Source organism: Ralstonia condita, from assembly GCF_958405655.1.
Lineage (GTDB): Bacteria > Pseudomonadota > Gammaproteobacteria > Burkholderiales > Burkholderiaceae > Ralstonia > Ralstonia condita.
In genome coordinates this window covers 341,664-397,002 of record NZ_CATYWO010000001.1, presented here as the reverse complement: position 1 = coordinate 397,002, position 55,339 = coordinate 341,664, and the positions used below count along the sequence as shown (strand labels likewise).

Sequence of the window (55,339 nt, the reverse complement as noted above, 5' to 3'; positions counted from 1 at the left end):
GCGGCTGGCCGTGGATGATGATCTGCGCGCCGGTATCGCTGTTGGGCTTGAGCAGCACCGGATTCATGTCGACGGTGGGAGCGATGCCCGCCGCCTGCGCCTGTAGTGCCTGGGCGCGGCCGATCTCGCCGCCGTCGGCGGTCACGGCGCTGTTGAGCGCCATGTTCTGAGGCTTGAACGGCGCCACGCGCGCACCGGCACGATGTGCCACGCGGCACAGGCCGGCCACCAGCGTGCTCTTGCCCGCGTCGGACGTCGTGCCTTGGATCATCAGCGTGCCCCGGGGCACGTCCGGCCGCGCAAGAAGAGAGGGCTTTGACATGCGCGGATTATCGCACCCGCACCCTGGCCTGCCTCGCTAGAATGCGAGTATGTCCCGTCGCCTCACACTCGTCCTCGGTGGTGCCCGCTCCGGCAAAAGCCATCACGCCGAACAGCTCGCGCTGCAATGCGCCGGACCGGTCACGTACATCGCGACCGCGCGCGAGGAGGACGAAGAGATGCAATTGCGCGTCGCGCTGCACCGCGCGCGACGGCCCGGCAACTGGGCGCTGGCCGAGGAGCCCACGCAGCTGGCCGAAGCGCTCTACGCGCATGCGCAGCACGGTGGCTGCGTGCTGGTCGATTGCATCACGCTGTGGCTCAACAACCTGCTCTTCGCCGAGCACCATGAATACCCCGACACCGGCCTGGTGACGCCCCCGCAAGCGTGGACGGCCGAAATCGACGCGCTCCTCACGGCACTGCCATTGTTGCCGGGCGAGGTCATCCTGGTGAGCAACGAGATCGGTCTGGGCGTGGTCCCGATGGGCGCCGTCACGCGGTTCTACGTGGATGAGCTCGGCCGCCTGAACCAACGCCTCGCCGCGCTGGCGGACAACGTGCACTTGCTGGTGGCCGGCATTCCGATGGTGGTGAAAGGGCCCCCGCCCGCATCGACGACGTGCTGAACTGGATTCCCGCCAGGCAAACGGCGATCAGCAATGCGCTGCTCGGCCACACCGCCGGCGCACTCCGCTGCTGGCGCCCACAGGCACGTCCATGGCCGTCGGCGCCGGACGCGTTACGATGGCATTTGACTTCCGTCTGACCTGCCGATGAACGTCCGCTTACCCCGTCTCGTGCGATCCGTGTTGGCATTCGGCGTTGCCGTCCTGACGGTTGCCGCAGTGCCGGCGCTCGCTGCCATCTCCGTCACCGATGACTCGGGCGCCACTGTCACGCTGCAGCGCCCCGCCCAGCGCATCGTCAGCCTCGCCCCCCATGCGACCGAGTTGCTGTTTGCAGCGGGCGGTGGCGCGCGTATCGTCGGGACGGTGGAGTACAGCGACTATCCCCTGCCCGCGCGCGACATTCCGCACGTGGGCGACAACCGCTCGCTGGACCTGGAACGCATCGCCGCGCTCAAACCCGATCTGGTGGTGGTCTGGCGCCATGGCAACGCTCAGAAGCAGATCGACCGGCTGCATGCATTGGGCATTCCGCTGTTTTTCTCCGAGCCGCATCGGATGAGCGACATCCCGCGCTCCATCGAAGCGCTTGGCACACTGCTTGACACGCGCGCCAGCGCCCACGACGCCGCCAAGCAGTTCCGCGAGCGTGTCGACGCGCTACGCCATCGCTATGCGGGCCGACCGCCTGTCACGGTGTTCTACCAGGTGTGGGATCAGCCTCTGATGACGCTCAACGGCCAACACATCTTTTCCGACATGCTGGCCCTGTGTGGCGGCCGCAATGTGTTTGCCAACGAGCCGCTTCTGGTGCCGACCGTGACCGCGGAGGCCGTCATCGCGGCCAACCCGGAGGTGCTGCTGACCGCCAGCCTGGGTGCCACCCAGGGCAATCGTCCGATCGATACGCTGGACGGCTGGAAGCGCTGGCCGCATATGCTGGCCGTACAGCGCGGCAATCTGTTCAGCATCAATGGCGACCTGATCAACCGGTTCGGGCCGCGCCTCGTGGATGCCGCCACCCTGTTGTGCGAAGACCTCGAGCAGGCGCGCATGCGGCGCCAGGGGGCGCACGTCACTGTCGGCAGGTAACGTCGTTTGGAAACCTCGGCCAAGCGCCGTGCGATGGCGGCGTGAATCACGCGGCCACTGCGGCTCGAAGGCTCAACGGTTCCAGAACAGCAGCACTGGCAGCGAGCCCGGCGCATCGGGTTGCACGCGAAAGCCGCAGGCGCCGCCCCATTGGAGCGGCCACTGCAGTGTCTCGGCAAGCGGGCGCTGCAACCAGTGCGCGGCCAAAGCGCGCATGCAGCCCGCATGGGTGACAGCCCAGACACACGACGCGGGCGTCGCCGCCATGGCGTCGGCCCACGTCGTCACCCTTGCCAGCAGATCGGCTGCAGACTCGCCGCCGTGCGGATTGCCGTGCACGAGGTCGCGCGCCCAGCGGTCAACCTGATGGCGTGGCAGGGCGTCCCACCGGCAGCCTTCCCATGCGCCGAAATCGAGCTCCATCAACTGCGCGTCGATTTCAATGGAAGGCACGTCAGCGACCCGGGTGATCGCCTCGGCCGTCTGGCGGCTGCGCTGCAAGGGGCTCGCCAGGAAGCGCTGCGGCATGTGGGCTGAGAGCTTGTCGACGATCGTCGAAGGATGCGGATCGATCGGGTCTTCCAGCGCAAGGTCTGTGCGGCCGTAACAAAGGCCTGCCGTCATGGCCGGCCGCGCGTGGCGAATCAGGATGAAATCCATGCCAGCACCCCCCACAAGGTCAGCAATTCAAAGAGCTGCTGTGCCATCCCCAGACAGTCGCCCGTGATGCCGCCGATGCGCCTGAGAAAGTAACCGCCCAGAATCCAGCGTGCCGTTATCAGTCCGATCACAACCAGCACCGCACACGCCGGCCCCAACCACAGCAGCGGTGCGACGCCGAACACCACCGTCCACGCGGCGTCGCCCCAGCGCATGCGCTGCGCCACGGGCTTTGCCTTGCCCTCAGCCCGTACATAGTCGTGCGTGAGCAGGTAGCTGACCGCAGCCGCGCGGCTCGCTGCATGTGCTGCCACCATGGACGCCATCACAACGCCGGGGTGTGATGCCAACGCCGTCAGCAACTGCCACTTCAACAGCAGCGCCATGCACACGGCAATCGCACCGAAGGCGCCGATACGGGAGTCGTGCATGATACGCAGCCGATCTTCCGGCGTGCAGCCGCCGCCAAACCCATCGGCACAGTCGGCCAGGCCATCTTCGTGGAAGGCGCCCGTGAGCAGCAGGGTCGCGACCATCGATGCGGCCACCGCAACCCCCGGCACCGGCACGGTGCGCGACACCAGCCAGTACACCGCAGCCGCCACGGCCCCCACCAGCCAGCCGACCAGCGGAAAGTAGCGCGCCGCACGGTTCAGGCCGGCTTGCGAGAACCCGACGGACGCCGGCACGGGAATGCGGGTGAAATACCCCACCGCCGTCCACAGCGCCTGCCAGTGGTCGCGCAGCACGTTCATGCGTCCGAGCGCTCGCTCACGCCGGCGCTGGCGAAGGTCGCCATCTCGCGCAGGAAGGCCACGGCGGACACAACGAGCGGATACGCCAGCACCGCACCGCTGCCCTCGCCCAGGCGCAGCGACAGCGACAGCAGCGGGCGGGCGTCGAGCACCTCCAGCAGCGCGCGATGGCCTCGCTCGTCCGACACATGCCCGAACACGCAATAGCGCAGCACATCGGGCACCAGGCGCACGGCCACCAGCACGGCGGCCGTGGCGATAAAGCCGTCGACGAGGACGACCATGCGCCGCTGCGCCGCTTCGATCACCGCGCCGACCATTGCCGCGACTTCGAAACCGCCAAAGCATGCGAGCACATTCAGCGGCTCACGCACATCGGCATGCTTGGCGAGCGCGGCTTCCAGCACCGCGCGCTTGTGCGCCACGCCTTCATCGTCCAGCCCCGTGCCACGACCGACGCACTGCGCCACCGGCAGATCGCACAGCCGCGCCATCAGGCACGCCGCAGAAGCCGTGTTGGCGATGCCCATTTCGCCGAGCGCGATCACATTCGTACCCAGCGCCGCATGGTGCGCCACGCGTTGTGCGCCGAGCGCCATGGCGCGGTCCCGCTCGCCGGCGGACATGGCGGGCTGCTCTGCAAAATTGTGCGTGCCGGGGCCGACTGGTGAATCCACCAAGCCGGGTGTGGCTGCGGCCCACAGCGGATTGGCCACCCCCGCGTTCACCACCTCCAACGCAAAACCGTGCTGGCGGCAGAACACATTGATAGCGGCCCCGCCAGCAATGAAGTTCAGCACCATCTGCGCCGTCACCGCCTGCGGATAGGCGCTCACCCCCGCGTGCGCGATTCCGTGGTCCGCGGCGAACACCAGCATGGCGGGACGCCCCAGCACGGGTATCTCCGTGTCCTGGATCAGGCTGATCTGTACCGCGAGCGATTCAAGCCGGCCCAGCGCACCCAGCGGCTTGGTCTTGCTGTCCACGGCAGCCTGCAGGCGCGCGCGCAGCGCATCATCAAAAGGAGGAATCTGCATCGTCGATCTGTTCATCAGAGTTCGACACCCGGCTGCGCCTGGATGCCCTGGGAAAACGCGTGCTTGACGAGTGTCATGTCGGTCACGGTATCGGCTGCTTCGATCAATTCGGGTGGCGCGCCACGGCCAGTGATGACGACGTGCTGCGCAGCCGGCCGCGCTCGCAGGTCGGCCAGCACTGTGTGCACATCCAGGTAATGGTATTTGAGCGCGATGTTCAGTTCATCGAGCAGCACGAGCCCGATGGACGGATCGCGCAACAGCGCTTGTGCGCACGCCCACGCGGCTTGAGCCTTTTCGATGTCGCGCGTGCGGTCTTGCGTCTCCCAGGTGTAGCCCTCGCCCATCACGTGGAAGCGGCATTGCCCGGAAAAACGGCGCAGGAAGCGCTCTTCGCCGGTCGGGATCGCGCCCTTGATGAACTGCACCACACCGACCTGCATGTCGTGGCCCATCGCGCGGATCACCATGCCAAAGCCGGAACTGGATTTGCCCTTGCCGTTGCCGGTGTTGACAAGCAACACCCCCCGTACATCGGTGGCAGCCGCGATCTTGGCGTCCACCATGGCCTTCTTGCGCTGCATGCGGGCGCGGTGGCGCGCGTCGAGGCCGGCATCGACGCCATGGTCTTCAGACATCGTCATTCGGGTCATCCGGAATCAGGGCCGTGCGGCGGCCATCGACCACCTCGGCAATGGGCGTGCGCAGCGCGCGGGCGCAGTGTTCGGGCGTTAGGACCTCTGCGGCTGCGCCTGCACGGGTGTGACCCTCGCCATCCATCAGCAGCGCGTGCGTGGCAAACCGGCGCGCCAGGTTCAGGTCGTGCACGGTCAGCACGACCAGCCAGCCCTGCTGGCGGCAGCCTGCGCGCAGCAGGCGCAGCACGGCAATCTGCTGATGCAGGTCGAGGTGGGCGACAGGTTCGTCGAGCATCAGCACGTGCGCCTCTTGCGCCAGCACCGCAGCCATCGCGACGCGCTGGCGCTCCCCGCCGGAGAGCGTACGCACGTCGCGCTGCGCAAGCGGCTGCAGCGCGAGCGATGCCATGGCGGCATCGACGGCCCGCGCGTCGGCATCGCCCTCCCACTCCCAGCGCGCGAGGTGCGGGTGGCGGCCCGTCATCACCGCGTCGTACACGGACATCGGGAAGGTGTCGTGCAACGTCTGCGGCAGAAACGCACGGCGCCGCGCCATGGCTGCGGCCGGCCATGCGGCGAGCGGCAAACCGTCGAGCGTGATGCTGCCGCCGTCGGCCGCACGCAACCCCGCCAACACGGAAAGCCACGTCGACTTGCCGGCGCCGTTCGGACCAACCACGCACCAGAGCTGTCCCGCCGTGGCCGTCATCGAGAGCCGCTCCACCAGCACGCGTCCGCCAACGGTCACGCGCAGATCGCGCAGCACGAGTTCGGGCGCGGCATCGATGCGAGCGAATGCAGCCGATGGGGAACTGCGTCGCAACCAGCTCATCGCGGGCTCCGCATCAGCAGGTAAAGAAACGTCGGCACGCCGAGCAGGGTGGTGATCACGCCCACGGGCAGCTGCATCGGGGCGATCACCGTGCGGGCGATGAGATCAGCCAGCATCAGCAGGCCGCCACCTGCCATCGCCGTGGCGGGCAGGTGGATGCGCACGTCGCGTGTCCACGCCAGACGCACCATATGCGGCACCAGCAAGCCGACGAACGCAACGGAGCCGGCAATCGTGACCGCCACCGCCGTGCACAGCGAAGCCACCACGTAGATGAGCGCGCGCACACGCGCCACGGGCACGCCCAGCGCACGGGCACGGGTCTCTCCTGCCAGCAGCACGTTCAGATCGCGTGCATACGGCAGGACCACCGCCACCGCCACCACAAGCGCGATGAGCGCTCCAATGTAGCGGTCGGCTCCTCCGAGGTCGCCCACCATCCAGAAGATCATGCCGCGCAGCTGGCCCTCGGGCGCAACCGTGAGAATCAGCGTAATCAGTCCTCCCCAGCCGGAGGCCATGACCACACCGCCAAGCAGCAGACGGGCGTTGGCTTCGCCGGGTTCACCCCGCCACAGATGCTGTCTCGCCAGCGCGGCCACCAGCGTCATCGACAGAAGCGCGCCAGCGCCGGCGCTCGTCTGTACCGCCCACCACGGCAGCGACAGCAGCATCGCCGTGAGCGCCGCCACCGCACCGCCGCCTGAAACACCCAACACATACGGATCGGCCAGCGGATTGCGCAGCAGCATCTGCATCAATGCGCCGGCAAAGGCTAGCAGGCCGCCGGCAGCAAACGCCGCGCCCGCACGAGGCAGACGCAGCTCGGTGACGATGCCAGCCGCCAGGCCGTCGCCACCGCCCATCAAGGCCCCCCAGACTTCGGCGGGCGACAGCCTGACACTGCCCAGCATCAACGAAGCCACCAGCACCGCCACGCACGCGAATGCCAACAGCGACCAGAGTCGCCAGGCGTATCCGCGTGCGGGCAGTGCAGGGATCATCGTTTCGGCTCGTGCTGTTGCCACGACAGCGTGAAGAACACCCCGCGCGATGCCGTGTTGTACGGATAGATCAACTGGTAGTTCTTGTTCGTCACGTTCTCGACGCGGGCCGACAACGCCCAGTCACGCGTGATCTGGTAGCGCCCGACCAGGTTCAGCAGCCCATAGCCGGCGAGCGACCTGGTCGAATCCTGCCGGTCACCCGCTGCGTTCCACTCCACGCCAGCCGAGAAGGGCCCGAAGGTCTTGTAGGCCGACACGCTGCCGAAGTGCCGCGCACGGCGGGACAGCAACTGGTTGGCCGACAGATCCTGCGGGTTCTGCATGGTAAAGCTGGCACGCAGGTCAACGCCATAGATCGAACCCCGATACGACGTCTCGAGTCCGTTCACGCGCGCGCGGTTCACGTTGGCTGCGGAGCAATTGAAATTGGCGTCGCAGACTGCCGTGATGAGGTTGCTGTAATCGGTCTCGAACACCGTCATGCGCACGAGGCCGATCGCGCTGGTGTACTCCACGCCGCCCTCCACCGAGCGCGCCTTTTCCGGCTGCAGGTTGGGGGTGCCAAAGAACGGGTAGTACAACTCATTGAAGCTCGGCGCACGGAACGCGTTGCTCACGCTCGCCACGGCCTTCCACTGCGGGTTGAAGGCAAAACCGTAGCCGGCATAGTAGCTGTTGGCGCCGCCAAAATCCGAGTAGCGGTCGCGCCGCACGTTCAACTGCAGCTGGTGGGGGCCGAACTTGCCCTCGTAACCGATGTAGCCCGAGTCGACATAGCGCGTCGGCACGTCGTAGGCATCGCTGTCGATGCTGGTCTGCAGGTGCTCGAGACCTACCTTGAGCAACTGGTCGGGCATGAAGGCCCAATCGTTCTGCCAGCTTGCCTGCTGATTACGCGTGTTGAAGCGGGCCGGGGCCTGCAGCGCGCCATTGGTGAAGTTCAGGCTTCGATCGTCGCCCTGGGACAGCGTCACGCGCGTCTTCCAGTCCTGAGTGACCTTGCCGTCCACATAGGCCGACATCGAGCGCACCACGTTGTGCGCGACGTTGATGTCGGTAGGCTGGCCGAAGGCGCTGTCGTAGCTGACATCGCCCCAGGTCTGGAGGTAGGTCAGCCCGGCCTGCCAGTCTGCCGAGAACCGATGCGACAACTGTGCCGACACGCTCTTGTTCGTGTAGTAGTTGTCATTCGGGTTGGCGTTCGGCGCCTGCAACGGGTTGATGGAGGAGAAGCCATTCGTCTTGAACTCCGACACCGACAGCGCGAACGACGTATCGCCCCGCTCGCCCAGCGAGCCGCCGATGCCCGCCTGCGCCCGCCTGGTATTGCGCGCGCCGTACTCGATTTCCGCATTGGCCAGCGGCGGATGTCCCTTGCCGCTGCGCGTAAAGATCTGCACCACGCCGCCAATCGCGTCCGAGCCGTACAGCGCGGAGACGTTTCCGCGCACGATCTCGATGTGATCGATCTGATCGGCCATCAACTGGTCGATCTGGGCGCTCCCCGTGGTTCCGGAACTCACGCGCACACCGTCAATCAGAATCAGCGTCTGGTTGGAACTGGCGCCACGCATGAAGATGCTGGCGGAGGAGCCGGGGCCACCGCTCTGCGCGATCTCGATGCCGGCTTCGCGGCGCAGCAGCGTCACGGCATCCGGCGCCTGCGAGCGCTCGATGTCGGCGCGCGAGATCACCGTGGTGTGGGGCAACGCATCCGACAGCGGCTGCTCGCCGCGCGAGGCGGTCACCACCGTCGGGTTCAGTTCACCCAACGAAGCACCCGGCGCTTGCGCATCGCTTTGTGCCCAGACTGGCGCTGCCGCACCCGCCATCGCAGTTGCCACACCTGCTGCAACCACCCCCAATCGCGTGCCCGCAAGCGCGCGCGTGGCCGTCCGGGGCATCCGGAGCGGCCGCTTTGTAGTCATGCTCATATTGATAAGACAAGAAGCGTCAGCCGGACCCGTTCCCCCGCGAGTCGCTGGCAGCAGGATCTCGATGCGGTTCCCTCCAGGGTTGCACATCGGCTCTGAGATCCACCGTCCTGGCCGGTATCCGGGCTGGCGAAGCGGCCTGTCCGCCTTCCCATTCCCGGAGGAACAGTGGCTGTGTGGACAAACCGCGCGGCGTTCGCCTCTTCTTGCGAGAGATGGCAGACACACGCGACGTTCGCTTACCGTTGCGGGGGCAGCGCAGGTTGGCGCATCGCTTGGGGCGGGCGCTCCCTGCTTCCCGTTTAACTGCAGATGGTGCTGCGGGCACCAGGACGCCGCGAAGTTTAACGCCAAACCTGCCCTGTTCACGCCGGAACTTCACGCCGGATCGCTGTGCCTTGGCCGCCGCCTTGCACGGCGCATCCATATGGAGGACAGGCGCAGCCGCAACGATCGGCTAAAATCCCCCCACTCGATCCTGATTGACACCCCATGCTGAACGAACTCGAACAACTTGCCGACAAGTTCGCGCGCGTGCTGCGTCACGCTGATGCGCTTGCCGCCGAGAACCAGCGCCTGCGCGCAGAAGTCGAGCGGCTGACCGCAGAAGCCGAGACCTCCAGGACCGAGCGCGATGCCATGGTCGCCGATCGCAGCGTGCTCAACGCCAAGATCGAAGAAGCGCAACTGCGCATCCAATCGATCCTCGACAAGCTGCCCACGGCCACCGACGCCCGTCAGCTCGACCTCCTCGGCCAGGGTGCCGGCGCAGACAACACGACGGCTCCCGCCCCGCACTCGGAGACCCCGCATGAGCAGTAAGCAGATTGAAGTGAACATCGCCGGGCAGGCCTACAAGTTTGCCGTCTCGGCCGATAACGAAGCCGCGCTGCGTGAAGCTGCCGCGATGGTCGACACCCAGATGACGCGCATCAAAAACGGCTCGAGCACCAAGGGCATCGAGCGCATTGCCGTCATGGCGGCCATCAGCATCGCGTCGGATCTGCTTTCGATGCAGCGCCAGGCTGCCGCCGATGCCGCACTGCCGATCGACACCATGCGTGCCAAATTGGCCGACCTGAATGCCCGCGCCGATGAGGCGCTGCGTCAGTATGGCGAGGCCATCTGACCGGGCGATTGACCCGACATCACGTCTTTGTAACCGGATCGCATCCGGGCTTGGGTTCGGATGCGAACGGGTGTATAGTGTCTCCCAATGGCTAGCGGGAACAACCCGCAAACCCTTGCAGCATAAGGCTTCAGCGGCACCGATGTGACAGAGTTCGGTTGCTCGCGATGAATCTCTCAGACGCATCATCATGCTCATCGCGTTGTGATGCGTCTGACAGTTTCCCTGCCTGGTTCGCCAAGGTCATTAATTCCTTGAACCGATAAGCATTGCTTGGTGCGGGACATGCCGTGTGGGCGCGCGCGTCTTCCAGTGCACAGCATGCGACGAAAGTCGTGTGCTCCCTGCGCCGGTGATGTACCCGAAATGCGGCTTCCGCAGCCACTCTGAACCGTACTTGGGTTCAGGAGGCGGGCCTAGCGGCCGAGGTGGGGACCCAACAAAGGCGGTTGCACATTGCGTGCGACCGCCTTTTTCTTTGTACCCCCGTTTGACGCACCGGCAATGGCAAGGCCACCGCGGTGTTGCTATGCTGCGCACACCATCCCTCCCGCACGCCGCACATCATGGCCGCCCAATACTGGCTGATGAAGTCTGAGCCCGATGAGGCCAGCATCGACACACTGCAGGCCGAAGGCACCCTGCCCTGGACCGGCGTGCGCAACTATCAGGCACGCAACTTCATGCGCGATCGCATGCGTGTTGGCGACGGCGTCCTGTTCTATCACTCGTCGTGTCCGCAACCGGGCATCGCTGGACTGGCGGAAGTCTGCTCAACCAGCTACCCCGACCCCACGCAGTTCGACATCAAGAGCCACTACCACGACCCGGCATCCAAGCGCGAAGCGCCACGCTGGATGCTTGTCGACGTGAAGTTCGTGCGCAAGTGCGCGCTCATCGATCTGCCCACCCTACGCGCCCAGGCAGAGCTTGCCGACATGATTGTCCTGCAGCGGGGCAACCGCCTGTCGATCACGCCCGTCACGCCCGCTCAGTGGCGCTACATCACCAGCCGATTGATGCGCGATCCCGAGTGAACGGCCTGCAACGATCTCGGATCGTGACAAACGTGCTGAACGATGCGCGTTTGAAACGGTCAGACGCAGCACCTTGCTTTTTGGGAGAACACCATGAAATCTGTCTTGGCTGCAACGGTTCTGGGAACTGCAATGATGACGACGGCCTTCGCACAGGCCGCGCCTGAGTCGGCGCATTCGGGCGTGCTTTCGTTGGATGCGCAGGCCGTGGCCGAGGTGCCCACCGACACGGTCACCCTCACGCTGGGCGCCGAGCAGGAAGGCGCGGACCCGGGCGCCATCTCCGCCGCGCTCTCGCGCAAGGCCGACGACGTGATCAACCAAGCCAAACGAACCGCCGGCGTCCAGGCAGAGACGGGCGGGTTCAACATCTACCCCAACACCGACCGCAACGGCAAGATCAGTGTCTGGCGTGGTCGTGCGGAGGTGCGGCTCACGTCCACGGACTTCGCCGCAGCGTCCAGGCTGGCGGGTCAGCTGGCGAACCAGATGCAGGTGCAGAACGTCAATTTCACGCTCTCGCGCGAGGCGCGCACGGCAGCCGAGGCCAGACTGATCGATCAGGCCGTCAATACCTTCCGAGACAAGGCGCTGGCGACCACCAAGCTGTTCGGCTACACGAGCTACACAATCCGCGACGTGCACGTCAGCGAGGGCAGCAGCAACCCCGGGCCTCGCCCGATGATGCGCATGGCGGCCGCGCCCGCGTCGTTTGATTCGGCGCCGGTGCCCATCGAAGGGGGCAAGGCGCAGGTGACGGTGACCGTCTCCGGCGCGGTGCAGATGCTGAAATGAGCGATTGACCGGCCACGAAAAAAGCCACCGAAGTCGGTGGCTTCTTGTTTGCGTCGACGTCTTTGCGTCGATGCGGCTTCAGGCGCGCGCCTGAGCCTTCGCTCCGTTGCCGTTGCGTCCGGCGCGACGATAGGCCCACACCAGCATCAACACGCCCGCCAGGATCATGGGCAGCGACAGCCACTGTCCCATCGACAGGTTCATCGCCAACAGACCGAGAAAGTTGTCGGGCTCGCGTGCAAACTCGGCGGCGAAGCGAAACACGCCGTAGCCGAGCAGGAAGGCACCCGACACAGCGCCCATCGGCCGCGGCTTGCGCGCATACAGCCACAGCAGGATGAAGAACAGCACGCCTTCGCCGAGGAACTGGTAGATCTGCGACGGATGGCGCGGCAGCATGTGGTACTGGTCGAACACTGCCTGGACGCCGCTGGCCAACGCCTGCTGAGCGTGCGACGCAAGCCACGCCTGATCTTCGCCCTGTGCCTGGGGAAACATCATTGCCCATGGCAGGTTGGGCGACGACACGCGGCCCCACAGCTCGCCGTTGATGAAGTTGCCCAGGCGGCCCGCGGCGAGCCCGCACGGCACCATCGGGGCAATGAAATCGGTCACCTGCATCCACGTGCGTCCACGCATGCGCCCGTAGACCATCATTGCGATCACCACGCCAAGAAAGCCGCCGTGGAAAGCCATGCCGCCCTCCCACACCTTGAAGATGTCGAGCGGATGGGCAAAGTACCAGTCCGGCTTGTAGAACAGCACATAACCAAGTCGCCCGCCGAGGATCACGCCAAGTACGCCATAGAACAGCATGTCGTCGAGGTCACGGCCGCTCCACCCCTCTGCCGCTATATGCGCCTGGCGGGTGCGCAGCCGGCCGAACCACAGGAACATGATGAACGCCGCCAGATACATCAGGCCGTACCAGCGGATGGCGAGCGGCCCCAGATGCAGGGCGACGGGATCGAATTGCGGATGGATGAGCATGAATCCGGGGTATCAGAGTTGGTGATCTGGTGCGAACTGACGGCGGCCTCGACGCGCGTCGACCGGGCGTGGCGCGTCCTGCATAGACCGGCCCGGTCCGCTGCAAGTTGCATCGCCGCGCAATGCGCTTTCCTCCGCAGTCTGCGTGGGCGGTCAGGGAAGCTCCCCGCACAATGACCCCGCCGTCGTGCGCGGCATGATAGCCGGTAATCATGTCACCCAGCCGGAACCGCGCCTGAAGCGTGGACGGAGGGCCACACCCGCGGGCCATGCACTGAGCTGGTTGGCGGCGTCGGGGTGGTGTGTTCAGCGCGGCGGCATGTTGCGGCGTGCTGCCAGGGCGTCCTCCAGCGCGGCGCCGAGCCACTCCATCAAACGGCCCTCGAGCGTGCGCGTGAGATCGGCGGCAAGTTGCTCGGTCAGCAGGGACAGGCGCGATTCCAGGGCCGCGCGGCATTGCGCTTCGATCAACGCCGGCCACTCGGACTGAAAACGCCACATCACCTCGCCCATCACGTGCGCTGCGTCGGTACCCGCAGCCGGCATGGCAGAGGTCGATGCCAACCCCTGTTCGCGCAGCGTGGGGGGCACCGCCTCGGCTGCCTCGGTGGGCGGCGGCATCGCGGCGGGCGCCGCCAGCGGTATGGCCTCGTCCAGTTCGACGATTTCCGTCAACACGGGAATATTGTTGTCTGCCTGGGAGCCAGCGTTGCGGCCGTCAGTCATGCGCGCCCCGCGTCATGATGTTGGATCGGATACCCGCGATCGCGGTAGAAGCGGAAGCGGTCGCGTGCAGCAGCACGATCGGCATCGTCATCGCCGACGATCTCGATCAGGCGGGCAAAGCGTGCAAACAGTGGCGGCGGGTCAACCGACAGGTTGACCAGGATGTCGTGATGCGGCGCGTCGTCCAGTGGCTCGGAGGCCTCCGCCAGCAGGATGGGCGTTTGCGTGGCCAGCGGATGATGCAGACCGCAGTGCGGCAGGAAATCGAGCGGGCTGAAGGCCCACAACTGCGCGTCGAATGACTCCAGCGCGGCGCGATCCCCCACCACGATGACCTTCTGGCCCGCACCATAGGCCTTGCGGACGAGCCGGCAGGCGTAGGCCAGCTTGCCGGGCACGTTGCTGTGGAAATCGACGCGGGTCATGCGGCGCAGCGCTGCAGGCGCATCAGGTGCGGTCCATCAGGAAGCGCGTCAGCAGCGGGACCGGGCGGCCGGTGGCGCCCTTGACCGCGCCGCTCTTCCACGCGGTGCCGGCGATGTCCAGGTGCGCCCAGTCGTACTTCTCGGTAAAGCGCGCCAGGAAGCAAGCCGCGGTCACGCTGCCGGCTGGCCGGCCGCCAATGTTGCCCATATCGGCAAAATTGGACTTGAGCTGCTCCTGGTACTCCTCATCGAGCGGCATGCGCCATGCGGTATCAAGCGACTGCTTCCCGGCCGCCACCAGCGCATCGGCCAGCGCATCACTGCGGGCATACATGCCTGTGTTGACGTGACCGAGCGCGATGATGCAGGCGCCCGTGAGCGTGGCCACGTCGATCACCACGGCCGGCTTGAAGCGCTCCACGTAAGTGAGCGCGTCGCACAGGATCAGGCGGCCCTCGGCGTCGGTGTTCAAGATCTCGATGGTCTGGCCCGACATGCTGGTGACCACGTCGCCCGGCTTGGTGGCAATGCCGCTGGGCATGTTCTCGCAGGTCGGCACCACGGCAATCACATTCTGCTTCAGGCCCATCTCGGCCACGGCGCGCAGCGTGCCGAGCACTGAAGCGGCGCCGCACATGTCGTACTTCATCTCGTCCATGCCTTCGCCTGGCTTGAGCGAGATGCCGCCCGTATCGAACGTGATGCCCTTGCCCACCAACACCACCGGAGCCTGCTTGGATGGTCCCCCCTCATAGCGCAGGACGATGAACTGCGGCGGCTCCTCGCTACCCTTGGTCACGGCCAGGAAAGCGCCCATCTTGAGGGCTTCGATCTGCTTGCGGCCGAGCACCTCGACCTTGAGCTTGAAATCCTTGGCGATCTGGCGGGCGGTGTTGGCCAGGTACGTCGGCGTGCAGATGTTGGAGGGCAGGTTACCCAGGTCACGCGTCAGGTCCATGCCGTTGGCGATGGCCGTGCCACGCGCGGCAGCCACGGCGGCAGCCTTGGCGTCCGCCGCCTGCACGGTCAGCACAACCTTGCGCAGGCCGCTCGGGGCGCCATTGCTGTTCTTATCGCGCTTGCTTTTGAGTTCGGGGTGGCGCTCGATGAAGCGGTAGCTGGCTTCGCGAATGAGCGTGACGGCGGTCAGCACGGCCCAGGCGACATCCTTGTCACGTGCGGTGTGCTCGGTGAGCGTCCACGTCGCATTGGTGGCTTTCGTGCCCGCCAGCGCACGCAGCGCGGTGCGCACGGCTTCGGCGTAGGCGCGATCGGTAAAGTCGGCTTCCTTGCCGAGGCCAACCAGCAACACGCGGGCGGCGCCCACGCCGGCCACTTCGTGCAGCAGCAGGGATGTGCCGCGCTTGCCTTCGAAGTCGCCCAGCTTGATCAGGCGGCCCACCAGGCCCTTGGTGGCCACGTCCAGCGCCTTTGCGGCGCCAGCCAGGGTCTGCGACTCGAACAGACCGATCACGAGGCAATCGCTCTTGGCAGCCACGGCGCCAGCTTTGGCCCAGTCCAGGGCTTTTGTGCTAAATTCCATCGCGCTTCTCTCTATGAGGCGAGTCAACGAAAGCCCACATTATCCGCGATTTTTCGCGGGGGCTCCGATGGTACGCAAATGGCGTCGCCATCGTCCCGAACCCTGGTCCGGAGCTCGCCCTCCCATCCTGCACCCGCATGATTTTCGAACAAGCCCTGCGACGCGAGCTGTCCTTCACCGCCGGCGCCGTCTTCCTCGTGCTGCTGACGTTCATGCTGACCACGCTGGTGATCCGCATTCTCGGCATGGCCGCCAACGGCGAGGCCAACCCGAACGACGTCCTGCTCCTCATCGGCCTGGCCACGCTGGGTTACCTGGCGATTCTGCTGTGCGCCACGCTGTTCATCTCGGTGCTGCTCGTGCTCACGCGCTGGTACAAGGATTCCGAGATGGTGGTGTGGTTCACGTCGGGCATCAGCCTGACGGATTTCATCCGCCCGGTGCTGCGCTTCTCGCTGCCGTTCATCGTGCTGGTGGCGCTGCTGGCCCTGTTCGGCTGGCCGTGGGCCAACCAGCAGAGCGCGCTGTTCCGTGACCGCTTCGAGCAGCGTGACGTGCTGTCGATGATCTCCGCCGGCCGTTTCATCGAACCGTCGCACGGCAATTACGTGCTGTTCATCGAAGGCGTGGATTCGGGCATGAAGCACGCCCGCAACCTGTTTGTCGCCAATGCGGAACAGGACAAGATCGGCGTGGCGCTGGCCAAGAGCGGCGAATTCAAGACCATGCCCAACGGCGACCGCTTTGTCGTGCTCGACAAGGGCCGTCGCTATGAAGGCACGCCCGGCAAGCTCGATTACCGCATCGTCGAGTTCGACAAATACGGCGTGAAGGTCGCCAACAAGCCGCCGCAGGCCGACGCCAACCTGCCCACCAAGAGCCGCTCCACGAAGGATCTGCTCGCCAACCCGACGCCCGAGAACCTCGGCGAACTGGTCTGGCGTATCGGCCTGCCGCTGCTGGCGCTGAACTTCGTACTGATCGCCATTCCGCTGGCCTACGTCAACCCGCGCCTGGGCCGCTATACGCCCATGATTTTCGCGGTGCTGATCTACCTGACGTATTCGAACCTGCTGAACCTGTCGCAGGCGTGGGTCTCGCAGGGCAAGATGAGCGTGTTCATGGCCTGGTGGCCGATCCACCTGGTGGCGTTCATCTGCGCGGTGCTGCTGTTCCGCTTCCGCCACTACAGCGCCGCCGGCCTGAAGGGTATCTTCGCGCTGCTCGGCTTCGCGCCGAAGAAGGCGGGCGCATGATGAAGATGCCAGTCTACGAAAAGTACTTCGCACGCCAGATCTACGGGGTGTTCATCTTCATCCTGTTTGCGGTGCTGGCACTGTTCATCTTTTTCGACATGCTGGGCGAGCTGGGCTCGGTGGTTGGGCGCTACACCACGCTCGTCGCGTTCTTCCACGTGATGCTGCAGGCGCCGACGCGTGTGTACGAAGTGATTCCGGTGGCGGCACTCATCAGCGCCATCTATGTGTTCTCGCAGATGGCGAGCCAGTCGGAGTTCACGATCTTTCGCGTGGCCGGGCTCGATACGCGCCGTGCGCTGCTGTCGCTGTTCAAGATTGCGCTGCCGCTGGCGCTCGTCACGTACATCTTCGGTGAATTCATCGGGCCGAAAGCAGAAGAGTACGCCCAGAAGGTGCGACTGGAAGCGCTGGGCGCCACCGTGTCGGCCGGGTTCCGCTCGGGCGTGTGGGTGAAGGATCGCGGTCCTGCCGCGCCTGACGGCTCGGGCGGCGAGGTCACCCGCTTCGTCAACGTGGGAAGCCTCCAGCCGGACCAGTCCATCAAGGGCCTGCGCATCTACGAATTTGATTCGGATTACCGCCTGAGCTCCATTCGCGTGGCCCAGCAGGCCCGCTACCAGGGCCATCAGAACTGGCAACTGAGCGATGTCACGGAAACGCGCTTCGTTGAATTCCCGCGCAAGCCTGGCGCGACCACGCCGCAGGACACCGTGCAGGCCGTGCCGGGCGCACCCGACGCGCTCGCGCCGGACTTCCGTGGCGAGCAGGTCAAGCTGCCGCAACAGGAGATGCGCTCGGAGCTGACACCGCAGATCCTGTCGGTGCTGATGGTCACGCCCGACCGCATGGCCACGCTGGATCTGTTCCAGTACATCCGTCACCTGCGCGACAACAAGCAGGACACGCAGCGCTACGAGATCGCGCTGTGGAAGAAGATCGTCTACCCCTTCACGGTGCTGGTGATGATGGCGCTGGCGCTGCCTTTCGCCTATCTGCACGCGCGCGCCGGCGCGGTCGGCTTGAAGGTGTTCGGCGGCATCATGCTCGGCCTGTCGTTCCAGTTGGTGAACAACCTGTTCTCGCACGTCGGCCTGCTGAATACGTGGCCGGCCATCTTCACGGCCATCGTGCCGGGCGCGCTGTACCTGGCGCTCGCACTGGTGAGCCTGCGCTGGGTGGAGCGTCACTGATGGCAGCGCGCGCCCTCATCCTCTTTGCGCACGGTGCGCGCGACGCCCGCTGGCGCGAGCCGTTTGACCGCCTGCGCACGCGCCTGGCCGCCCAGCAGCCCGCGGTGGATGTCCGGCTCGCGTTTCTTGAATTGATGACGCCGGACCTGCCGAGCACCATCGATGAGCTGGCCGCCGCGGGCACGCAACGCGTCACCATCGTGCCGGTGTTCTTTGGTCAGGGCGGCCACTTGCGGCGCGACCTCCCGGCGCTCGTCGCGCAATGCGTGCAGGCCCACCCGACCCTCTCCATCCATTGCGCTGACGCCGTCGGCGAAGATGACGGCGTGCTCGACGCCATCGCCGGCTATTGCGCACGACAGCTCGGCTAGCCCCCCCCCTACTGCGGTTCCAGCGTGCGCTGAAAGCGCCCGTGCACGTTGTTCTCGACATGGAACCCGTGCGTATCGAACTCCACCAGTTCCAGCGCCAGGCCGAGATAGCGTCGCGCAAACACACCCGCCAGATGCTCGCGCATGGCTGCGAACATATCGTCGCAGACGGGCCCCGTGACCGCTTTGGGCCGACCAGCACTGATCCTGAACGTCACGTGAATGAAGGCGTCGTCCGCCGCGCCATCCGCCATGCGGTATTGATCCAGCCGCAGCGCGCGCGTGCGGATGCCGCCCGTGGCAAACACATCGGCATGGCGGATCAGGACATCGTTGAGCGCGCGCATCAGCTCCGGAATGCGCGCCTCGGCTTCGACATTGGCGGTGTATTCGATGATCACGTGCGGCATGGCAGGCACCCGAAAGGAACGTTAGGTCAATCACGCGCCACCACGGCTTCCGCGCACAATGCCGATTCGAGCGCGTCCACTACGCGCCCCAGCCGGCCGAGCGACGGCGCCCGCTGCCAGCTTGTGCGCCGATAGTGAACCCTCATCAAGCTGCGCGCCGATGAGGCGCAACGGCGCGAAGCCCAATCCAAAGCCCTCCGCCACCAGCGCGTGCTGCAATGGCACCGACTGCACCTCGGCAGCCACGTTGGGCGTCACCCGGTCAGCCTCGTAGCGGCCCAGCAACCACGCGCGCATCTCGCAGCCGGCCGGGTTCAGCACCCAGGCCTCGTCCCGGACCTGCGCCATTGATAACGCGTGTGGCAGCCTGCGGGACGGCGCGGCAATCAGGCTGACCGGCTCGGCGCCGATCACGCGGATGCCTTCACCGGCATGGCGGCCATGGGCGCGGGACGGCGCGAGCCACAGGGCTGCGTCAAGTTCGGCGCGCTGGAGGCGCTCGCGCAAGACGCCGCCCCACTCGCAGCTCAGGCGAAACGACACCGCGGGATAGCGCTCCCGCAGGCCAGACAGTACGCGCGCGAATCGCACATCGCCCACGGCGTGGCTCACGCCCACACGCAACACACCTTCCGGTTCACCCGTCGCGCGCTCGCTGAAAGCGTTGCGGGTGGGCGGGCAGATCCACTTGGTCGGCTATCTGGCCGGGCGCGAGGGTGGCGTGAATCCGCTGGAGATTTTCGCGCGCAAGGGGTGATCCGGCCAGCGTCGATCGGATCGCGCGCGTCATTCGAGGCGATGAACCGGGCGCTGGCGCTGCACGGCTTGCACCCGATCGTCGATCAGGTACGGCCGTGGCAGGAAGCGCGGGAGGCGTTCCGGGCGATGGAAGCCGGAACGGTGTTCGGGAAGGTGGCGCTGGCGTTCTGAGCGTCGCTCAGGCGGCCAGGATGTGCGGCTCGCTGACGAGGACTTCCGGCGCGGATGCCGTGGCCCGCGCGGCAAACGCGTCGCCGATCATCAGCAAGCTCGGATGCTCAGGGTTGATCCACTGCGCAGCGGCGCCATCGGCCATTTGCCGCAGCGTGAAACAGGCCGAGCGCTGCTCGGGCGTGGTGGCAGCCTCGACCACCCAGGCAGGCGTCGACGGGGCGCGGCCACGGGCGATCAGGTCTGCAGCGATGGAAGCGGCTTGATCGCGGCCCATGTAGTAGACGAGCGAATCGGCCTGCGCCGCGGGTTCCGGCACGACGGCTTCGGGTTGCGGCGTATCCGGATCGGCCGCCTTGGCTTGCGTAACGAACGCCACGCTGCGGGCGACGCCGCGCTTGGTTAGCGGCTGGCGGATGGCGGACGCGGCTGCCAGCGCAGCGGTAATGCCTGGTACGACTTCGTAGTCGATGCCGGCCTGCTCGAGCGCCTGCAGTTCCTCGTCAGCACGGCCAAACAGCATCGGATCGCCACCCTTCAGACGCACGACGCGCTGGTACTTGGTGGCCAGGTCGACGAGTTGGCGATTGATGAAGCGCTGCGCGGTCGAACGCTTGCCGCAGCGCTTGCCGACCGCAATCAGCACCGCCTGCGGGCAGTACTGGAAGACCTCGGGCGAGACCAGTGCGTCATGCAGCACGACCTCGGCTTCGCCCAACAATCGTGCACCGCGCACCGTGATGAGGTCCGCCGCGCCGGGGCCGGCACCAATCAGGCTCACGTGGCCGAGTGTTTTGGGGGTTTTCGCTTCCATTGCCTAGATTCCTTTGCTTTTTCCTGCGGGGCGCATTACCGCGCCCCATCCACATCAGGAAAATGCACGGATCATGCCAGCCGCCACCGTATGGTGCGTCGATTCGTCCACTAGGATGAACGCGCCGGTCGCCGGGTTATCACCGTACGCGTCGCACACGATCGGCTTCTGCAGGCTGATATTGACCGTACCGATATCGTTGAGCGCGATCTGCTTGCGGCCGGTTTCGTGCGACAGCGTATGCACGTCGAGCACGCGCTCCACATCCGACACCCGTGCAAACACGGTGGCCGTGGTGTGCTTGAGCACGTATTTGCGGGCCGGGTTCAGTTCGTGTTCGTCGAACCAGCACAGGTCGGCATGCAGTTTCTTGGCTGCGTTGGCGGCAGTGGTCGGGGCAGCGACGATGGTGTCGCCGCGCGAGATGTCCACATCGTCCGCCAGGCGCACGGTGATGGTCTCGCCGGGGCCGGCGGATTCAGCTGCGCCATTGGGCGTCAGCACTTCAGCCACCGTGGTTTCGCGGTTGGCGGGCAGCACGCGCACGGCTTGGCCGACACGCACGGTGCCGGCTTCCACACGACCCATGTAGCCGCGGAAATCATCGGCTTGCGAGCCATCCTGGCGCGCCACCAGCTGCACCGGAAAGCGCAGCGCATCGTCGCCCGCCGGAGCGGTCTCTTCCACCTTCAGGTCTTCGAGCAAAGCCAGCAGCGGCTCGCCCTGATACCACGGCATGCCTTCCGATGCGTGCACGATGTTGTCGCCGCGCAGCGCCGACACCGGCACATAACGGACGTCGCGCAGACCCAGTTGCGTGGCCAATGCATCGTAGGCGGTACGGATTTCGTTGAAGCGCGTTTCGCTGTAGTCGACCAGATCCATCTTGTTGATGGCCACGATCACATGTTGCAGCTCCAGCAGCTTGACGATGGCCGAATGGCGCTTGGTCTGGGCCAGCAGCTCCGTCTTGCCATCGACGGTCGTCACACGCGTGGCATCGATCAGGATGATGGCAGCGTGCGCGGTCGAGGCGCCGGTCACCATGTTGCGGGTGTACTGCTCGTGGCCCGGCGTGTCGGCAATGATGAACTTGCGACGCGCAGTCGAGAAATAGCGGTACGCCACGTCGATCGTGATGCCCTGCTCGCGCTCGGCTTCCAGGCCGTCGGTCAGCAGCGAGAAGTCGATCTGCTCGCCGGCAGTGCGCTTGTTCTTGGCGTTGGCCAGCGCTTGCAGCTGGTCGGTCAGCACGGCCTTGCTGTCGTACAGCAGGCGGCCGATCAGCGTGCTCTTGCCGTCGTCAACGGAACCGGCGGTGATGAAGCGCAGCAGGCCTTGGTGCGATGCAGGATGCGTCGAATGCGTTGTCATGATCAGAAATACCCTTCCTTCTTGCGCTTTTCCATCGAGGCTTCGCTCGTCTGGTCGTCCATGCGCGTGGCGCCGCGTTCGGTGATTTCGGTGACGGCCGTCTCGGCGATGATCTCGGCCGGCGTGGCGGCGGTGCTCGCCACCGGGCACGTGCAGCTGATGTCGCCCACGGTGCGGAAGCGCACCGACAGGACTTCACTCACGTCGCCATCGGCCTTGGGCGTGATCGACGTCACCGGCACCAGCAGGCCGTTCTTGCGCACGACTTCACGTTGATGCGCGTAGTAGATCGGCGGCAGGGCCAGGTTCTCGCGAGCGATGTACTGCCACACGTCGAGTTCCGTCCAGTTGGAGATCGGGAACACGCGCATCTGTTCGCCCTGCGCCATGCGGGCGTTGTACAGGCTCCAGAGTTCCGGGCGCTGGGCCTTCGGATCCCACTGGCCGAACTCGTCGCGGAACGAGAAGATGCGTTCCTTCGCGCGGGCCTTTTCTTCATCGCGGCGGGCACCGCCCATCAGGGCGTCGAAGCCGTGCGATTCGATGGTTTCCAGCAGCGTGACGGCCTGTGCCGCGTTGCGCGAATCGGTTTCCTTGCGCAGGCGCACGGTGCCGCGCTTGATGGAATCTTCCACATGCCCGACCACCAGGCGCGCGCCGAGCTTGGCAACCTGCTCGTCGCGGAAGGTGATCACTTCCGGGTAGTTGTGCCCCGTGTCGATGTGCACCAGCGGGAACGGCAGCTCGATCTTGCGATCGCCCAGGCGGAAGGCCTTGAGCGCCAGATGCAGCATGACGATCGAATCCTTGCCGCCCGAGAACAGCAGCGCCGGGTTGCGGCACTCGGCCACCACCTCGCGGATGATGTAGATCGACTCGGCTTCGAGCCAGTCGAGGTGTTCGTTCTGCACAGGCGTCAGCGCCGTGCCGGGGATCTCGCTCATCACTCCCATGGTTCTTCCTTCGCTTTCGCTCAATTCTTTTGCGACAGATTCGTCGCCGAATTTGTCACCGCATTTGCCGCATGCAGACCGCATTCCTTGCTGTCGCGCGATTCCCACCACCACCGGCCGGCACGCACGTCCTCGCCGGCACGCACCGCGCGCGTGCAGGGCTCGCAGCCAATGCTGGGATAGCCCTTGTCATGCAGCGCGTTGGTCGGCACGTTGTGCTGCTCGAGGTAAGCCCAGACTTCGGCCTCGGACCAGTCGAACAGCGGGTTGTACTTGGCGATGCCGCGCGCGGTGTCGTCTTCGGCAAACGGCAGGTCGGCACGGGTGACAGCCTGCTCGCGGCGCTGGCCCGTGAGCCATGCGTCGGCGTCTTTCAGTGCGCGGTTCAGCGGCACCACCTTGCGGATGTTGCAGCAGGCCTTGCGCAGCTCGATGCTGTCGTAAAAGGCGTTGAGGCTATGGTCGCGTACGTAGGCTTCCACCGCGCGAGCGTCCGGTGTGTATTGCTCGATCGCGTAACCGTAGTGCGCGCGGATGCGGTCGAGCATCGCGAGCGTTTCGGCATGCAGGCGCCCGGTTTGCAGCGTGAAGATCGGCAGGTGCGCGCGTACGGCTTCGGGGCTGCGCAGGATGGCATCGGTCACGACCATGTCTTCGGCGGCCAGGCTGGTGGCGAACTTCGCCACGCCGTGCTTGGCGGCAATCTCGGCCAGGCGCTCAAACAGCGCAGCTTCCTTGGCGGCCAGGGCTTCCGCGGTGCCGGTGTAGACGGGGCGCGCCCACAGCACAGGGCGCCCGATTGCGGACACCGGCACTTCAGACACGGCGATCTCTTGGCCTTCTTGTGCGTCACTCAGGCTCACGCGGCCTCCTGGACAGCACGCTCGCGGCGGAACAGCGGGCGCGGCTCGTCGACGGCGCCTTGATAGCGCACGCTGATCTCGCCAAAGCCATTCAGTGCGTCGTCGATGTTCTTGTCTGCACGCACGGCGTAGGCGTCAAAACCGCAACGGCGCATGAAGTCGAGCTGATCGCGCAGCACGTCGCCAATGGCGCGCAACTCACGCGTGAAGCCCAGGCGCTGGCGCAGCAGGAACGCGGTGCTGTAGCCGCGGCCGTCACGAAAGACCGGGAAATCCACCGCCACCAGCGGCAGGTTCGGCAGGTCAGCCTCCAGCGCGAACGGCTCGTCGTCCGGAGCGAGCCACACCGCCAGCGTGCCAGCGCGGGCGCGGCCGAGCAGCGCGTCGCGGTTGGCTGCCCAGTAGGCCAGCGGCACGATGGCATGCGCGGCGGCATCGACATCGGCCTGCGTCAGCTCGCCACCCTCGGGCACGCGCAGCACAGTCCAGTCATCGGCCACGATTTGCGGTGCGGCGTTCAGCAGCTTGATGATCTTGCTCATGTTCATTCCCTCGGCTTAGGCAGCTTCACGGACATAGACGCGTTCCTTGAACGGAGCCATGCCGATGCGGTTGTAGGTGTCGATGAACAGCTCGTCTTCCGTGCGGTGAGCGACGAACGTATCGATGATGCGTTCGATCACGTCGGGCATTTCTTCGGCCTTGAACGAAGGACCGATCACCTTGCCCAATGCGGAGTCGTTGCCTTGCGCGCCGCCGAGCGACACCTGGTACCACTCCTCATCGTTCTTGTCGACGCCCAGAATGCCGATGTTGCCGACGTGGTGGTGTCCGCATGAGTTCATGCAGCCCGAGATGTTGAGCGACAGCTCGCCCAGGTCGTATACGTAATCGAGGTTGTCGAAGCGCGCCTGGATCGCCTGCGCGATGGGGATCGACTTGGCGTTGGCCAGCGAGCAGAAATCGCCGCCGGGGCACGCAATGATGTCGGTCAGCAGGCCGATGTTGGCGGTAGCCATGCCATGCTCCTTGGCCAGTTGCCACAGCGCGAACAGGTCGTGCTTCTTCACATCGGGCAGGATCAGGTTCTGCTCGTGCGCGACACGCAGCTCGCCAAAACCAAAGCGCTCGGACCAATCCGCCACCAGCGACATCTGCTCGGCCGTCGCGTCCCCCGGGGGCAGCGCAACGCCCGGCTTGAGCGACAGCGTCACCGACGCATAACCCGGCACGCGGTGCGCATGCACGTTGCGGCTGACCCAGCGCGCGAACGCCTTGTTCTCGAGCAGCGCCTTTTCGTAGGCGGCATCGGTGTCGGCCAGCTTTTCATACGCGGGCGGCACGAAGTACTGAGCCACGCGATCGAACTCGGCCTGCGTGATGGTCGACGGGCCATCCTTCGTTGCCTGCCACTCTTCTTCCACCTGGCGCGCGAATTCTTCGGCGCCGATGGCCTTGACCAGGATCTTGATGCGCGCCTTGAACTTGTTGTCGCGGCGGCCGTAGCGGTTGTACACGCGGATGGCCGCTTCGATGTACGACAGCATGTGCTGCCAGGGCAGGTCTTCCTTGATGATCGCGCCCAGGATCGGGGTACGGCCCATGCCGCCGCCTGCGAGGACGCGAAGCAGCGTCCGACCATCCTTTTCGTAGACATACACACCGATGTCATGCAGCTGCGTGACCGCACGGTCTTCACGCGTGGCCGAGAGGGCGATCTTGAACTTGCGAGGCAGGAAGGCAAACTCGGGGTGGAACGTCGACCATTGGCGCAGGATTTCCGCCAGCGGACGCGGATCGACGTACTCGTCCTGCGCGACGCCGGCAAACTGGTCGGTCGTGATGTTGCGCACGCAGTTGCCCGACGTCTGGATCGCATGCATTTCAACCGATGCCAGCTTGGCAAGGATGTCCGGGACCTCCTCGAGCTTGATCCAGTTGTACTGGATGTTCTGGCGCGTGCTGAAATGCCCGTAGCCGCGATCGTGCTCGGCGGCGATGTGGCTGAGCATGCGCAGTTGCTTGGCGCGCAGGTGACCGTACGGAATCGCCACGCGCAGCATGTAAGCGTGGCGCTGGTAGTACAGACCATTCTGCAGGCGCAGCGGCAGGAACTCCTCTTCCGTCAGTTCGCCCGAGATACGGCGGCGCACCTGGTCGCGAAACTGCTCGACGCGGTCTGCGACAAGGCGGTGATCGTAAGCGTCGTATTGGTACATGACTGTTCAGTCCAATCCGGCGTGTGCCGGCATGCGATTCAATTGGGGAAAACGGTTCGTTCGATGGCTGCTGCCGTCGCCTCAGCGACAGCAGCAGCGCATCTCAAGCAGGGTCGCCATGAAGACACCCATCACGACACCAGCTTGATGGCCGTGATCGTCAGCGTGGCGGCAAGCGCGCCGCGCACCAGACGTTCCGGCAGATTCTTGGACAGGCGCGCGCCCAGCCAGATACCCGGGATGGAGCCCACCAGCAGCGACACCAGCAGGTTCCAGTCGATCGTGCCCAGATACATGTGGCCCAGGCCCGCCACGGCGGTCAGCGGCACGGCATAGGCGATGTCGGTGCCGGCCACTTCGGCGCTCTTCAATTCGGGATACAGGATCAGGATGAGCGTCGCGCCCACGGCCCCGGCGCCGATGGACGACACCGTCACCAGCACGCCCAGCACGGCGCCGACCATGATGGTCGCAATGGCCAGCGCCGTACCCTGCAGCCGATAGCGCGGGTTGCGTGCCAGCCAGCCGAGCACGCGCTGGCGGAACAGCAGCGAGATCACCGTCAGAAAGACCGACACGCCAATCGTCACGCGGATGATGTGCATCCATTCCTGCTCGAGACTGCCAGCTGTCTTCAGGACGAACACCGTCACCAGCGCAGCCGGCAAGCTCCCCAGGCACAGACGCTTGACGATGTCCCAACGGATATGGCCATGGCTGCGATGCGCAATGGTGCCGACGCCCTTGGTCAGCGAGGCAAATGCCAGGTCCGTGCCTACAGCGGTCGCCGGCGAAAAGCCGAACATCAGCGTCAGCAGCGGAGTCATCAGCGATCCACCGCCAACGCCCGTCAGGCCGACCAACAGGCCGACCAGCAAACCGGAAACCGTATAGGCGAGCGTCATGGCGCGGGGGACAGTGAGGGCGTGTTATCACGAAGTTCGAGCATCGTAATGAACGCGCCTCATATCCCAAACCAATAAAAAATTGTTTGTTTATATGGTGTCGGTTATAAGTAGCGTTCAGTTCGCACCCGTTCTTCTTTATCGACCGCGCAGCCATGAACCTTCACCAATTCCGCTTCGTGCGCGAAGCCGTGCGGCAGAAATTCAACCTGACAGAGGCCGCGAAAGCGCTCTATACATCACAACCCGGCGTCTCCAAGGCGATCATCGAGCTGGAAGAGGAGCTGGGCGTCGATATCTTCACCCGGCACGGCAAGCGCATCCGGGGTCTCACGGAACCGGGCAGACGCATCCTGGCCTCGGTCGAGCGCGTGCTGGAAGAGGTCGAAACCCTCAAGCGCGTCGGCAAGGACTACGCCGCGCAGGACCAGGGCAACTTCACCATCGCCACCACGCACACGCAGGCGCGCTACGCGCTGCCCAAGGCGATTGCCGAGTTCACGCGCAAATACCCCAAGGTTCGCCTGTCCATTCAGCAGGGCACGCCCGCGCAGATTGCCGAGATGGTCCTGCACGACCAGGCCGACATTGCCATCGCCACCGAGGGCATGTCGCATGTGAAGGATCTGATCTCGATCCCGGGTTACCAGTGGCAGCATGTGGTGGTCACGCCGCCTGATCACCCGCTTCTGTCTCGCCAGCACCTGACGCTGGATGACCTGAAGGGTTATCCGATCATCACATACGACCAGCACTTTGCCGGGCGCCCCAAGATCGACCACGCCTTCGAGCTGCGCCAGATCAAGCCCGATATCGTGCTGGAAGCCATCGACGCGGATGTCATCAAGACCTACGTGGAAGTGGGCCTGGGTGTGGGCATCGTGGCGGGCGTCGCGTTTGACGCAGAGCGCGACCGCAACCTGCGCGCGATTCCGGCCGGCCACCTCTTCGGCACCAACGTCACGCACCTCGGCGTCAAACAAGGCGCGTATTTGCGCGGCTTCGTCTACACCTTCATCGAACTGTTTGCGCCGACGCTCACGCGCAAGCTGGTAGAACAACTCATGTCCGGCGATCACGAAGCGTACGAGCTCTGATTCGCGCGCAATTGCAATTGCCCAACTTCCCCGGAGATTTCATGACGACCCGACGTCGCCTGCTGTGCGGCATGGCGCTCTTTGCCAGCGCCGCCGCCATCGCCCTGCCCGCCCAAGCGGACATCCGAGTGGGTGTGGTGCTGTCGACCACCGGCCCCGCTGCGGCCATTGGCATTCCCAGCAAGAACACCGTGCAGATGTGGCCCGCGACCATCGGCGGTCAGCGCGCGCAGGTCATCATCCTGGACGACGCATCCGACCCGTCGATGGCGGTGCGCGACGTGCGCAAGCTGATCGCCGAAGACAAGGTGGATGTGATCGTCGGCCCGACGATCGTGCCGACAGCGCTGGCCTCGCTCGACGCGGTGGCTGAAGGTCAAACGCCGATGATCACGCTGGCCGCCTCCGCTTCCATCGTCGAGCCGCAGGACGCCAAGCGCCGCTGGGCCTTCAAGATGCCGCAGAACGATTCGCAGATGGCCACGCTCGTTACGCAGCACATGGCGGACAGCGGCGTGCACACCGTCGGCTTTATCGGCTTTACCGATGCGTATGGCGAAAGCTGGTGGCGTGAATTCTCGAAGCTGGCCGAAGTGCGCAAGCTGCACGTGGTGGCCAACGAGCGCTTTGCGCGCACAGATACCAGTGTGACCGGCCAGATTCTCAAACTGATAGCCGCCAAGCCCGACGCCATCCTGATTGCCGGCGCCGGCACCCCGGCCGCCCTGCCCCAACGCACGCTGGTCGAGCGCGGCTACAAAGGACGCATCTACCAGACGCACGGCATCGCCAGCACGGAATTCCTGAAAGTGGGCGGCAAGGACGTGGAAGGCACCCTCTTCCCGACCGGCCCCGTGGTGGTGGCGCGCGAGCTGCCGGCCAGCCATCCGGTACGCAAAGTCGCCGTGGAATTTGCCGATCGCTATGAAGCCAAGTACGGCCCCAACACCGTCACGCAATTTGCGGGCGACGCCTGGGGCGCGTGGCAGTTGCTCGACAACGCCACGGCCCGCGCGCTCAAGACCGGCGCCAAGCCTGGCACGCCCGCTTTCCGCGCCGCCCTGCGCGACGCGCTGGAAAACACGCGCGATCTGACTGTGCCCAACGGCGTGCTGAACCTGAATGCCCAGGATCACCAGGGCTTCGACCAACGCTCGCGCGTGATGGGCATCATCAAGAACGGCCGCTTTGCTTACGCTGGCCCGCGCTAATCCAACACGCACAGATCTGCCATGACACGTATCGCCTTCATCGGCCTCGGCAACATGGGCACGCCGATGGTCCAGCACCTGATTGCCGCCGGGCACACCGTGCGCGCCTATGTGCGCCGTCCGGAGGCCGCCGACAATGCGCGCGCCATCGGCGCCGAGCCTTGCAGCACCCCTGTGGAGGCCGCACGCGACGCCGAAGTCATCTTCACCAACGTCACCTCCACGGCCGATGTGGAAGGCGTGCTGCTGGGCCCGGATGGCGTCGTCCATGGCGCGCCGCGCGGCGCTGTGTGCATCGACCACAGCACGATCTCGGCAGTGGCGACTCGTCGCATCGCCGCGGAACTGGAGGCCGCCGGCCTCGAATTCCTGGACGCACCGGTCTCGGGCGGCACCATGGGTGCGCAAAAGGCGACACTCTCGATCATGGTGGGCGGCAAGCCGGACGTGCTCGAGCGCGTGTGTCCGCTGCTGCGGTTGCTCGGCACCACGATCACGCATGTGGGCGGCGCAGGGTCGGGCCAGGTCGCCAAGGCGTGCAACCAGATCGTGCAAGTGATCAACATCGAGGGCATTGCGGAGGCAATGCTGTTTGCCCGCGCACAGGGCACCGACCCTGCGCGCGTGTTGGCAGCCATCAGCCCCGGCTTTGCGGGCAGCCGCATGCTTGACCTGATGGGCCCGAAAATGGCCGAGCGCAACTTTGCCGCCGGTATCGAAGCACGCCTGCACGACAAGGACTTTGGCCTCGTTCGTGAGATTGCTCACGAACTGGGCATTCGGATGCCAGCGATGGAGCTGGTGGCGTCGCAGCTCAACACGCTGGTCGCCAGCGGGTGGGGATACGACGACACATCATCGCTGCTGCGCGTGCTGGAATCACAGAACGCGTCCCAGGAGCCCTGAGCGGCCCAGCGAGGCGCGCCTTGTTCGGTCCGCCAGAGTTCTGGCATAATCTGCGGCTCATCTGCACCCGCCCGGGTGGTGAAACAGGTAGACGCAGGGGACTCAAAATCCCCCGCCGCAAGGCGTGTCGGTTCGAGTCCGACCCCGGGCACCATATTCCGAAGCCGCCCCTGCGCAAGCAGCGGCGGCTTTTTCATTGCCTACGCGATAACGATGCGGCGCAGCATTGCGTCCTGGACGGGCGCGTAACGTCAACGAGTAGCCGTGGGATAATGCGTTTTTGCCCCGGGCGTGGCTCAAGAGGTTGATCGCACGGGCGCGCGAGGGCCTGTATCCGCGTGGCCCGCCTCCTTTCGATCGCTTTTACGATTACCACGATGCCCACATACCGTTCCAAGACCTCCACCGCTGGCCGCAACATGGCGGGTGCGCGCTCGCTGTGGCGCGCCACCGGCATGAAAGATGAAGACTTCCAGAAGCCGATCATCGCGGTCGTCAATTCGTTCACCCAGTTCGTGCCCGGCCATGTGCACCTGAAAGACCTGGGTCAGCTCGTCGCGCGAGAAATCGAAGCCGCGGGCGGCGTCGCCAAGGAATTCAACACGATCGCAGTCGATGACGGCATCGCGATGGGCCACGACGGCATGCTGTACTCGCTGCCCAGCCGCGACATCATTGCGGACTCGGTCGAATACATGGTCAACGCGCACTGCGCCGACGCCATGGTCTGCATCTCCAACTGCGACAAGATCACCCCGGGCATGCTGATGGCCGCCATGCGCCTGAACATCCCGGTGATCTTCGTGTCGGGTGGACCGATGGAGGCCGGCAAAACCCGCTTGGCCAATCCTGTCACGAAGGCCGTCGAATTCAAGAAGCTCGACCTGGTGGACGCCATGGTGATCGCGGCCGACCAGGCCTATTCCGACGCCGACGTCGCAGAAGTCGAGCGCTCGGCCTGCCCGACCTGCGGTTCGTGCTCGGGCATGTTCACAGCCAACTCGATGAACTGCCTGACTGAAGCGCTCGGCTTGTCGCTGCCCGGCAACGGCACGGTGGTGGCCACGCACGCCGATCGCGAGCAGTTGTTCAAGCGCGCCGGCCGCCGCATCGTCGAACTGACCCGCCAGTACTACGAGCAGGACGATGACGGCGTGCTGCCGCGCTCGGTCGGCTTCAAGGCATTCGAGAATGCGATGACGCTCGACATCGCGATGGGCGGCTCGACCAACACGATCCTGCACCTGCTGGCCATTGCGCAGGAGGCCGGCATCGACTTCACGATGGCCGATATCGATCGCCTGTCGCGCGTGGTGCCCCAGCTCTGCAAGGTCGCTCCCAACACGAACAAGTACCACATCGAAGACGTGCACCGTGCGGGCGGGATCATGGCCATCCTGGGCGAACTGGATCGCGCGGGCAAGCTGCACACCGACGTGCCGACCGTGCACGCCCCCACAATGAAGGACGCGCTGGATCAGTGGGACATCGTCCGCACGTCGGACGAAGCCGTTCAGACGTTCTATCGTGCTGGCCCGGCAGGCATCCCAACGCAGGTTGCATTCAGCCAGAACACGCGTTGGCCAAGCCTGGATCTGGACCGCGCGGAAGGCTGCATCCGCTCGTACGAACACGCGTTCTCGAAGGAAGGGGGCCTGGCCGTGCTGAGGGGCAACATCGCGCTCGACGGCTGCGTGGTCAAGACCGCCGGGGTGGACGAAAGCATTCTCGTGTTCGAGGGCACGGCGCACGTGACCGAATCGCAGGATGAGGCAGTTGAAAACATCCTGAACGACAAGGTCAAGGCCGGCGACGTGGTGATCGTGCGCTACGAGGGCCCGAAGGGCGGCCCCGGCATGCAGGAAATGCTCTACCCCACCAGCTACATCAAGTCCAAGGGCCTGGGCAAGGCGTGCGCGCTGCTGACCGATGGCCGGTTCTCGGGCGGCACGTCGGGCCTGTCGATCGGGCACTGCTCGCCGGAAGCGGCGGCCGGTGGCGCGATCGGCCTCGTGCGCGATGGCGACAAGATCCGCATCGACATCCCGAATCGCACAATCAATGTACTGGTGTCGGACGAGGAACTTGCACGCCGCCGCGCCGAGCAGGATGCCAAGGGCTGGAAGCCCGTGAAGCCGCGTCCGCGCAAGGTGTCAGCCGCGCTCAAGGCCTACGCGAAGCTGGTCATGTCTGCCGACAAGGGTGCCGTGCGCGACCTGTCGCTGCTGGACGATTGACGGTGTGATGGGCTCATTGCCCAACTACCGCGATAGCCGCTCCCCGGAGCGGCTTTTTCATGGCCGCGCGCCCGTTCAAACCCACCGTGCAGGTTCCCCATGATGAGTGTCGGCCCGTTCTCGGTACGGATCATTATCCTGGCCTTGGCCTCGCTGATCGCGTGGCTCGTTGCGCGCTTCATGCGACGCGGCACCTCGGGTGACACGGGCAAGGCAGCTGCCAGCGTGCTGCTTGACGCGCTGCTTGTCGGTCTGATTGCCGCACGCGCCGGCTATGTCGCCCGCTGGTGGCCCGAGTACGGCGCGGCTCCCGCCTCCATCGTCGCCATCGGCGATGGCGGTTTCGATTGGTGGATCGGCCTGCCTGCCGCGCTTGTGTTCATCCTGTGGAAGACACGCCGCGCGCGTGCGGTACGTCTGCCGGCACTGGCGGGCATCGCTGCCGGGATGCTGGCCTGGGGCGCCGCCCTGGGCACCCTGACAACGCTTCAACGTGCAACGCCCGGGTTGTCTTCGCTGCGACTTCAGACGTTGGATGCCGTGCCCGAGCCGCTGGCGCGCTACATCGGCCGGCCCGTCGTCATGAACCTGTGGGCGAGCTGGTGCCCGCCCTGCCGCCGCGAGATGCCGCTCTTCTCGCAAGCGCAATCCGACTACCCTGGCGTGGTCTTCCTGATGGCGAACCAGGGCGAAAACGCAGCAACGGTGCGTGCGTTCCTCGCACAGGAAGGGCTCACGTTCAGTGACATCGTGCTCGATCCTACGTCGCTCGCGATGCGTGCATTCGGGTCACGCGGGCTGCCGACAACATTGTTCTTTGATGCGCACGGCAAGCTGGTCGACGCGCATCTGGGCGAACTCACGGCAGCCCGCCTGAAGGACGCCGTTCAGGCGATCCAACAGCCAAGTCGCCGTTAAGTACCGGACCGCCACGCATACCGGCGCGAAAACGTTCGACAAGCCTGGAGGCCGAGCCATCGCTTGGCCTTTTTACCGTGCGGCGGGACCGCTGCATCGCAGCCGACAGCGGCGCATCGAATATGTCATGTTGTGATATATTCCGCGAAAACCGCATACATAAACAATGTCAGCCGCCCCGCCTCGCCTGTTATCCAAGCAGGACTTCGAGACCCTGTCCGATTTCCGCTACCACCTGCGCCGCTTCCTGCGCGCATCCGAAGACCTGATCCAGTCCAAGGGCATCACACCGCTGCAATACCAGTTGCTGCTGCATATCAAGGGATTTGCCGGGCGCGAATGGGCGACCGTCGGCGAATTGGCCGAGCGCCTGCAGGCTGCCCCGCATGGGACGGCCGCTCTTGTCACACGGTGCGAAGAGATCGACCTCGTCAAGCGCCGTCCGAGCGACGCGGATGCGCGTCAGGTGGAAGTCCACCTCACCAGAAAAGGCGATCGCCTCGTTGCCCTGTTGGCCGCACTGCATCAGAGCGAGCTGTCTGCCTTCAGCCGCGCCTTCAAAATTCCCCATCTCGATCAGTAAGCTCATGCAGACCCTTGCGCATCGGCGCGATTTCGCGACCGACACCACGCTTTTCCGGACCACCGCGCTGGCGGTTGTCATTGCGGCATTTGCCACGCTGGCGGCGGTGGCGCTGCTCAACCTGATCCGCTTCTTCACCAACCTGTTCTTCTTCCAAACGCTGTCGCTGGCCAACCGTTCACCCGCGGACAACACACTGGGCGTGTGGGTGATCGCGGTACCGCTGCTCGGGGGCGTGATCGTCGGCCTGATGGCGCGCTTCGGGTCGGAAAAGATTCGCGGCCATGGCATCCCTGAAGCCATTGAGTCCATCCTCTTCGGCAAGAGCAAGATGTCGCCCAAGGTGGCCGTGCTCAAGCCGCTCTCGTCGGGAATCGTGATCGGCAGCGGCGGGCCGTTTGGCGCCGAAGGGCCCATCATCATGACCGGTGGCGCGATCGGCTCGCTCTTTGCGCAGTTCTTCAAGCTGACCGCCGCCGAGCGCAAGACCTTGCTGGTGGCCGGCGCCACGGCGGGGATGACGGCGGTATTCGGCACGCCAGTGGCGGCGCTGCTGCTGGCGGTGGAACTGCTGCTGTTTGAATGGCGGCCACGCAGCATGCTGCCGGTGGCTGTGGCGTGCGCGGTGGCAGGCTTTCTTCGCGTGCTGGTGCTCGATGCCGGCCCCCTGTTCCCGCTGGAGACAGCACCGGCCACGCTGCCCGCGCTGGGTTCGTGCGTGGTTGCGGGGCTGCTGTGCGGTGCGCTGGCACGCTCGCTGTCGATGGCGCTCTACAAGACCGAAGACCTCTTCGGCCGGCTGCCGATCCATTGGATGTGGTGGCCAGCCATCGGCGGACTGGCGGTCGGCATCGGCGGCTACTTCGAGCCGCGTGCGCTCGGCGTCGGCTACGACGTCATCGGCGATCTCCTCCACAATCATCTGGCCATCCGGGTGGCGCTGGCGCTGTTAGTGGTCAAGGCGGTCATCTGGGTGATCGCGCTGGGGTCCGGCACCTCGGGCGGCGTGCTCGCCCCGCTGCTGATGATGGGAGCTGGCCTCGGTGTGCTGCTGGGCCGCGTCCTCCCTGGCGGCGACCCGTCACTGTGGCCGCTGGTATGCATGGCTGCCACCCTGGCCGGCGTGCTTGGCGCCCCGCTGACGGCCATCATCTTCGCGTTTGGGCTCACGCACGACGTCAATGCAGTCCTGCCGGTGCTGCTCGCCGTGGCGGTGGCCTATGGGTTTGTCGTGCTGACCATGCCCCGCTCGATCATGACGGAGAAGATCGCGCGCCGCGGCTTCCACATTTACCGCGAGTACGCCGTCGATCCGCTCGAACGCCACGCCGTGGACGAAGTCATGACGCGCTCGGTACAAACCATCGAGGCTGCAGCTTCCGTTGCGGAGGTACTCGCCGGGCGCTTTGGCCCCTCTCAGGCACACCGCGGGTTTCCCGTCGTGCGCGATGGGACGCTGGTCGGTATGCTGGATCGCGATGCGCTGCTGGCGGGCCAGGCACGCGGTGCCGCCACCATTGCAGAACTGTTTGGCGCCAATGCCCCGGTGATGGCCCTGCCCGGCGAGACCTGCCGCATCGTCGCCACACGCCTGGCGGTGCACGGGCTGGAGCGACTGCCCGTGGTGGCCGATTCGCAGTCGCGCAAGCTGGTGGGCATCGTGTCGCGCAGCGATCTGGTCAAGCCTTCGCTCGCGTTCTTCGACGAAGAGCACCGCCGCGAGCGCTTCCGTCGTGTGCCGCTCTCTGGCACCCGCACGCAGCTGGAACTGCGGCGCCGGCGCGCAGACCGGACCGCGCGCTGACAGATCAACCGGCCACGTGCCGGTTTCGCCCGCTTTCCTTGGCGCGGTACAGCGCCTGGTCCGCGCGCCTGAGCATCTCCGATGCGGTGTCACCCGGCCTGCGGGCCGTCATGCCCATGCTGACGGTCACCGACAGCCCGGTCGGAAAACTTTCGTCCGTCTCGGCCACCGCCGTGCGCAGACGCTCGGCCACCTCGGTGGCTGCTTCGAGCGTGGTGCGCCCCATGACGATGGCAAACTCTTCGCCGCCCAGACGTCCGACCATGTCGCTGCTGCGCAGTACACCCGTCGCGAGCGACGCGAAGCGCTGCAGCGCCATGTCGCCCACGGCATGGCCCCATGTGTCGTTGATGCGCTTGAAGTGGTCCAGGTCAGCCAGCACCAGCACAAGCGGTTCGGCGCGGGTGTGGGCGCGCATGAGCACCGTATCGAACAGGGCCAGAAAGCGGCGCCGCGTGAGTACACCCGTCAGGTGGTCGAAATGGGCTTCGTTGGCCAGCGTGCTGTTGGTGCGCTGCAGCCGCTCATTGAGATGGCGCGTCAGGCGATGATGCTGTCGCTCTCGCACCAAGGACCACATCACCAGCACGAACGTCAGCAGCACGCTCACGAACAGCACGAAGCCGATCGTTCGGTTCCGGTCGTGCATGGCCAACTGCTGGCCCCAGGACGGCAACGGCTCGACCACCATGACGGTGAGGTCCGCACTGGCGTTGCGGGACACGGTGAGCGAAGGCATCGCGCTGCCTTCGCGCCAGGTAAGCGCATCGCGCACCTCGGCGGGCATCCAGTCAGGCACATGACGATGCGCCTGTGCGGTGGACTGATAGGGCCACGTTTCGAAGTCGACGCGCTGGTAGGCGTTGTAACGATCGCTGGCACGCATGGCTCGCAGGTGCGCCCCCGGCAACACCTTGCCCGCGAGCGATGCATCGGTTGACAGAATGATCAGGCCGTTCGAATCGGTCACCAGGGATGTCGGATGCGACACCCAGTGCTGCAGGCGTGCAAAGCTCACCTTGGTGCCCATGGCTGCGACGAGATAACCGCCGCGGTCGTACACGGGGGCCGCGAAGAACAGGCCCGGCACGCCGGTCACCCTGCCCACCGTGAATTGTTCGCCCAGCCCGCCCAGCATCGCCTCTTTCATGTACGGCTGCATGCTCGACTGCACGCCGATAAACGTATCGGCGTGAGCAGCCGTACTGGCCAGCACCACGTAGCCGCCCTGGCTGACAACCCACACGTAGTCCAGTCCGAGATTGCCGGCGGTCGTGCTGAGAAACTCGCTGGTGTCGACGACCTCGCGATGCGACAGCGCCTCCTTGGCGCGCGAGCCCTGGTCCATCAGGTTCCAGCGGCGCGTGTCGACGCGCTCGACCGCCTGCGGGATGGCATCGATCTGCGCGAGCGTCTGCGGGATCGCGCGTAACAGGGCTACATCGGCCGTAATCTGGTTCGACATGCCCTCCGCCACCTGCGAGGCAAGCTGCCGCCGGGCATCGGCCATCTGTTGCATGTCCCGCGCAGCCATCGCACCGGCCACCATGTCGGCTGCCAACCAGCAGAGCGCCACGCCAATCCCCACCGCCAGCAGCGCAAGTGCCAGCCTCACCGCGCGCCGGCGCGTGGCGTAGGCAGCCGCAGACGATACCGGCGCGTTCATGTCAGGGCCCACCCCGCAGGAAATGTCCCACGGTCGGGTAACGCAGCGCCATGCGGAGCTCGCGCGTCAGGCGCGTATTGCGCAGCCGACGCGATTCGCTCATGAAGGAGAGCAGTGTCGGCTCCAGCCGCTGTGCCGCCTCAGCCCGCGCAATGCGTTCCGGGCGCGGCAAGCCGTGCGCATCGGCCACCGCATCGAAGTAGTCGCCCATGCGCAGCTCAGAGCTGTCGCTCGCGTGCACGACGCGCTGCGGACGGCCGCGGAACAGCGCCGCAATCAGGGCGCGTGCGAGGTCGTCAGCGTGGATGTGGTTGGTGTAGACGTCGTCCTCGGCGCGCAGTGCGGGCGTGCCGCGTTCGAGGCGGGCAAGCGGCAGGCGGTCAGCCGCGTAGATACCGGGGATGCGCAGGATGGACGTGCGCCAGCCGCCGCCCGCGCCAAACCAGCGCACCCGTCGTTCGGCTGCTACGCGCCGTCGGGCACGTGCGGTGGTCGGGTTCACGGGACGGGATTCGTCCACCCATGAACCGCTCGCGTCGCCATACACGCCGCTGGTGCTGGCATAGACGAACGCGCGCGGCTGGAGGGGAGTTTTCAAGCGGCCGGTGTGGCGCGCCCGGTCAGGTAAAATGCGCTGCCTGGTATCTCGGGGGAGCGTGGCGGGACGGGCCAGTGCGTGCAGCAATGCTGCGGTGCGCGGGTCGTCTTGGCCGGCAGCCGGGGGCGGTGCCAGATGGAGCACGCGCGAACTGAGACCACGGAGCCGACGCAGCGATGCGGCATCGTCAAGATTGGCAAGCACCGGCACGGCGCCGGCTTCGCGCAACGGCGCGCGGCCCGCTTCGCGCGAGGTGACGGCAAAAACGCGGAAACGCCTGCGCAACAGCGTGAGGCAACGCTGGCCGACATCGCCGCAGCCAACGATCAGCACACGCGGAAGCCCCATGGGCGACATGGATTTGGGTGGCCGGGCGGCTCCCTGCCTCATCATCGGGCGTGCCGCAGCAAGGCGACCAGACACTCTTTTCAACATATTCGGATTGTAGTATGGCTTACCAGATCAACGTGCTGCCCAGCGGCCGCCAGTTCCAGGCCGAAGACGGCGAGACCATCCTTGCGGCGGCGCTGCGCCAGGGCATCGGCCTGCCGTATGGCTGCAAGAATGGCGCATGCGGTTCGTGCAAGGGCCACGTGCGCGAAGGCTCCATCGTCCAGGGCAACCACTCGCCCAACGCCCTGTCGGCCCAGGAAGCCACTGAAGGCCGCGCGCTGTTCTGCTGCGCCACGGCCGCCACCGACGTCACCATCGAAGTGCGCGAAGTGCACGGCGCGGGCGATGTCCCCATCAAGAAGATCCCATGCCGCGTCGCGTCGCTGGAAAAGGCCGCGCCGGACGTCACCATCGTCAAGCTGCAACTGCCTGCCACCGAGCGTATGCAATTTCTGGCGGGGCAGTACATCGAATTCCTGCTGCGCGACGGCAAGCGCCGCAGCTACTCGATCGCCAACCCGCCGCACGACGACGGCCCGATCGAGCTGCATATCCGCCACATGCCGGGCGGCGCGTTCACCGACTACGTGTTCGGCGCCAAGGAGGGTGCCCCAGCCATGAAGGAGCGCGACATCCTGCGCTTCGAGGGTCCGCTGGGCAGCTTCTTCCTGCGTGAAGAATCGGACAAGCCGATCATCCTGCTGGCCTCGGGCACGGGTTTCGCGCCCATCAAGGCGATCATCGAGCATGCCCAGTTCATCGGCAGCACGCGCCCGATGACGCTGTACTGGGGCGGCCGCCGCCCGCAAGACCTGTACATGCACGCCAAGGCCGAAGAATGGGCGCGCACGCTGCCGAACTTCACCTACGTGCCGGTTGTCTCCAACGCCCTGCCCGAAGACGCCTGGACAGGCCGCACCGGCTTCGTCCACCAGGCTGTGATGGCCGATCACCCCGATCTGTCGGGCCACGAGGTCTACGCCTGTGGTGCACCGGTGGTGATCAACTCGGCCCGCACGGACTTTGCTGCCCAATGCGGGATGCACCCGGACGCATTCTTCGCCGACTCGTTCACTTCCGAGGCGGACCTGCATCCGGCTGGGTGATCGTTGCGCGAATCCATACAGTGTCAAATTTCATTTTGACTTGACTTGGCATCCGTCTTATTCTTGCGCCTTATGAACCAAGCCCTGCACCTCCGACGCCGCCGTACGCTGCTCCCTCCGGGAAGCCACGCGGCTGTCTGCTGATTGCACGTATCGGTTCACAGGATTCGACGATCACAAGGCCACGGGCTCACCCCGTGGCCTTTGTCTTTTTCCAACAGCGCTTTTGCGACCTTTTCATCTTCCTGCCGCCTTTCTCTGGAGCTTTTGCCATGGCGTTTGCTGACTACCCCGTCCAGTCCCTGATGTACATCACCAACCGGCCCGAGATCGTCTTCACCGAAGGCAAGGGTTCGTGGCTGACGGATCACAACGGCAAGCGATATCTGGATTTCGTGCAGGGCTGGGCGGTCAACTGCCTGGGCCACTGCAACGACGGCATGATCGAAGCGCTGAACGCGCAGGCCAGGAAGCTCATCAACCCGAGCCCGGCGTTCTACAACGAGCCGATGGCCAAGCTGGCCGGCCTGCTGACCGCGCACAGCTGTTTCGACAAGGTGTTCTTCGCCAACAGCGGCGCTGAGGCCAACGAGGGCGCCATCAAGCTCGCCCGCAAGTGGGGCAAGAAGCATAAGAACGGCGCGTTCCAGATCATCACGTTCGACCACAGCTTCCACGGCCGCACGCTCGCCACCATGAGCGCATCGGGCAAGGCGGGCTGGGACACCATCTTCGCCCCGCAGGTGCCGGGCTTCCCGAAGGCCATCCTGAACGACATCGCCTCGGTGGAAGCGCTCATCACCGACGAGACTGTCGGCGTGATGCTGGAGCCGGTGCAAGGCGAAGGCGGCGTGCTGCCGGCCACGCCGGAATTCATGCAGCAACTGCGCGCCCTCACCAAGAAGCACAAGATCCTGCTGATCGTCGATGAAGTGCAAGCCGGTTGCGGCCGCTGCGGCACCCTCTTCGCCTACCAGCTCTCGAACATCGAGCCGGACATCATGACGCTGGGCAAGGGCATCGGCGGCGGCGTGCCACTGTCGGCACTGCTGTGCACGGATGAAGTCGCCAGCTTCGAGGCCGGCGACCAGGGCGGCACGTACAACGGCAACCCGCTGATGACGGCCGTTGGCTGCTCGGTGATCGAGCAACTCCTGGCGCCGGGCTTCCTGGCGGGCGTGCAGGAGCGCGGCGCTTACCTGCGCAAGCAACTGCTGCAACTGACCGAAGAATTCGGCCTGGCAGGCGAGCGCGGTGAAGGCCTGCTGCGCGCCCTGCTCCTCGGGAAGGACATCGGCGGCCAACTGGTGGAAGCCGCTCGCGAGATGAACCCGACCGGCCTGCTGCTGAATGCCCCGCGCCCCAACATCCTGCGCTTCATGCCTGCGCTGAACGTGACGACCGAAGAGATCGACACGATGATCGGCATGCTGCGCACGCTGCTGAAAGCACACGCCTAAAACGCATCGCATGACCCCGGGGGCGGCGCGCAATGCGTCGCCCTTCATCGCCCCATCGCTGCTCCCACTCTGAGGTTTGCCATGGCCTTGACGCGAGACGTTCCGGCCACGGGGATCGTGTTGTCTGATGATTCCGCGTGGCTCCCATTGGACGACATCTACGCTTTTCTCTCGCAGGAAACGTATTGGGCCCGCGGCCTGCCGCGCGACGTATTCGAACGATCGATCGCGAACTCGCTGTGCCTAGGCGCGTATCGACAAGCCGACGATAGCTCGCATGGTGACCTTGTGGGTTTTGCGCGCGTCATCACCGATCGTGCGACATTCGCTTACCTGTGCGATGTGTTCGTGCTACCGGATTGGCGCGGGAAAGGCATCTCGCACGCGCTGATGGATTTCCTGCGCGAGCACCCTGAGTTGCAGACCCTGCGCCGCACAGTGCTGGTGACAACGGGCGCCGACTGGCTTTATCGCAAGCATGGCTTTACCGATGTGCCCGAGGGCGTCGGCTTCATGCAATTGCACCGGCCGAACCTCTACACAGCCGCATCTGCCTGAAACGTGGGGCACGCGCAAAGAAAAAGCCCCGCAATTGCGGGGCTTCTTCGTGGTGCTTGAGGGTGCTTACTCGCCCAGGTAGGCGGCACGCACCTTCGGATCGTCCAGCATCTGCTTGGCATCGCCGCTCATGGTGATGAGACCGGAGTCCATCACGTAGCCGCGGTGCGCTGCCTGCAGCGCCAGGCGCGCGTTCTGCTCGACGAGCAGCACGGTCACGCCTTGCGCCGAGATGTCGCGCACGACCTCGAAGATCTTCTCCACCATGATCGGCGAGAGACCCATCGACGGCTCGTCCAGCAGCAGCAGCTTCGGTTGGCTCATCAGCGCACGCGCCATGGCCAGCATCTGCTGCTCACCGCCCGACATCGTGCCGGCCAGCTGGTTTGCACGCTCCTTCAGGCGCGGGAAGATGCCGAACATGCGTTCGATATCGGCCTTGATGTTGGCCTCGTCCTTTCGCGTGAAGGCACCCATCTGCAGGTTCTCGGTGATGGTCATGCGCGCGAACACGCCGCGGCCTTCCGGCACCATCGCCAGGCCCTGCTTGAGCAGGTTGTAGCTCGGCACGCCCTTGATCGACTTGCCGAGATACTGCACGTCACCGCCGGCCCAGCCCTGCAGGCCGGTGATGGCCTTCATGGTGGTCGTCTTGCCGGCACCGTTGGCACCGATCAGCGTGACCAGCTCACCTTCGCGAATCTCCAGATCCACGCCCTTGACCGCCTGGATGCCGCCGTACGCGACCTTCAGGCTGTCGATCTTCAACATTACTGGTTTCATATTCCGTTCCTCTGCGTCAGTGCGCTGACGCGCCGAGGTAGGCCTCGATCACGGCGGGGTTGCTCTGCACTTCCTGCGGCAGGCCTTGTGCGATCACCTTGCCGTAGTCCAGCACGGTCAGGCGGTTGCACAGGCCCATCACCAGCTTCACATCGTGCTCGATCAGCAGGATGGTCTTGCCGTCGGAACGGATCTTGTCGAGCAGGCCACGGAGTTCCACCTTTTCCGTGGCGTTCATGCCGGCAGCCGGCTCGTCCAGGGCCAGCAGCTTGGGCTGCGTGGCCAGGGCGCGAGCGATCTCCAGGCGACGCTGGTGACCGTACGACAGGTTGCGCGCCGTGTAGTTGGCATACTTGCCGATGCCGACGTAGTCCAGCAGGTCGTGCGCCCAGTCTTCGATGGACTGCTCTTCCTCGCGTGCCGCCTTGGTGCGGAACACCGCGCCGATCAGGCCGGCCTTGGTACGCACGTGGCGGCCGACCATGACGTTCTCCGCCGCAGTCATGTCGCCGAACAGGCGGATGTTCTGGAACGTGCGTGCGATACCGGCCTTGGCCACCTCATGCACGGCGGTCGGCTGGTAGGGGAGGCCGCCCAGCACGAATTCGCCGGCGTCGGGGGTGTACAGGCCCGTGATGACGTTGAAGAACGTGGTCTTGCCGGCGCCGTTCGGGCCGATCAGGCCGTAGATCTCGCCTTCACGGATTTCCAGGTTCACGTCGGATAGCGCTTGCAGGCCGCCGAATCGCTTGCTGACTCCTCGGATCGAGAGGAGGACGTTGTTATTGCTCATATGCGTGCCTCCATCAGATGCGGGACAACCCACCGACCCGCGCCTTCTGCGGACGGTCTTCCTTGCGCGGCGAGGGCCACAGGCCCGCAGGGCGATACAGCATCACCACCACCATCGCCAGGCCGAAGAGCAACTGACGCAGCACTTCCGCTTCCACGATCACATGGCCAAACAGCTTGTTCTGGATCGGCTCGGCCAGGGCACGCAGCAGTTCCTGGAAGCCCACCAGCAGGATGCCGCCCAGGATCACGCCCGGGATATGGCCCATGCCGCCCAGCACCACGATCGCCAGAATGTAGATCGACTCCCACAGCACGAACGATTCCGGCGACACAAAGCCCTGGAACGACGCGAACATCGCACCCGACACGCCGCCGAACGACGCACCCATGGCAAACGCCAGCAACTTGATGTTGCGGGTGTTGATCCCCATCGCCTTGGCAGCGATTTCGTCTTCACGGATGGCAACCCAAGCACGGCCGATACGCGAGTTCTGCAAGCGCAGGCATACGATGATGATGATCGCGGCCAGGATCACGAACAGGTAGTAGTACATGTAGACCGAATCGAAGCGGATGCCGAAGAAATCGTGGCGCTTCGAAAAGTCGAACCCGAAGATCTTGACCGGCTCAATCAGGTTGATGCCCTTCGGACCGTTGGTGATGTTCACCGGGCGGTCGAGGTTGTTCATGAAGATCCGGATGATTTCACCGAAGCCAAGCGTCACGATGGCGAGATAGTCACCGCGCAGCTTGAGCGTTGGCGCACCCAGCAGGATCCCAAACAGCGCTGCCAAGCCCGCACCCAGCGGAATCACCCACCAGACGACGAGATGCAGCCCGTTGGGGAACAGCTGGTGGATCCATTCAAACTGGTTGGACAAGTGCGGCGAGCCCAGCAAGCCCATCATGTAGGCACCCACCGCGTAGAACGCGATGTAGCCCAGATCGAGCAGGCCGGCAAAGCCCACCACGATGTTCAGGCCGAGAGCCAGCATGATGTAGAGCAGTGCGAAGTCCAGCACGCGCACCCAGTAGTTGCCACCTGCGGCACCGACAATGAACGGTGCGAACAGGGCCAGGACCAGGAAGCCGTAGAGCGCAGCGCGCGTCTTCTTCGGTGCCTTGAATTCAGTTGCAGTTTCTGTCATGGCGCTCCCCTTCTTATGCACGGTCCGCAACGCGTTCGCCCATGATGCCGGACGGGCGGAACAGCAGTACGCCAATCAGCACGATGAACGCGAAGACATCCTGGTAGTTCGAACCGAACACACCGCCAGTCAGATCACCGATGTAGCCCGCACCCAGTGCTTCGATCAGGCCCAGCAGAATGCCGCCCACCATGGCGCCCGCCAGGTTGCCGATACCGCCCAGCACCGCGGCGGTAAACGCCTTCAGGCCGGGGATGAAGCCCATGTAGAAGTGAGCGTTGCCGTAGTTGGTCGCCATCATGACGCCGGCGACCGCAGCCATGGCAGCACCGATCATGAAGGTGGCGGAGATCACGAAGTTCGGGTTGACGCCCATCAGGCCTGCCACACGCTGGTTCTCGGCGGTGGCGCGCATGGCGCGGCCGAGCTTGGTGCGGTTGACCAGCAGGATCAGCCCGATCATCACCAGGATCGACACCACGATGATGGCGATTTCCTTGCCGGTAATGGTCGCGCCGGTCGAGCCGATGTCGATCGGGCTCGACGGCAAGAGCTCCGGGAAGCTCAGCGGGTTGCGCGACCAGATCATCATGGCCAGGGTCTGCAGCACGATCGACACGCCGATGGCGGTGATCAGCGGCGCCAGGCGCGGCGCGTTGCGCAGCGGCCGGTAGGCGACCCGTTCGATGGTGTAAGCGACGATGGCGCAAACCGGCATCGCAAACAGCAGCGCCAAGACCAGGGTGGCCCAGTCAGGCAGGTTGGGGAAGAACTTCTGGAGGAAGTTGATGGCGGTCAGCGCAGACATTGCGCCAATCATCAGAACATCGCCGTGAGCGAAGTTGATGATGCCGAGAATACCGTAGACCATGGTGTAGCCAAGTGCGATCAGCGCGTAAATGCTGCCGAGCACCAGACCGTTCACGATCTGCTGGATAAAGATATCCATGAGAACAGCTCCTGCTATGCCTTGCTTTGTTGTAGGCGACGGGATGACGTGCCCGCAAGGAATGCGATCAATCGGATGGGTAGGGTGAGATTGCTGGTAAGCGGCCTGCCGACGCACCCATGGTGAGGGTCTTGTGTAACTGGCGAGGCTATAAAAAACGGCACCGCAAGGGTAGGCGCGGTGCCGTTTTCAAGGGCGGTAACCCTTCGATTACATCTTCACAACGTCAAGAACGGTCTTCTTCTTGTCCTTGTAGTTGTACAGGGTGATGGAACCTTGCTTCAGGTCACCCTTATCGTCGAACGAGATGTTGCCGATCACGCCGTTGTAGTTGGTTGCCGGCATGGCAGCCAGGATCTTGGCCGGATCGGTCGAGTTGGCACGCTTCATCGCGTCGATGATCACGTTGACAGCGTCATACGTGAACGGTGCGTAGATCTGCACCGGCGTGTTGAAGCGCTCTTGGTACTTCTTCTCGAACTCGGCGCCCTTCTCCATCTTCGACAGCGCCAGGCCCGCTTCCGAGCACACGATGTTGTTGATCGCGTCGCCGGCCAGTTCAGCCACCTTGTCGGTACACACGCCATCGCCGCCGACGATCTTGGCCTTGATGCCCAGTTCCATGGCCTGCTTGGCGAACGGACCACCCGTGGCGTCCATGCCGCCATACATGATCACGTCCGGCTTCTTGCCCTTGATCTTGGTCAGAATGGCCTTGAAGTCGGTCGCCTTGTCGTTGGTCGCTTCACGCGCCACGACGTTCACGCCGTCTGCCTTCGCGGTCTTCTCGAACTCGTCAGCGAGGCCCTTGCCGTAGGCGGTGGCGTCATCAACGATTGCCACGGTCTTGGCGCCCAGGGTCTTGGCGGCGTAGTTGGCCAGTGCCGGACCTTGCTGTGCGTCGGTCGCGACCACGCGGTAGGTCGTCTTGAAGCCTTGCTTGGTGTAGTCGGGGTTGGTCGACGACGGCGAGATCTGCACGATGCCTGCATCGCTGTAGATCTTCGAGGCCGGGATCGACACGCCCGAGTTCAGGTGGCCGACGACGGCAACGACGTGCTCGTCAACTAGCTTCTGCGCCACGGCGGTGCCGGTCTTCGGGTCACCCGCATCGTCTTCACCGACCAGCTCCAGCTTGATCTTCTTGCCGTCGATGGTCAGGCCTTCCTTGTTGGCTTCTTCGACGGCCAGACGTGCGCCGTTTTCGTTGTCTTTGCCAAGGTGAGCAATACCGCCGGTGAGCGGTGCCGCGTGACCGATCTTGACGACGGTCTCGCCGCCGCCAGCAGCTGCGGCCGGAGCCGACGTTGCTGCAGGTGCAGCAGCTTGGTCTGCGGGCTTTTCCTCGTTCTTACCGCAAGCTGCTACGAGTGCCACGGCAGCCGCAAGCGGCAGAACTTTGGCAAACTTAATTTGCATGAGTGATCTCCTAGATCTCGCAAGAGCAAGGAGAGCGTCCTGCCTCCCGGCCGCTCCCCCCGCGCCGATTGTTTCAATTTGAAACGCGCGCATTGTATCCCCTTTTTTTGCGGATGCAATACGCGTCGCAACAACGTTTTTTGCAGTAACTACGCCGCTTTACGGGCTTTCCCCAATGCCCAAACAGGCGTCATTTCGCGCAGGCATTCGCGAATGGCGAGGAGCTTTATCAAGAAGCATGCCAGAGTAAGGGAAACCCCGTATCTGTGCGGGCTGGCGGGCGATATACACGGTAGAGCAAGGCTTCGCCGGCATTGGAGGCGATTTTGCGATGCACAAAAAGAAACGGCCACCCGAGTTAGAGTGGCCGTCTTTTTAACCAAAAGCGCTTCATGCACCGCATTAGGGCGCACTATTGTTGTGCGCTTTTAAGTGGGCATTTACATAACGGCATTCAATTCGTTTGAAGCCCCCTCGGAAGGGGGAAGGACATGTTTTCCTGAATCCCCTCGAGCGGACGGACGGTGCGCGCACCCAGCAGCTTGAGCCGATCGACAATCGACTGGGCCAACTCTTCCGGCGCTGAAGCACCCGCCGTCAGTCCCACGCGGCGTTTGCCCGCCACCCACTCCGGGCGGACCTGCTCGGGCGTGTCCACCATGTAGGCGGGCACGCCCAGCTTCTCGGCCAGCTCGCGAAGACGGTTCGAGTTGGAACTGTTCGGGCTGCCGACCACGATCACCACTTCCACCCGGGGCGCCATGAACTTCACGGCATCCTGGCGGTTCTGCGTGGCGTAGCAGATGTCCTGCTTCTTCGGCTCGTTTACCGCGGGAAAGCGCGACTTGATCGCAGCGACAATTTCCTGGGTCTCGTCCACAGACAGCGTGGTCTGTGTCACATACGCGAGGCGCGTCGGGTCCCTCACCACGAGGTGCGCAACGTCCTCCACAGACTCGACCAGCAGCATGCCGTCATCGGCCTGGCCCATGGTGCCCTCCACTTCCGGGTGGCCCTTGTGCCCGATCATGATGATCTCGAAGCCCTGCGAGCGCATCTTCGACACCTCGACGTGCACCTTGGTGACCAGCGGGCACGTCGCGTCGAACACACGCAGGCCGCGCGCCTCGGCAGCTTCGCGCACCGCGCGCGACACGCCATGGGCGCTGAAGATGACCGTGCCGCCCACCGGCACGTCGTCGAGTTCCTGCACGAACACCGCGCCCTTGTTGCGCAGATCGCTCACCACGTAGGCGTTGTGGACGATCTCGTGACGCACGTAGATGGGCGCGCCGAACAGTTGCAGCGCGCGCTCGACGATCTCGATGGCGCGATCCACCCCAGCACAGAAGCCTCGCGGTTGCGCGAGCAGCACCTCGGCATCGGCCTGGGTGACGGGATCAACCGAGGCGTTCGTGGTCGTGTTCATTACAGAATGCCGATCAGCTGGACTTCGAACACGATCGTCTGACCAGCCAGCGGGTGATTGAAATCGAACAGCGCGGACGTCTCGCCGACTTCCTTCAGGACACCGGCATATTTGCCGCCGCTCGGCGCGTTGAACTCAACGAGATCGCCGGGCTGGTAGTCCTCTTCAAACGAAGAGTTCTCACGCAGCGTGGTCAGCGAGACACGCTGGAGCAGATCCGGATTGCGCGGCCCGAACGCGTGCTCGGGCGCCAGGCGGAATGTCGTGCGTTCGCCTTCGCGCATGCCGAGCAGCGCCTGCTCCAGCGTGGGCGCCAGCTGGCCCTGCCCGAGCAACAGCGTCGCAGGCTTGTCGCCAAAGGTGGTCACGATGTCCGTGTCGTTTTCCAGCGCGATGCGGTAGTGCAGCGTCAGATAGGAATCCGGCCCAACCACCTTGCCTGCGCTGCCCGGCGTCCCCGCGGACGCCTCGTTCACCAAATTTTGCACGTTGAACCCGCTTGACCAAAAAGTAACCCGCTATTGTACGTCAGCCCCCCTCCTCTCGACCGATGCGGCTTGCGCTGCACAGGGAGGAATGGCGCCCCCCCACACCCATCTTTTCTCTATGGCAATCGTCGACTGGCCTGCCCACGAGCGGCCCCGCGAAAAACTGCTCGCCCATGGCCCCGCCGCGCTCTCCGACGCAGAACTGCTGGCCATCTTCTTACGCGTGGGGATGCCTGGAAAAACCGCGGTCGACCTGGCACGCGAGCTTCTGTCGCATTTCGGCTCGCTGGGGCGGCTTTGCCATGCGTCGCGACAAGAATTCTCGTCGATCAACGGCATGGGGCCCGCCAAGTACGCGCAACTGCATGCGTTGCTGGAGGTCGCCCGGCGCGCCCTGAAGGAAGAGATCTCGCATGGGCAGACCTTCGAGTCCTCCCAAACCGTGAAGGACTACCTGCGCTTGACGCTTGGCCACCGCCCGCACGAAGTGTTCGCCTGCCTGTTCCTTGACGTGCGACACCGGCTGATCGCCCTGGAAGAACTGTTTCGCGGCACGTTGACGGAAGCCCGCGTCTACCCGCGGGAGATTGCCAAGCGTGCGCTGCATCACAACGCGGCTGCCGTCATCCTGGCGCACAACCACCCCAGCGGCCACGCCGAACCGAGCGCATCCGATATCACCCTGACCAAAGAGCTGTGCCGCGCGCTGGCCCTGTTGGACGTGATCGTCCTGGATCACATGATCGTTGGCCGCGCCTCGGTATACGGCTTCCTCGAACACGGCCAGATGTAGCGCTGGCGCCGCACCACACCCCCTCCAACCCCAATCCATTGATCTCTTTGATTTCTCAGCGGTTTTGTGTGTATAATCCGCGTTTCGCTGAAGTGTCCCACCTCTACAGTGGCGCTGCGCATGGTTTAAGTCCTACGCGCCCGGTCGCAAACTGTAGTCATACGAATCAAGTTAGGAGTGCTCCATGGCACGCGTCTGTCAAGTGACCGGGAAAGCGCCGATGGTCGGCAATAACGTTTCCCACGCCAACAACAAGACCAAGCGCCGTTTTCTGCCGAACCTGCAGAATCGCCGCTTCTGGGTTGAATCCGAAAACCGCTGGGTCAGCCTGCGCGTCTCGAACGCTGGTCTGCGCCTGATCGATAAAAAAGGCATCGACGAAGTGCTCGTGGACCTGCGCGCACGCGGCGAAGTCTAATTAGGAGTTAAACATGGCCAGCAAAGGCGGACGCGACAAGATCAAGCTGGAATCGACCGCAGGTACGGGTCATTTCTACACGACCACCAAGAACAAGCGCACCAAGCCGGAAAAGATGGAGATCATGAAGTTTGATCCCGTCGCCCGCAAGCACGTCGCTTACAAGGAAACCAAGATCAAGTAATCCACGCGATTGCCTGCCTTGTTTCCGCCGGCACGACCGGCACCGAGAAACCCGCCCCGTGGCGGGTTTTTTGTTGCCCTCCGCGCGGCGAGAGCTGGGGTGTACACTGCTCTTCTTTTCGATTGACACGCGACTGTGCTGGCTCGCTGCCGCGTGTATCCAACGTCTCGCGTCTCATGAATTACGATGTTGCCGTCGTCGGCAGCGGCCTGGCGGGCCTGACCGTCGCCCTGCACCTCGCCGATCACCGCCGCGTGGTCGTCATTAGCAAACGCAGCTTGCCGGAAGGCGCCAGCGACTGGGCACAAGGCGGCATCGCAGCCGTGCTCGATTCAAGCGATAGTCATGACGAGCACGTCGACGACACGCTCATTGCCGGCGCCGGCCTGTGCGACGAGGCAGCAACGCGCTATATCGTCGAGAACGGGCGCGCCGCCATTGAATGGCTGATCGGCCACGGCGTGCCCTTCACCCGCGACGAGCAGGCCGAACTCGGCTTCCACCTGACACGCGAGGGCGGCCATCGCCATCGCCGCATCATCCACGCGGCAGACGCCACCGGGCATGCCGTGGTGACGACGCTGGTGGCAAAGGTGCGCAACCACCCCAATATCACCCTGCTGGAAGACCACTTCGCGATCGACCTGATCACGGATGCGAAACTGGGTCTGCCCGGCATGCGCTGCCACGGCCTGTACGTGCTGGATGCTGCATCAGGCCACGTCCAGACGCTCACTGCCAACCACACCGTGATGGCAACGGGCGGCGCAGGCAAGGTTTACCTCTACACGACGAATCCGGACACGGCCAGTGGCGACGGCATTGCCATGGCCTGGCGCGCAGGCTGTCGCGTGGCGAACATGGAGTTCATCCAGTTCCATCCGACGTGCCTGTATCACCCGTTCGCCAAATCGTTCCTGATTACCGAGGCGGTACGCGGCGAGGGCGGCAAGCTGATCCTGCCCGACGGCACGCGCTTCATGCCCGCGCACGATGAACGCGCCGAACTGGCACCACGCGACATCGTTGCCCGCGCCATCGATTTCGAAATGAAGAAGCGCGGCCTGGACTGCGTATACCTCGACATCAGCCACCAGAGCCCCGAATTCCTCAAGGAGCACTTCCCGACCATCCTGGCACGCTGCATGGAGCTGGGCATCGACATCACACGCCAGCCGATCCCGGTCGTTCCGGCCGCCCACTACACGTGCGGCGGCGTGGTGACCGACCACCTCGGGCGCACGGACATCGCGGGCCTGTATGCGGTTGGCGAGACGGCCTACACCGGGCTGCACGGCGCCAATCGGCTTGCCAGTAATTCGCTGCTGGAATGCATGGTGATCGGGCGTGGCGCAGCGGAAGACATCCTTGCGCAACCGCAATCGAAGGCGGCTCCGGTACATGTGCCCGCATGGGACGAAAGCCGCGTGACGGATGCCGACGAGGAAGTCGTCGTCTCGCACAACTGGGACGAGCTGCGCCGCATGATGTGGAATTACGTCGGCATCGTCCGCACGAACAAGCGGCTCGAGCGCGCGCAGCACCGCATTGCCCTGCTGCGTGAAGAGATTACCGAGTACTACGCTAACTTCCGTGTCAGCGCCGACCTGCTCGAGCTGCGCAATCTTGTTGAAGTGGCCTCGCTCATCGTGGACAGCGCGCTGTCCCGCCATGAGAGCCGCGGGCTGCATTTCTCGCGCGACTACCCCGAGACGCTACCCAAGGCCCTGCCGACGGTCATGCAGCCGACACATCGGCAGATTGCACGCAGGGGCTGAGCCTTATTCGACGATGCGCAGCGAGTAATCGGTCGCGCGCACGTCCTTCGTGAGCGCGCCAACCGAGATACGGTCCACGCCCGTCTCTGCAAACGCGCGGATCGTGTCGATATTCACGCCGCCGGACACTTCCAGCAGCGCCCGGCCCGCTGTCAGGCGCACGGCCTCCCGCATCGCCTCGGTATCGAAGTTGTCGAGCAAGACGGACGTTGCGCCTGCCCCCAGCGCTTCATCGAGTTGCGCGAGCGTTTCCACTTCCACCTGGATCGGTACGCCTGCATTGAGCGCCTGGGCGGCGCGCAGGACCGCCGTCACACCACCGGCGGCAGCGATGTGGTTTTCCTTGATCAGGATGCCGTCATACAGCGCCAGGCGCTGGTTTTCACCGCCGCCGATGCGTACCGCATACTTCTGTGCAAGGCGCAGCCCGGGAAGCGTCTTGCGCGTATCCAGCACGCGAGCGCGCGTGCCTGCGATGACCTGGGCATAACGCGACGTGGCAGTTGCCACGCCGGAAAGCAACTGCAGGAAGTTCAGCGACGGACGCTCGGCCGTCAACAGGGAACGCGCGGGCCCTTCGATCTCGCAGACCACCGAATCCGGCGCCATGACGTCACCTTCGTGCTGACGCCAGGTCACGCGAAGCGCGGGGTCCACTGCCTGCATGCATGCGTCGAACCAGGGCGTGCCGCACAACACGGCGCGCTCTCGCACGATCACGCGGGCGCGCACTCGACGATCCGAGGGCACCAGCAAGCCGGTCCGGTCGCCCGTGCCGACATCCTCCGCAATGGCTGAGGCCACGTTGGCAGCCAGCGCCTCGCGCAGCGCCGGACCGAAGCTGTCGAAAATCGCCTGTGCCGCGCTCGCGTTCATTTGGGTTGCCGTCATGCCGGGCCGATTCCTTGGAAGAGTTGTGCACTGGCCGCCAGGTCGCCCTGCGGTCGAACCACGGCCTTCTCGCGCGCGGCAAAGTCCAGCATGCGATCGATGCAGACGACGGCCTGCTTACCGATGGCCGGATCGACATGGATTTCGTTCCGACCGGTTTCCAGCACTTCGGCCAGGTTTGTCAAAGCGTTCATCGCCATCCAGGGGCAATGCGCGCAGCTCTTGCAGGTCGCGCTGTTACCGGCCGTCGGTGCCTCGATGAACCGCTTGCCAGGGGCTGCCAAACGCATCTTGTGAAGGATGCCGTTATCGGTCGCAACGATGAACGCATTGGCTGACAGCGACTGCGCTGCCGCAATCAACTGGGAGGTCGACCCCACCACGTCCGCCTGCGCCACCACCGACTCCGGCGATTCCGGATGCACAAGAATTTTCGCGTCCGGGTGTTCGGCACGGAGCAGGTCCAGCTCCACACCCTTGAACTCGTCGTGCACCAGGCACGAACCCTGCCAGAGCAGCATGTCGGCACCGGTCTGCTTCTGGATGTAGCTGCCGAGATGCCGGTCGGGCGCCCACAGTATCTTCTTTCCCTGCGCGTGGAGGTGTTGCACGATCTTCAAGCCGATGGAGGATGTCACCATCCAATCCGCACGCGCCTTTACGGCCGCGCTGGTGTTGGCATAGACGACCACGGTACGGTCCGGATGCGCGTCACAAAACGCGGCAAATTCGTCCGGCGGGCAGCCCAGGTCCAACGAGCACGTCGCGTCCAGGTCAGGCATCAGCACGGTCTTTTCGGGGCTCAGGATCTTGGCAGTCTCGCCCATGAAGCGAACCCCGGCCACGACCAGCGTCTTGGCCGAATGGTCGCGGCCAAAGCGCGCCATTTCCAATGAATCCGACACGCAGCCGCCCGTCTCCTCGGCCAGATCCTGCAAATCGGCATCGACGTAGTAATGCGCGACCAGCACGGCCTCGCGTTCCTTGAGGAGGCGCTTGATGCGGGCCTTCAGGGTGTCTCGCTCTTCGCGCGACAGCACGGGCGGCACCTTGGCCCAGGCGTGGGCGACACAGCTGGCACCGGATTGCGCCTCGGTGAGCATGTCCGGGCGCTCGAATTCAACCGTCTTGATGTGGGCTTCCATGGTGGTCTCCCCGTCCGGCAGGGCGCCAAGAAACAGGCTCGGCAATGAAACGGACGGTGTATGAGGAGGACTCGCGCCGCGATGCGTTGTCGCAGCTTCCTAAGGCGATGAGTTGGGGGCAGTTTACCCAAAAGAAAAGCCCCGCTGCGGAGCGGGGCTTCACCTATGAAACAGAAAGATCAGGCGTAGCGGCGCAGGCGCACGGCAAACTCCTGCAGCGCGTGGATACCGCTTTCCTCCGCGCGCTTGCACCATTCCTGCAGTTGGCTCAACAACTGCTCGCGCGACGCATTCGAGCGGCTCCACAGGGCGCCGAGCTCGCGGCGCATCTCGACGAATGTGTGCAGGGACGAGTGGTCCGACACGATTTGCGAGAGCTGCTCGCGTTGCGGCGCGCCGAGCTTGGCTTCGTCGCGGTGGAACCACTTGCGCGCCGGCTTGAGTGCGCGATATTCAACATCGCGGGATGCCTTCATCTTCGCCAGTTCCTGCCGATAGGCCAGCTTGACGGTCTTGGCATAGCGCGCCATCACGTCGTAGCGGTTGGCGATAATGGCTTCCAGGGTGTTCTGGTCAACCGGCTTCGCATCCACAAAACGTGCTTTTGGCGCAACTTTCTTGACTTTGGCCAGACCCATGATTTCCAGGGCGCGGATATAGCCCCAGCCCACGTCGAACTCGTACCACTTGATCGAGAACTTGGCCGACGTGGCATACGTGTGGTGATTGTTGTGCAGTTCCTCACCACCGATGATCAGGCCCCACGGAAACACGTTGGTCGAAGCGTCTTCGCAGTCGAAGTTGCGATAGCCCCAGTAGTGGCCCAGGCCATTGATGATGCCGGCGGCGTGGATCGGGATCCAGAGCATCTGCACGGCCCACACCGTCAACCCGAGCGCGCCGAACATCAGCACGTCCAGGATCAGCATCAGGCCTACGCCCTGCCAGGTGAACTTCGAATACAGATTGCGTTCGATCCAGTCATCAGGCGTGCCATGACCGAACTTCTGGATGGTTTCCTTGTTCTTGGCCTCGGCGCGGTAGAGTTCGGCGCCTTCCAGCAAAACCTTCCGGATGCCGCGGGTCTGCGGGCTGTGCGGGTCGTCTTCGGTCTCGCACTTGGCGTGGTGCTTGCGGTGGATGGCAGTCCATTCCTTCGTAACCATGCCGGTGGTCAGCCACAACCAGAAGCGGAAGAAATGCGCGGGAATCGGATGCAGGTCCAGCGCACGATGGGCCTGGCTACGGTGCAGAAAAATCGTAACGCCCGCGATGGTGATGTGTGTGACCACCAGCGTAAAAATCAGGATTTGCCACCAGGCCCAATTCAGGATGCCGTTAGCAAGAAAATTCAGGGTGGAGTCGATCAAAGCACTCTCCGGGGTCAACTCGGGGTCATAGAAACAGCCTGGTTCGAAACGGCCGAGGCTGAATCTTCAGGCCATCCGCTGTCGCTGGATCGCGACAAGGAGGTCGTCTGGGCGCGGTATTGGGTGTCAGCACCTGGCTTGCGCGTCACATAGCCGGCTTCATGCCAATGCCATTGATATGACGTCCGCAACTCCGCAATGCAAGCCATTCGCGGCACTTTGCCGCAAGTAGCAAGCCACCGCCGCGGAGCCGTCTCTTTCTTTGCAAGAGTACCCATGATTCTAACCGAATACCCCTTATGAATCATGGGGGAAAACCGCAGATTTGACCCAGGACAAGGGGGCACCGTTGCGCCCCTTCCTGCGCTAGGCAG

General features: G+C 64.6%; 58 protein-coding genes, 1 tRNA gene, 1 other RNA gene, 1 pseudogene and 1 riboswitch (2 of these 62 only partly in view). Of the genes and pseudogenes, 27 read left to right on the top strand and 34 right to left on the bottom strand.

Features of this window, described 5'->3' with window-relative positions; translation table 11 throughout:
* Positions 1-322 carry the 5' end (the start) of a cobyric acid synthase gene (locus R2N03_RS01890; protein ID WP_316654565.1) on the bottom strand. Its footprint begins 1,175 nt before the window's first position, so the window shows 322 of its 1,497 coding nt (coding positions 1-322); the start codon lies at positions 320-322; the stop codon falls past the left edge of the window.
* A 49-nt stretch (positions 323-371) separates the two neighbouring features.
* Between R2N03_RS01890 and cobU the strand changes: the two genes are divergently transcribed.
* From cobU to R2N03_RS01875, 3 genes and pseudogenes are all read left to right on the top strand, one after another.
* Entirely contained in the window at positions 372-950 is a 579-nt protein-coding gene (gene cobU, locus R2N03_RS01885) for a bifunctional adenosylcobinamide kinase/adenosylcobinamide-phosphate guanylyltransferase (RefSeq protein WP_316654563.1), read from the top strand.
* Positions 923-1,063 (top strand): annotated as a pseudogene (locus R2N03_RS01880) (cobalamin biosynthesis protein); the annotation flags it as partial. The gene cobU and the pseudogene R2N03_RS01880, both read left to right, overlap by 28 nt.
* Positions 1,064-1,097: 34 nt before the next feature.
* Positions 1,098-2,042: a cobalamin-binding protein gene (locus R2N03_RS01875; RefSeq protein WP_316654561.1), complete on the top strand. Its 945-nt coding sequence runs from the start codon at positions 1,098-1,100 to the stop codon at positions 2,040-2,042.
* A gap of 72 nt (positions 2,043-2,114) precedes the next feature.
* Here R2N03_RS01875 and cobC read toward each other — a convergent pair whose 3' ends face one another.
* From cobC to R2N03_RS01840, 7 genes are read right to left on the bottom strand one after another with little or no spacing between them, the layout of a single operon-like run.
* A complete protein-coding gene (cobC, locus tag R2N03_RS01870; protein WP_316654559.1) occupies positions 2,115-2,702 on the bottom strand; it encodes an alpha-ribazole phosphatase in 588 nt (195 codons plus the stop codon).
* Entirely contained in the window at positions 2,687-3,457 is a 771-nt protein-coding gene (locus tag R2N03_RS01865; RefSeq protein ID WP_316654557.1) for an adenosylcobinamide-GDP ribazoletransferase, read from the bottom strand. The genes cobC and R2N03_RS01865 overlap by 16 nt, the downstream gene beginning before the upstream one ends.
* On the bottom strand, positions 3,454-4,509 hold the full coding sequence (gene cobT, locus R2N03_RS01860) for a nicotinate-nucleotide--dimethylbenzimidazole phosphoribosyltransferase (protein WP_316654555.1): 1,056 nt from the start codon (positions 4,507-4,509) through the stop codon (positions 3,454-3,456). Before cobT ends, R2N03_RS01865 begins: the two co-directional genes overlap by 4 nt.
* A complete protein-coding gene (gene cobO / locus R2N03_RS01855; protein WP_316654553.1) occupies positions 4,509-5,147 on the bottom strand; it encodes a cob(I)yrinic acid a,c-diamide adenosyltransferase in 639 nt (212 codons plus the stop codon). The genes cobT and cobO overlap by 1 nt, the downstream gene beginning before the upstream one ends.
* Positions 5,125-5,964, bottom strand: a complete 840-nt coding sequence (locus tag R2N03_RS01850; protein ID WP_316654551.1) for an ABC transporter ATP-binding protein — start codon at positions 5,962-5,964, stop codon at positions 5,125-5,127. Before R2N03_RS01850 ends, cobO begins: the two co-directional genes overlap by 23 nt.
* On the bottom strand, positions 5,961-6,968 hold the full coding sequence (locus tag R2N03_RS01845; RefSeq protein WP_316654549.1) for a FecCD family ABC transporter permease: 1,008 nt from the start codon (positions 6,966-6,968) through the stop codon (positions 5,961-5,963). Before R2N03_RS01845 ends, R2N03_RS01850 begins: the two co-directional genes overlap by 4 nt.
* Positions 6,965-8,803: a TonB-dependent receptor plug domain-containing protein gene (locus R2N03_RS01840; protein WP_316656494.1), complete on the bottom strand. Its 1,839-nt coding sequence runs from the start codon at positions 8,801-8,803 to the stop codon at positions 6,965-6,967. The genes R2N03_RS01845 and R2N03_RS01840 overlap by 4 nt, the downstream gene beginning before the upstream one ends.
* Positions 8,804-9,000: 197 nt before the next feature.
* Positions 9,001-9,252: riboswitch (cobalamin riboswitch) on the bottom strand.
* Positions 9,253-9,397: 145 nt separating this feature from the next.
* Between R2N03_RS01840 and R2N03_RS01835 the strand changes: the two genes are divergently transcribed.
* The 5 genes from R2N03_RS01835 to R2N03_RS01820 all read left to right on the top strand — a co-directional run bounded on the left by R2N03_RS01835 (position 9,398) and on the right by R2N03_RS01820 (position 11,866).
* The gene (locus R2N03_RS01835) at positions 9,398-9,727 is read left to right on the top strand and encodes a hypothetical protein (RefSeq protein WP_316654548.1); all 330 of its coding nucleotides are present in this window, start codon (positions 9,398-9,400) and stop codon (positions 9,725-9,727) included.
* On the top strand, positions 9,717-10,034 hold the full coding sequence (locus tag R2N03_RS01830; protein ID WP_316654545.1) for a cell division protein ZapA: 318 nt from the start codon (positions 9,717-9,719) through the stop codon (positions 10,032-10,034). The genes R2N03_RS01835 and R2N03_RS01830 overlap by 11 nt, the downstream gene beginning before the upstream one ends.
* A gap of 219 nt (positions 10,035-10,253) precedes the next feature.
* Positions 10,254-10,473: non-coding RNA, 6S RNA (ssrS, locus tag R2N03_RS21000), on the top strand.
* Positions 10,474-10,600: 127 nt separating this feature from the next.
* Positions 10,601-11,071 (top strand): EVE domain-containing protein, encoded by a 471-nt coding sequence (locus tag R2N03_RS01825; protein WP_316654544.1) that lies wholly within the window; start codon positions 10,601-10,603, stop codon positions 11,069-11,071.
* A gap of 93 nt (positions 11,072-11,164) precedes the next feature.
* The gene (locus R2N03_RS01820) at positions 11,165-11,866 is read left to right on the top strand and encodes an SIMPL domain-containing protein (protein WP_316654541.1); all 702 of its coding nucleotides are present in this window, start codon (positions 11,165-11,167) and stop codon (positions 11,864-11,866) included.
* Positions 11,867-11,944: 78 nt separating this feature from the next.
* On the opposite strand, the gene lgt is transcribed toward R2N03_RS01820, so the two are convergent.
* The 4 genes from lgt to R2N03_RS01800 all read right to left on the bottom strand — a co-directional run bounded on the left by lgt (position 11,945) and on the right by R2N03_RS01800 (position 15,550).
* Positions 11,945-12,856, bottom strand: coding sequence for a prolipoprotein diacylglyceryl transferase (gene lgt / locus R2N03_RS01815; protein WP_316654537.1), 912 nt, complete (start codon positions 12,854-12,856; stop codon positions 11,945-11,947).
* A 306-nt stretch (positions 12,857-13,162) separates the two neighbouring features.
* Positions 13,163-13,582, bottom strand: coding sequence for a DUF2486 family protein (locus R2N03_RS01810; protein WP_316654535.1), 420 nt, complete (start codon positions 13,580-13,582; stop codon positions 13,163-13,165).
* Entirely contained in the window at positions 13,579-14,007 is a 429-nt protein-coding gene (locus R2N03_RS01805) for a DNA polymerase III subunit chi (protein ID WP_316654532.1), read from the bottom strand. The genes R2N03_RS01810 and R2N03_RS01805 overlap by 4 nt, the downstream gene beginning before the upstream one ends.
* Before the next feature lie 22 nt (positions 14,008-14,029).
* The gene (locus R2N03_RS01800; protein WP_316654529.1) at positions 14,030-15,550 is read right to left on the bottom strand and encodes a leucyl aminopeptidase; all 1,521 of its coding nucleotides are present in this window, start codon (positions 15,548-15,550) and stop codon (positions 14,030-14,032) included.
* Between the two features lie 137 nt (positions 15,551-15,687).
* Here R2N03_RS01800 and lptF point away from each other — a divergent pair, with 137 nt between their 5' ends.
* The 3 genes from lptF to R2N03_RS01785 are packed head-to-tail and all read left to right on the top strand — an operon-like array spanning position 15,688 to position 18,370.
* Entirely contained in the window at positions 15,688-16,806 is a 1,119-nt protein-coding gene (gene lptF, locus R2N03_RS01795; protein ID WP_316654525.1) for an LPS export ABC transporter permease LptF, read from the top strand.
* A complete protein-coding gene (gene lptG / locus R2N03_RS01790) occupies positions 16,806-17,999 on the top strand; it encodes an LPS export ABC transporter permease LptG (RefSeq protein WP_316656493.1) in 1,194 nt (397 codons plus the stop codon). The genes lptF and lptG overlap by 1 nt, the downstream gene beginning before the upstream one ends.
* A complete protein-coding gene (locus tag R2N03_RS01785; RefSeq protein ID WP_316654523.1) occupies positions 17,999-18,370 on the top strand; it encodes a sirohydrochlorin chelatase in 372 nt (123 codons plus the stop codon). Before lptG ends, R2N03_RS01785 begins: the two co-directional genes overlap by 1 nt.
* 8 nt (positions 18,371-18,378) lie before the next feature.
* On the opposite strand, the gene R2N03_RS01780 is transcribed toward R2N03_RS01785, so the two are convergent.
* Both R2N03_RS01780 and R2N03_RS01775 read right to left on the bottom strand, forming a co-directional pair.
* Positions 18,379-18,780, bottom strand: coding sequence for a 5-carboxymethyl-2-hydroxymuconate Delta-isomerase (locus R2N03_RS01780; protein ID WP_316654521.1), 402 nt, complete (start codon positions 18,778-18,780; stop codon positions 18,379-18,381).
* A 30-nt stretch (positions 18,781-18,810) separates the two neighbouring features.
* Complete coding sequence (locus R2N03_RS01775; protein WP_316656491.1) at positions 18,811-19,464, bottom strand: substrate-binding domain-containing protein; 654 nt, start codon at positions 19,462-19,464, stop codon at positions 18,811-18,813.
* Here R2N03_RS01775 and R2N03_RS01770 point away from each other — a divergent pair.
* Positions 19,384-19,710, top strand: a complete 327-nt coding sequence (locus R2N03_RS01770; RefSeq protein ID WP_316654519.1) for a zinc-binding dehydrogenase — start codon at positions 19,384-19,386, stop codon at positions 19,708-19,710. The two genes, R2N03_RS01775 and R2N03_RS01770, sit on opposite strands and share 81 nt — an antisense overlap.
* Positions 19,711-19,717: 7 nt before the next feature.
* Here the strand turns inward: R2N03_RS01770 and cobA are convergent, their stop codons facing one another.
* The 7 genes from cobA to R2N03_RS01735 all read right to left on the bottom strand — a co-directional run bounded on the left by cobA (position 19,718) and on the right by R2N03_RS01735 (position 26,838).
* On the bottom strand, positions 19,718-20,524 hold the full coding sequence (cobA, locus tag R2N03_RS01765; RefSeq protein ID WP_316654517.1) for a uroporphyrinogen-III C-methyltransferase: 807 nt from the start codon (positions 20,522-20,524) through the stop codon (positions 19,718-19,720).
* 54 nt (positions 20,525-20,578) lie between these two features.
* A complete protein-coding gene (locus tag R2N03_RS01760) occupies positions 20,579-21,898 on the bottom strand; it encodes a sulfate adenylyltransferase subunit 1 (protein ID WP_316654516.1) in 1,320 nt (439 codons plus the stop codon).
* A gap of 2 nt (positions 21,899-21,900) precedes the next feature.
* Complete coding sequence (gene cysD, locus R2N03_RS01755; protein ID WP_232040774.1) at positions 21,901-22,851, bottom strand: sulfate adenylyltransferase subunit CysD; 951 nt, start codon at positions 22,849-22,851, stop codon at positions 21,901-21,903.
* Between the two features lie 20 nt (positions 22,852-22,871).
* Positions 22,872-23,708, bottom strand: a complete 837-nt coding sequence (locus R2N03_RS01750; RefSeq protein WP_316656489.1) for a phosphoadenylyl-sulfate reductase — start codon at positions 23,706-23,708, stop codon at positions 22,872-22,874.
* A gap of 2 nt (positions 23,709-23,710) precedes the next feature.
* The gene (locus tag R2N03_RS01745; RefSeq protein WP_316654509.1) at positions 23,711-24,256 is read right to left on the bottom strand and encodes a DUF934 domain-containing protein; all 546 of its coding nucleotides are present in this window, start codon (positions 24,254-24,256) and stop codon (positions 23,711-23,713) included.
* Between the two features lie 15 nt (positions 24,257-24,271).
* Positions 24,272-25,933 carry a nitrite/sulfite reductase gene (locus tag R2N03_RS01740; protein WP_316654507.1) on the bottom strand — a complete coding sequence of 554 codons (1,662 nt, stop codon included), beginning with the start codon at positions 25,931-25,933 and terminating at the stop codon, positions 24,272-24,274.
* Between the two features lie 131 nt (positions 25,934-26,064).
* Positions 26,065-26,838, bottom strand: coding sequence for a sulfite exporter TauE/SafE family protein (locus R2N03_RS01735; protein WP_316654505.1), 774 nt, complete (start codon positions 26,836-26,838; stop codon positions 26,065-26,067).
* Between the two features lie 155 nt (positions 26,839-26,993).
* Between R2N03_RS01735 and R2N03_RS01730 the strand changes: the two genes are divergently transcribed.
* The 8 genes from R2N03_RS01730 to R2N03_RS01695 all read left to right on the top strand — a co-directional run bounded on the left by R2N03_RS01730 (position 26,994) and on the right by R2N03_RS01695 (position 35,594).
* Entirely contained in the window at positions 26,994-27,935 is a 942-nt protein-coding gene (locus R2N03_RS01730) for a CysB family HTH-type transcriptional regulator (RefSeq protein ID WP_316654504.1), read from the top strand.
* A gap of 41 nt (positions 27,936-27,976) precedes the next feature.
* Positions 27,977-29,146, top strand: coding sequence for an ABC transporter substrate-binding protein (locus R2N03_RS01725; protein WP_316654502.1), 1,170 nt, complete (start codon positions 27,977-27,979; stop codon positions 29,144-29,146).
* Between the two features lie 21 nt (positions 29,147-29,167).
* Positions 29,168-30,052 carry an NAD(P)-dependent oxidoreductase gene (locus R2N03_RS01720; protein ID WP_316654500.1) on the top strand — a complete coding sequence of 295 codons (885 nt, stop codon included), beginning with the start codon at positions 29,168-29,170 and terminating at the stop codon, positions 30,050-30,052.
* A gap of 69 nt (positions 30,053-30,121) precedes the next feature.
* A tRNA-Leu gene (locus R2N03_RS01715) sits at positions 30,122-30,206 on the top strand.
* Positions 30,207-30,429: 223 nt separating this feature from the next.
* On the top strand, positions 30,430-32,289 hold the full coding sequence (gene ilvD / locus R2N03_RS01710; RefSeq protein WP_316654498.1) for a dihydroxy-acid dehydratase: 1,860 nt from the start codon (positions 30,430-30,432) through the stop codon (positions 32,287-32,289).
* A 99-nt stretch (positions 32,290-32,388) separates the two neighbouring features.
* Positions 32,389-33,207, top strand: a complete 819-nt coding sequence (locus R2N03_RS01705) for a prolipoprotein diacylglyceryl transferase family protein (RefSeq protein ID WP_316654496.1) — start codon at positions 32,389-32,391, stop codon at positions 33,205-33,207.
* A 166-nt stretch (positions 33,208-33,373) separates the two neighbouring features.
* Entirely contained in the window at positions 33,374-33,790 is a 417-nt protein-coding gene (locus R2N03_RS01700; RefSeq protein WP_316654494.1) for a MarR family winged helix-turn-helix transcriptional regulator, read from the top strand.
* A 4-nt stretch (positions 33,791-33,794) separates the two neighbouring features.
* Complete coding sequence (locus tag R2N03_RS01695) at positions 33,795-35,594, top strand: chloride channel protein (protein WP_316654492.1); 1,800 nt, start codon at positions 33,795-33,797, stop codon at positions 35,592-35,594.
* A gap of 4 nt (positions 35,595-35,598) precedes the next feature.
* Here R2N03_RS01695 and R2N03_RS01690 read toward each other — a convergent pair whose 3' ends face one another.
* Both R2N03_RS01690 and R2N03_RS01685 read right to left on the bottom strand, forming a co-directional pair.
* The gene (locus R2N03_RS01690; RefSeq protein ID WP_316654490.1) at positions 35,599-37,260 is read right to left on the bottom strand and encodes a sensor domain-containing diguanylate cyclase; all 1,662 of its coding nucleotides are present in this window, start codon (positions 37,258-37,260) and stop codon (positions 35,599-35,601) included.
* Position 37,261: 1 nt separating this feature from the next.
* Positions 37,262-38,251 (bottom strand): NAD-dependent epimerase/dehydratase family protein, encoded by a 990-nt coding sequence (locus R2N03_RS01685; RefSeq protein WP_428984355.1) that lies wholly within the window; start codon positions 38,249-38,251, stop codon positions 37,262-37,264.
* 56 nt (positions 38,252-38,307) lie between these two features.
* On the opposite strand from R2N03_RS01685, the gene R2N03_RS01680 reads away from it, so the two are divergent.
* From R2N03_RS01680 to R2N03_RS01670, 3 genes are all read left to right on the top strand, one after another.
* Entirely contained in the window at positions 38,308-39,357 is a 1,050-nt protein-coding gene (locus tag R2N03_RS01680; protein ID WP_316654488.1) for a CDP-6-deoxy-delta-3,4-glucoseen reductase, read from the top strand.
* 272 nt (positions 39,358-39,629) lie between these two features.
* Positions 39,630-40,817 carry an acetylornithine transaminase gene (locus R2N03_RS01675; RefSeq protein ID WP_316654486.1) on the top strand — a complete coding sequence of 396 codons (1,188 nt, stop codon included), beginning with the start codon at positions 39,630-39,632 and terminating at the stop codon, positions 40,815-40,817.
* Between the two features lie 81 nt (positions 40,818-40,898).
* Positions 40,899-41,375: a GNAT family N-acetyltransferase gene (locus tag R2N03_RS01670; protein ID WP_316654484.1), complete on the top strand. Its 477-nt coding sequence runs from the start codon at positions 40,899-40,901 to the stop codon at positions 41,373-41,375.
* Between the two features lie 66 nt (positions 41,376-41,441).
* Here the strand turns inward: R2N03_RS01670 and R2N03_RS01665 are convergent, their stop codons facing one another.
* From R2N03_RS01665 to R2N03_RS01635, 7 genes are all read right to left on the bottom strand, one after another.
* Positions 41,442-42,158 (bottom strand): ABC transporter ATP-binding protein, encoded by a 717-nt coding sequence (locus R2N03_RS01665; RefSeq protein WP_316654482.1) that lies wholly within the window; start codon positions 42,156-42,158, stop codon positions 41,442-41,444.
* A gap of 16 nt (positions 42,159-42,174) precedes the next feature.
* Complete coding sequence (locus tag R2N03_RS01660) at positions 42,175-42,951, bottom strand: ABC transporter ATP-binding protein (protein WP_316654481.1); 777 nt, start codon at positions 42,949-42,951, stop codon at positions 42,175-42,177.
* Between the two features lie 13 nt (positions 42,952-42,964).
* Positions 42,965-44,101: an ABC transporter permease subunit gene (locus tag R2N03_RS01655; protein ID WP_316654479.1), complete on the bottom strand. Its 1,137-nt coding sequence runs from the start codon at positions 44,099-44,101 to the stop codon at positions 42,965-42,967.
* 13 nt (positions 44,102-44,114) lie between these two features.
* Positions 44,115-45,050 (bottom strand): branched-chain amino acid ABC transporter permease, encoded by a 936-nt coding sequence (locus tag R2N03_RS01650; RefSeq protein WP_316654477.1) that lies wholly within the window; start codon positions 45,048-45,050, stop codon positions 44,115-44,117.
* Between the two features lie 210 nt (positions 45,051-45,260).
* Positions 45,261-46,469: a branched-chain amino acid ABC transporter substrate-binding protein gene (locus R2N03_RS01645; RefSeq protein ID WP_316654475.1), complete on the bottom strand. Its 1,209-nt coding sequence runs from the start codon at positions 46,467-46,469 to the stop codon at positions 45,261-45,263.
* A gap of 454 nt (positions 46,470-46,923) precedes the next feature.
* On the bottom strand, positions 46,924-47,898 hold the full coding sequence (gene ispH, locus R2N03_RS01640; protein WP_316654473.1) for a 4-hydroxy-3-methylbut-2-enyl diphosphate reductase: 975 nt from the start codon (positions 47,896-47,898) through the stop codon (positions 46,924-46,926).
* The gene (locus R2N03_RS01635; RefSeq protein WP_316654471.1) at positions 47,898-48,386 is read right to left on the bottom strand and encodes an FKBP-type peptidyl-prolyl cis-trans isomerase; all 489 of its coding nucleotides are present in this window, start codon (positions 48,384-48,386) and stop codon (positions 47,898-47,900) included. The genes ispH and R2N03_RS01635 overlap by 1 nt, the downstream gene beginning before the upstream one ends.
* Before the next feature lie 118 nt (positions 48,387-48,504).
* Here R2N03_RS01635 and radC point away from each other — a divergent pair, with 118 nt between their 5' ends.
* The 4 genes from radC to nadB all read left to right on the top strand — a co-directional run bounded on the left by radC (position 48,505) and on the right by nadB (position 51,559).
* Complete coding sequence (gene radC, locus R2N03_RS01630) at positions 48,505-49,179, top strand: RadC family protein (RefSeq protein ID WP_316656484.1); 675 nt, start codon at positions 48,505-48,507, stop codon at positions 49,177-49,179.
* A gap of 184 nt (positions 49,180-49,363) precedes the next feature.
* A complete protein-coding gene (gene rpmB / locus R2N03_RS01625) occupies positions 49,364-49,597 on the top strand; it encodes a 50S ribosomal protein L28 (protein ID WP_004631999.1) in 234 nt (77 codons plus the stop codon).
* A gap of 13 nt (positions 49,598-49,610) precedes the next feature.
* Positions 49,611-49,781 (top strand): 50S ribosomal protein L33, encoded by a 171-nt coding sequence (rpmG, locus tag R2N03_RS01620; RefSeq protein ID WP_003262397.1) that lies wholly within the window; start codon positions 49,611-49,613, stop codon positions 49,779-49,781.
* 176 nt (positions 49,782-49,957) lie between these two features.
* Positions 49,958-51,559, top strand: coding sequence for an L-aspartate oxidase (gene nadB / locus R2N03_RS01615; protein ID WP_316654429.1), 1,602 nt, complete (start codon positions 49,958-49,960; stop codon positions 51,557-51,559).
* Positions 51,560-51,562: 3 nt separating this feature from the next.
* On the opposite strand, the gene nadC is transcribed toward nadB, so the two are convergent.
* The 4 genes from nadC to R2N03_RS01595 all read right to left on the bottom strand — a co-directional run.
* Positions 51,563-52,450, bottom strand: coding sequence for a carboxylating nicotinate-nucleotide diphosphorylase (gene nadC, locus R2N03_RS01610; protein ID WP_316654427.1), 888 nt, complete (start codon positions 52,448-52,450; stop codon positions 51,563-51,565).
* Positions 52,447-53,595, bottom strand: coding sequence for a quinolinate synthase NadA (nadA, locus tag R2N03_RS01605; RefSeq protein WP_316654425.1), 1,149 nt, complete (start codon positions 53,593-53,595; stop codon positions 52,447-52,449). Before nadA ends, nadC begins: the two co-directional genes overlap by 4 nt.
* A gap of 179 nt (positions 53,596-53,774) precedes the next feature.
* The gene (locus tag R2N03_RS01600; protein WP_316654423.1) at positions 53,775-54,965 is read right to left on the bottom strand and encodes a DesA family fatty acid desaturase; all 1,191 of its coding nucleotides are present in this window, start codon (positions 54,963-54,965) and stop codon (positions 53,775-53,777) included.
* A 366-nt stretch (positions 54,966-55,331) separates the two neighbouring features.
* Positions 55,332-55,339 carry the final stretch of a mechanosensitive ion channel family protein gene (locus R2N03_RS01595; RefSeq protein ID WP_316654420.1) on the bottom strand. It continues 1,357 nt past the right edge of the window, so only the last 8 of its 1,365 coding nucleotides appear in the window; the start codon falls outside the window, past its right edge; its stop codon occupies positions 55,332-55,334.

Coding starts and splice junctions, on each gene's coding strand:
- cobU (WP_316654563.1), top strand. CDS start 372: ATGTCCCGTCGCCTCACACTCGTCCTCGGTGGTGCCCGCTCCGGCAAA.
- R2N03_RS01875 (WP_316654561.1), top strand. CDS start 1,098: ATGAACGTCCGCTTACCCCGTCTCGTGCGATCCGTGTTGGCATTCGGC.
- cobC (WP_316654559.1), bottom strand. CDS start 2,702: ATGGATTTCATCCTGATTCGCCACGCGCGGCCGGCCATGACGGCAGGC.
- R2N03_RS01865 (WP_316654557.1), bottom strand. CDS start 3,457: ATGAACGTGCTGCGCGACCACTGGCAGGCGCTGTGGACGGCGGTGGGG.
- cobT (WP_316654555.1), bottom strand. CDS start 4,509: ATGAACAGATCGACGATGCAGATTCCTCCTTTTGATGATGCGCTGCGC.
- cobO (WP_316654553.1), bottom strand. CDS start 5,147: ATGACCCGAATGACGATGTCTGAAGACCATGGCGTCGATGCCGGCCTC.
- R2N03_RS01850 (WP_316654551.1), bottom strand. CDS start 5,964: ATGAGCTGGTTGCGACGCAGTTCCCCATCGGCTGCATTCGCTCGCATC.
- R2N03_RS01845 (WP_316654549.1), bottom strand. CDS start 6,968: ATGATCCCTGCACTGCCCGCACGCGGATACGCCTGGCGACTCTGGTCG.
- R2N03_RS01840 (WP_316656494.1), bottom strand. CDS start 8,803: ATGGCGGGTGCGGCAGCGCCAGTCTGGGCACAAAGCGATGCGCAAGCG.
- R2N03_RS01835 (WP_316654548.1), top strand. CDS start 9,398: ATGCTGAACGAACTCGAACAACTTGCCGACAAGTTCGCGCGCGTGCTG.
- R2N03_RS01830 (WP_316654545.1), top strand. CDS start 9,717: ATGAGCAGTAAGCAGATTGAAGTGAACATCGCCGGGCAGGCCTACAAG.
- R2N03_RS01825 (WP_316654544.1), top strand. CDS start 10,601: ATGGCCGCCCAATACTGGCTGATGAAGTCTGAGCCCGATGAGGCCAGC.
- R2N03_RS01820 (WP_316654541.1), top strand. CDS start 11,165: ATGAAATCTGTCTTGGCTGCAACGGTTCTGGGAACTGCAATGATGACG.
- lgt (WP_316654537.1), bottom strand. CDS start 12,856: ATGCTCATCCATCCGCAATTCGATCCCGTCGCCCTGCATCTGGGGCCG.
- R2N03_RS01810 (WP_316654535.1), bottom strand. CDS start 13,582: ATGACTGACGGCCGCAACGCTGGCTCCCAGGCAGACAACAATATTCCC.
- R2N03_RS01805 (WP_316654532.1), bottom strand. CDS start 14,007: ATGACCCGCGTCGATTTCCACAGCAACGTGCCCGGCAAGCTGGCCTAC.
- R2N03_RS01800 (WP_316654529.1), bottom strand. CDS start 15,550: ATGGAATTTAGCACAAAAGCCCTGGACTGGGCCAAAGCTGGCGCCGTG.
- lptF (WP_316654525.1), top strand. CDS start 15,688: ATGATTTTCGAACAAGCCCTGCGACGCGAGCTGTCCTTCACCGCCGGC.
- lptG (WP_316656493.1), top strand. CDS start 16,806: ATGAAGATGCCAGTCTACGAAAAGTACTTCGCACGCCAGATCTACGGG.
- R2N03_RS01785 (WP_316654523.1), top strand. CDS start 17,999: ATGGCAGCGCGCGCCCTCATCCTCTTTGCGCACGGTGCGCGCGACGCC.
- R2N03_RS01780 (WP_316654521.1), bottom strand. CDS start 18,780: ATGCCGCACGTGATCATCGAATACACCGCCAATGTCGAAGCCGAGGCG.
- cobA (WP_316654517.1), bottom strand. CDS start 20,524: ATGGAAGCGAAAACCCCCAAAACACTCGGCCACGTGAGCCTGATTGGT.
- R2N03_RS01760 (WP_316654516.1), bottom strand. CDS start 21,898: ATGACAACGCATTCGACGCATCCTGCATCGCACCAAGGCCTGCTGCGC.
- cysD (WP_232040774.1), bottom strand. CDS start 22,851: ATGGGAGTGATGAGCGAGATCCCCGGCACGGCGCTGACGCCTGTGCAG.
- R2N03_RS01745 (WP_316654509.1), bottom strand. CDS start 24,256: ATGAGCAAGATCATCAAGCTGCTGAACGCCGCACCGCAAATCGTGGCC.
- R2N03_RS01740 (WP_316654507.1), bottom strand. CDS start 25,933: ATGTACCAATACGACGCTTACGATCACCGCCTTGTCGCAGACCGCGTC.
- R2N03_RS01735 (WP_316654505.1), bottom strand. CDS start 26,838: ATGACGCTCGCCTATACGGTTTCCGGTTTGCTGGTCGGCCTGTTGGTC.
- R2N03_RS01730 (WP_316654504.1), top strand. CDS start 26,994: ATGAACCTTCACCAATTCCGCTTCGTGCGCGAAGCCGTGCGGCAGAAA.
- R2N03_RS01725 (WP_316654502.1), top strand. CDS start 27,977: ATGACGACCCGACGTCGCCTGCTGTGCGGCATGGCGCTCTTTGCCAGC.
- R2N03_RS01720 (WP_316654500.1), top strand. CDS start 29,168: ATGACACGTATCGCCTTCATCGGCCTCGGCAACATGGGCACGCCGATG.
- ilvD (WP_316654498.1), top strand. CDS start 30,430: ATGCCCACATACCGTTCCAAGACCTCCACCGCTGGCCGCAACATGGCG.
- R2N03_RS01705 (WP_316654496.1), top strand. CDS start 32,389: ATGATGAGTGTCGGCCCGTTCTCGGTACGGATCATTATCCTGGCCTTG.
- R2N03_RS01700 (WP_316654494.1), top strand. CDS start 33,374: ATGTCAGCCGCCCCGCCTCGCCTGTTATCCAAGCAGGACTTCGAGACC.
- R2N03_RS01695 (WP_316654492.1), top strand. CDS start 33,795: ATGCAGACCCTTGCGCATCGGCGCGATTTCGCGACCGACACCACGCTT.
- R2N03_RS01690 (WP_316654490.1), bottom strand. CDS start 37,260: ATGAACGCGCCGGTATCGTCTGCGGCTGCCTACGCCACGCGCCGGCGC.
- R2N03_RS01685 (WP_428984355.1), bottom strand. CDS start 38,251: ATGATGAGGCAGGGAGCCGCCCGGCCACCCAAATCCATGTCGCCCATG.
- R2N03_RS01680 (WP_316654488.1), top strand. CDS start 38,308: ATGGCTTACCAGATCAACGTGCTGCCCAGCGGCCGCCAGTTCCAGGCC.
- R2N03_RS01675 (WP_316654486.1), top strand. CDS start 39,630: ATGGCGTTTGCTGACTACCCCGTCCAGTCCCTGATGTACATCACCAAC.
- R2N03_RS01670 (WP_316654484.1), top strand. CDS start 40,899: ATGGCCTTGACGCGAGACGTTCCGGCCACGGGGATCGTGTTGTCTGAT.
- R2N03_RS01665 (WP_316654482.1), bottom strand. CDS start 42,158: ATGAAACCAGTAATGTTGAAGATCGACAGCCTGAAGGTCGCGTACGGC.
- R2N03_RS01660 (WP_316654481.1), bottom strand. CDS start 42,951: ATGAGCAATAACAACGTCCTCCTCTCGATCCGAGGAGTCAGCAAGCGA.
- R2N03_RS01655 (WP_316654479.1), bottom strand. CDS start 44,101: ATGACAGAAACTGCAACTGAATTCAAGGCACCGAAGAAGACGCGCGCT.
- R2N03_RS01650 (WP_316654477.1), bottom strand. CDS start 45,050: ATGGATATCTTTATCCAGCAGATCGTGAACGGTCTGGTGCTCGGCAGC.
- R2N03_RS01645 (WP_316654475.1), bottom strand. CDS start 46,469: ATGCAAATTAAGTTTGCCAAAGTTCTGCCGCTTGCGGCTGCCGTGGCA.
- ispH (WP_316654473.1), bottom strand. CDS start 47,898: ATGAACACGACCACGAACGCCTCGGTTGATCCCGTCACCCAGGCCGAT.
- radC (WP_316656484.1), top strand. CDS start 48,505: ATGGCAATCGTCGACTGGCCTGCCCACGAGCGGCCCCGCGAAAAACTG.
- rpmB (WP_004631999.1), top strand. CDS start 49,364: ATGGCACGCGTCTGTCAAGTGACCGGGAAAGCGCCGATGGTCGGCAAT.
- rpmG (WP_003262397.1), top strand. CDS start 49,611: ATGGCCAGCAAAGGCGGACGCGACAAGATCAAGCTGGAATCGACCGCA.
- nadB (WP_316654429.1), top strand. CDS start 49,958: ATGAATTACGATGTTGCCGTCGTCGGCAGCGGCCTGGCGGGCCTGACC.
- nadC (WP_316654427.1), bottom strand. CDS start 52,450: ATGACGGCAACCCAAATGAACGCGAGCGCGGCACAGGCGATTTTCGAC.
- nadA (WP_316654425.1), bottom strand. CDS start 53,595: ATGGAAGCCCACATCAAGACGGTTGAATTCGAGCGCCCGGACATGCTC.